Genomic DNA, 57,412 nt, shown 5'->3' on the forward strand with positions numbered 1-57,412 from the left:
AACCGGCTCTCCGCCACCCTCGCCACCCGCAAGCAGAAGCTCGGGACCGTGCTGAGCGACCTCAGCCCCGGCATGAAGGTCCTGGAGGAGCAGCGCGGCGCCCTCATCACCATGCTGCGGCAGTTCGAGGACCTGTCGGACGTCGCGGTGCGCACCATCAACGCCTCCAAGGACGACATGGTCGCCGACCTGCGCGCGCTCGCCCCCACCCTGAAGAAGCTCGCCGACGCGGGCGAGGACCTGCCCAAGTCGCTCGAAGTGCTGTTCACCTACCCGTTCACGGACGAGGTGATGAACGCAGTCAAGGGCGACTACCTGAACGTGTACCTGTCGGTGGCCGCGGTGCCCGGCACCAGGATCATCCCGTTGATCACGCCGGAGCCCGCCGCGGGCGCGAAGAAGAGGAAGACCGAGGTGCGCGACACCCCGACGCTGCCGCTGCCGCCGGTCGACACGCCCGAGGTCGTCCAGCCGCCGGTGGCGCCGGGCACGCCCTCCGGGTCCGGCACCCCGAGCCGGGGCCCGAGCGCCCCGCCGCCGTCCTCCGGCGGTGGCGGCGGGATCTTCCCCGAACTCCCGGGAGGCGGCGGCTGATGCTGACCCTCGCGACCAGGATCAGGACGCTGGCGTTCGTCGTCATCTCGGTGTCGGTGATCGCGTTCATCGGCGCCCGGTACGCCGACCTCGGCCGGCTCGTCGGGCTGCGCGGCTACTACGTCGCCAAGCTGGAGCTGGCCGAGACCGGCGGGCTGTTCCCCGGCTCCAACATCACCTACCGGGGCGTGTCGGTCGGCCGCGTCGGCGACCTGCACCTCACCGGCGACGGCGTCGTCGCCGACCTCAAGATCGACGACTCCGCGCCGCGGATCCCGGCGAACCTGCGCGCCGTCGTCGCCAACCTGTCGGCCGTCGGCGAGCAGTACGTGGACCTGCGCCCCGCCAACAGCGGCGCGCCGTACCTGCGCGACGGCGCCGTGATCCCGCGCTCCACCACCAGCACCCCGGCCCCCGTCACCGACCTGCTCAAGGCGGCCAACGACTTCACCCGCTCGGTCCCCACGACCGCGCTGCAGACCGTCGTGAACGAGTTCTATCTCGCGTTCAACGGCCAGGGCCCCAACCTCCAGGCGCTCATGGACGCGCAGAACGAGTTCATCCGCGCCGCCGACGCCAACATCGACCCCACCAGCACGCTCATCCGCGACGGCGAACTCGCCCTGCGCACCCAGAACCAGGAGGCCGCCGCGCTCAAGGCGTTCGCCTCCAACGCCCGGCTGCTGGCCGAGCAGCTGCGCACCTCCGACTCCGACCTGCGCAAGCTGATCGCCGTCGCGCCGCAGGCGTCCACCGAGCTGACCGGCCTGCTGCGCGACCTCGACCCCGGCCTCAGCGTCGTCATCGCGAACCTGCTCACCGTCTCCGACCTCGCCGTCACCCGCGTCGACGGCCTGGAAGAGCTCATGGTGCGCCTCCCCGGCGTCGTCGCCGCCGGCTCCACCATCGTCCAGGACGACGGCAAGCTCCGCTTCGGGATGGCGACCACGTTCTTCAACCCGCTGCCCTGCATGCGCGGGTACGGCGGCACCACGTACCGGAACGGCCTCAACACCACCGCCGCGCCGCCGCTCAACACCGGCGCCCGCTGCACGATGCCCGCCTCGTCCGGCGTGAACGTGCGCGGCTCGGCCAACGCCCCCAAGGGCGGCGTCCCCGTCCCCGCCCGCCCCGGCTCGCTGGGCGCCGCCGGCGCCGCCGATCTTCCCGGCGCGCTCGGCCTCCCCGGCGTCGACCCCCGCGAACCCGACATGGCCGACCTGCTCGGCCTGAGGGGAGAACGATGAAGCGCGTCCCGTACGTCCTCCTCGCCCTTTCCATCGCGTTCCTGGGCTGGTCCTGCTGGACGTTCTGGGACATGCGGCAGGGCGAGCCGCAGGACATGGCCCGCGACCGCGACCAGGCCGTCACCGCCGCGAAGAACCAGCTCGCGGCCCTCAACACGATGGACGCCAAGCGCGTCGACCAGGGCCTCCAGAGCTGGCTGGACTCCTCCACCGGCCCCCTGCACGACGAGCTGAAGCGGACCCGGCCCGAGAGCAGGCAGAAGATCCAGAAGGCCGCCACCACCGCGAACGGGAAGGTCGTCGACGCCGCCCTGACCGCGCTCGACCGGCGCTCCGGCTCCGCCCGGATCATCGCCACCGTACGGATCGAGGTGACCCGGCCCGGCGCGGCCCCGACCGTGGAACGCAAGCGCTACGACGCCGCGCTGGCCCGTACCGCGGCCGGCTGGAAGCTCAAGTCCCTGACCGCGCTCCCGGCCAACGCCCGGTGAGGGAGGATCCCGTGACCACCGAGACCGTCGACGCCGAGGTCGAGACGCCGCCCGCCGGGAAGAAGCGGATCCCGCGCCACCGGCTGGTCCTGGCCGCCGCCCTGATCGTCGCGCTCGCCGCCGGGGGCGTCCTGGCCTTCACCGAGAAGCAGCGCGGCGCGTCCCCGTCCGCCAACCGCGCCCTGGTCGACGCTGAGGCGACCGCCAAGGTGGTCGGGGACGTCAGCAACGCGCTGGTCAAGGTGCTCTCGTACCAGCACGGCGACGTCGCCGCCACCGAGAAGGCCGCCGCGCAACTCCTGGAGGGCAAGGCCGCCGGCCAGTACCGCGCCCTGTACGGCCAGGTGAAGGCGCAGGCCCCGGCGCAGCGCCTCACCCTGACCACCCGCGTCGTCCGCGCCGGCGTCACCCGCCTGTCCGGCGACACCGCCCACCTCCTGGTCTTCCTCGACCAGGTGAGCACCCGCAACGGCAAACCGGCCGGCGGCACCGCCGCCGCCCAGCTCGCGATCACCGCCCGCCTCCGCGACGGCCAGTGGCGCATCACCGAGATCCGGTCGAGCTGACGACGACATGAGGTGACCCACGTGAGCAAGACCGACACCAAGAAGGCCCCCGAGGCCGAGGAGCCGGACCTGGACCGGTCCGGCCCCCAGGAACCGCCCGCCGAGGAGCCGGCGGGCGAGAAGTCGGCGGAGAACGAAGCCGAGAAGCCGGGGGACGAGGACGACAAGGAAGAGGAGCCGGCGGGCGAGGACGGCGAGAAGGAAGAGAACGGCAAGAAGGACGCCGGCAACGAAGAAGGCGGCAACGAAGAGGGCGGCAACGAAGAGGGCGGCAACGAAGAGGGCGGCAACGAAGAGGGCGGCAACGAAGAGGGCGGCACGGAGGAGGCGGCCGGAAAGCCGTCGCCGCCGGCGGCTCCGCCGGACGGGAAGCGGAAGGCGGCGATGGTCCTGGCGGTCGTCGCGGCCGTGTGCGCCGCCTGGTTCGGGTGGTCGTGGTACGCGGCGGCGCACGACGAATCCCTCGGCTTCTCGCGCGAGCGCGACGAGGTGCTGCGGGCGGGCGAGCAGGCCGTGCAGAACCTCAACACCCTCGACCACCGCTCCCTCGACCGGGACCTGAAGCTGTGGCAGGACTCCTCGACCAGCGAGCTGTACCAGGAGATCGTCCAGGGGCGGCCGCAGTTCGAGAAGGCCGTGCAGCAGGCCAAGACGATCACCTCGGCGAAGGTCCTGGACGCGGCCGTGACCGAGCTCGACCGGCACGCGGGCAAGGCGAGCGTGATCGTCGGACTCCAGATCACGGTGACGCCGCCCAAGGGCGAGCCGGCCGTCAAGAAGACCCGGCTGATGGGGCAGCTCACCCGTACCGCCACCGGATGGAAGCTCAGCGCCCTGTCCCAGGCCCCGGTCGGGGGTACCGGGTGAACCGGGTGAAGCGGGTGAAAGGACTCTCTGTGAAGAAGCTCGGCGCCCTCTGGCGGCACCCCCGTGTCCCGCTCGTCCTGGCCGTCGTGACCGTCCTGCTGGGCGGCCTGGCCGCCTGGTCGGCCCGCGAGGCGCACACGCTCAGGAGCGGCTCGACGGCCGAGAACGTCGCGCTGACCGACAACGCCCGTTCGAGCGAGCTCAAGGGCGAGGTCCAGGACATCGTCAACACGGTCTTCTCGTACAACTACACCGATGTCGCCAAGACCGAGCGCGCCGCGCAGACACTGCTGACCGGGAAGGCCGTCCAGCAGTACAACGAGATGATCGCCGTGGTGCGGAAGCAGGCGCCCGAGCAGAAGCTGGTCCTCACCACCACGGTCACCGACAGCGGCGTGCGCATGCTGTCCGGCGACCGCGCGCGCCTGCTCGTCTTCGCCGACCAGCGGAGCACCCGCACCGACAAGAATCAGACCGCCTACTCGGCCGCGATGTTCTCGGTGGGCGCCGTCCACCGGAACGACCGCTGGCAGATCGAGAACATCGACACGTTCATGAAGTAGGAGGACGGCCGCCGAGGTTATCCACAATCACGGCATCCCCTTATGAGGAGGTCACCCGCCCGGCGACAGTCGATGACATGACGGAGACCACCCACCGGACCCCGCTGCGGATCCGGTCCATCCCCGACGCCATCGCCGCCGTTCCCTACCTGCTGGGCTTCCACCCGGCCGACAGCATGCTCGTGATCGGCTTCGGCGGCCGGCACCACACCTGCGCCGTCCGCGTGGACTTACCGCCCCTCGACGACCCGGCCGCGCACGCCCGTACCGCCGAGCACGCCGCCACCGTCCTCGGCGGCGGAGGCTTCCGCCGTGCCCTCGTCCTCGGGTACGGCGCCCGCGGCCGCGTCGAGCCGGCCTTCGCCGCCATCCGCGACACCCTGCCCCTGGAGATCGTCGACGCCGCCCGGGTCACCGGCGGCCGCTGGTGGTCGCTCGTCTGCGACGTCCCCGGCTGCTGCCCGCCCGGCGGCACCCCGTACGACATCTCCTCCAGCCTCGTCGCGGCCGAGGCCACCCTCGCCGGAAGGGTCGCCCTGCCCGGCCGGTCCGACCTGGAGGAGACGGTCGCGCCCCACCAGGGCCCCGCCCGCGACTCCATGCGCCGCGCGACCCGGCGAGCTGAGCGGCGCGCCCGTACCAGGGATCTCGCGGCCCTCCGCGACGAGGCCCTGACCCTCCTCGCCCGCCTCCGCAGCACGCCGTCCCCCGACCACCACGACCTCGCGTGGCTGAGCGTCCTGCTCACCGACCTCCGCATCCGCGACGAGGCGTTCGTCCGCATCGACCTCGACGACCCGTCCGCCGACATCGCCTTCTGGCGCACCGTCCTCCGCCACGTCGAGGAGCCGTACGCCTCCGCCCCGGCCTGCCTCCTGGCCCGCGCCGCGTACGCCGCGGGCGACGGCGGCCTCGCCAACGTGGCCCTCGACCGCGCCGCCCCCGACTACTCGATGGCGACCCTCCTCCAGGCCGTCATCGCCGCCGGCATCCCACCCGACGACCCGCGCCTGCGCATGACCCCAGAAGAACTCTCCACCATCCACACCACCCAGGAAGACGACCCCTGACCCGCAGTACGTGCCCGTGGTCAGCGGGTCCGATCCCCGCGCGGCCATGCCCGCCCATGGGTGTCGGCTCCGTCGAGGCTGCGGACGCGCACCTCACCGCCACGCTCGGCGTTCCCCGACGGCAGCGGGCGTGCCGGGCGTCGGTGTGCCAGTGGCGGCTGAAGGTCTCCCATGTCTGCTCGTGCAGGGGCGCCATGTGCGGCGTGGCCCCGGCGTTCAGGACGAGCAGGCCGGGACGGTGTTCGCGGAGTACGTCCCGCGCGAGCGTCTCGTCGGCGGCGTCGGCGGCGAGTGGCGTGAAGCCCTCGCCGAGCTCGCCGCGTATGGCGCGCAGGTCGTGCTCGCTGCGGGCGATCCCGACGACGCCGGTGCCCGCGGCGGCGAGCGCGGCGGCGATGGCGCGCCCGAAGCCGCGGCCGGCTCCGGTGACGACGGCGGTCTGGAACGATCCGGACATCGAGTTCTCCGAAGTGCTGGAGGGGTTCGGTCCGTATCAAGACCGGCCGCACGGACGGAAACCGTCGCCGGCCGCCGAAATCAGACGGTGATGTAGATCACATGCTTGGGACGGGCCGCACGCGGGCGGGGCCGGACGGTCTCCGACCGGCCCCGCGCGGGGCCGGTCAGTCCACGAGGAGGACGACCTTGCCGCGGCCGTGGCCGGTGGCCACCTCGCGGTGGGCGTCGGCGGCGCGGGCGAGGGGGTAGGCGTTGCGGACGTGCAGCCGGAGGCGGCCCTCCTCGTAGTGGCGGGCCGCCTCGGCGAGGCGGGCCGCGGAGCGCTTGAACGGGGTGGTGCGGACGCCGAGTTCGGCGGCGCGCTCGTGCTCGACGAGGGTGATGATGCGGTCGCGGTCCTTGACCAGTTCGAGCGAGACCATGAGGGCGTCGCCGCCGGCGCCGTCGAGGGCGGCGTCGACGCCGCCGGGCGCCGCCTCGCGGACGCGGCCGGCCAGGCCCTCGCCGTACGCGACCGGGATCGCGCCGAGGGAGCGCAGGTAGTCGTGGTTGGCCTCGCTCGCGGTGCCGATGACGGTCGCGCCGGCGATGCGGGCGAGCTGGACGGCGACCGTGCCCGTGCCGCCGGCCGCCGCGTGGATCAGGACGGTGTCGCCCGGCCCGACGGCCATCTCCTCCAGGGCGATGTGCGGGGTCATCACGGCGGCCGGGAAGCCGCCCGCGATCTCCCACGGCATGCTCGCCGGCTTGGGGGTGACCTGGTCGGCGGGGACGACGGCGTACTCGGCGTACGCGGTGAGGCGGGTGAAGCCGACCACCTCGGTCCCCACCTGGAGGCGGACGCCGTCGCCGGCCTGGTCGACCACGCCCGCGAACTCGTTGCCCGGGATGCGGGGGTAGCCCTCCGGAGTGCCGGGCGGTGTCCAGCCCTCGCGGATCGCCAGGTCGTACGGCTGCACGCCGGCGGCCTTGACCCGGACCCGGACCTGGCCCGGCCCGGCCTGCGGGTCCGGGACGTCCATCAGCCGCAGGACCTCGGGCCCGCCCGGTGCGGTGAACGCGGCAGCCTTCATGATTCGGTTCCCTTCGTCGATGACACCGGGAACGCTAGGACCTCAAGTTTGGTCGAGGTCAACTCCGAAGATCGCGAAGGCGGGCGCCGGGCGACGCGGGTGCGGGTGGCCGGTAGCGGACGCCGGGATCAGGACCGGACGGCCTCGCCGGGGGAGCCGGGGTCGATCCGGCGGTCGCGGTTGCGCTCGTTCCAGGCGCGCATGCGCGGCGGGTAGCCGACGATCTGGACGTCGTAGACCGGCATGCCGAGGTCGCGGGCGACCTTGCCGATGACCTGGGGCGCGCCGACGCGGCGGCGGGTCCACTCGCCGTCGTGGGCGACGGCGACCGCGGTGGTGTCGGTGGCGAACGTCTCGGGCTCGACGTAGAACTCCACGCCCTGGCGGCTGCGCGCGAAGGCGATCAGCGCCTTGATGTCGTCGTCGGTGGCCTCCCGGTCGAGCCTGGTCACCGTGGAACCCCGGTTTTTGCGTATCCCGAATCGGTCCCGGAACCTCATCCGGCCTGTCCCGTCGTCTGGTGCCGCTCCGGAACGGCTCCGGAGACACTGGGCGCGTATGACAATAACGACTGTCCGGTGGAATGGGGTTCCCGATTTCACGGCAATTCGCCGGGCCGCCGGGAGGCGCGGGCTCTACACTGTCCGATCGGACTGATCATCGGGGAGCCCGTTAGGGAGTTTCATGACGCGCGGTGCCATCGTGACGCGGAAGTGGGCGGCGGTGGCTGCGGGGGCCGCCGTCTGCGGCTGGCTGAGCACGCTGGCGCCGGCGCCGGGCGCCGTGGCGGCGGGCCCGGCCGAGCGCCCCCCGGCGCGGGCGGTCGCGGCCGCGAAGCCCCAGCCCAGGCCGACCCCGACCCCGACACCGAAGCCGAAGCCGCCGCCGGTCGACTGCCGGAAGGCCAAGTGCGTCGCGCTGACCTTCGACGACGGCCCGATGAGCGGTACGTCGAGGCTGCTCGACCTGCTGGCCCGCAACAAGGTGCGGGCCACGTTCTTCCTGGTCGGCGGGAACGTCGAGGAGTATCCGGAGCTGGTGCGGCGGGAGGCCGCCGAGGGCCACGAGCTGGCCAACCACAGCTACTCGCACGCCGATCTCGGCCGGTCGTCGCAGGCCGAGGTCACCTCGGAGCTGGTACGGACCCAGCGCGCGATCCAGCGGGTCGCCGGGGTGACGCCGGTGCTGATGAGGCCGCCGTACGGCTCGACGGACAAGCAGGTCGCGGCCATCACGAAGCGGCTGGGGCTGGCCCAGGTGCTGTGGACGGTCGACCCGCTCGACTGGCGGGTCCGCGACAGCGCGCGGGTGGAGCGCAAGGTCGTCGGCGGCACGCGCAACGGCACGATCGTGCTGCTGCACGACATCCACGCGACGACGGTCGACGCGGTACCGATGATCATCAAGCGGCTGGCGGCCAAGGGGTACGTGTTCGTGACCGTTTCCGAGCTGTACGGCGAGCCGCTGTCGCCCGGGAAGAAATACGTCGAGTTCACGCCGCCGAAGCCGCCGGAGCCCTCTCCGAGCCCTTCCGCCGCCACGAGTCCGCCCGCCACCGCGAGTCCTTCCGCCGCGCCTTCGGATCGTCCTTCGGAGGGGTCGGGATCTCAGGGTTGATCCGGGGGTTTCCCGGATGGCGGCGGATCCGCGGATGCGCGAGCATTGACGCATGAATAGCGGATATGCGGCGCCGGAACTGCGGGTTTCCGACGCGGAGCGCGAGTCTGTCGTGGAACGGCTGCAGGAGGCGTACGCGGAGGGCCGCCTGGAGCATTCCGAGTTCGACATGCGGATGCATCTGGCGATGACGTCCAAGACGCGCGGGGACCTCGACGCGGTGACGCGCGATCTGGGGGCCGGGCCGGCCGGGCTCGCGAAGCCGGGCGCGCCGGTCACGGGGGAGGACCGGGTGCTGGCGGCGCTCGCGCACGGGCTGGGGGTGCCGACGCTGTTCGTCGGGCCGCTGGTGCTGATGCTGACGAGCGGGAAGCGGTCGGCGTACGTGCGGCGGCACGCGGCCGAGGCGGTCAACTTCCAGCTGACGCTGCTGCTGGTGACGATCGTGACGTTCGGGCTGGGCGCCGTCGTGTACGCGGTCGCCTGGGCCGTGGCGGCGGTCGCGGCCGTGGTGGGGCTGACCGGGGAGCCGTTCCGGTACCCCTGGATCCTGCGCCTGGTGAAGTGATCGGTCCCGTGCGGGGACGGGGATCGGCAGGTGTCGCGGGGGTGGTTCGGGGGAAGCGTTAGAGCGGGCCGGAGGGAGGAGGGGCGTGTCCGCCATGCCCGGGCTGGGGCTTTATTCCCTTACGTCCCTGTGATCACCCTCTCGCCCTAAATATGTGGAACATACATGCGATCCTCGATTTACTGTGGGGCCGGGAGGGTGTGATGACGGAGCTTCTGGTCAAGGGCGATCACGAGCGGGCCGTGGAGGCGCTGCGCAGGTCGTACGAGTCGATCCCGGAGGGCGCGCCGGTACGGCTGGCCAAGCGCACCTCCAACCTGTTCCGCTGGCGGGACCCCTCGGCCGCGCCGGGGCTCGACGTGTCCGGGTTCGACCACGTGCTGAACGTGGACCCCGAGGCCCGCACCGCCGAGGTGCAGGGCATGACCACCTATGAGGACCTGGTCGACGCGACGCTGCCGCACGGGCTGATGCCGACGGTCGTCCCGCAGCTGAAGACGATCACGCTCGGCGGGGCCGTGACCGGGCTCGGGATCGAGTCCACCTCGTTCCGGCTCGGCCTGCCGCACGAGGCCGTGCTGGAGATGGACGTCCTCACCGGGGACGGGCGCATCGTCACCGCCACCCCCGACAACGAGCACAAGGACCTCTTCTACGGGTTCCCCAACTCCTACGGCACGCTCGGCTACGCGCTCCGACTGAAGATCCGGCTGGTGCCGGTGAAGCCGTACGTGCGGCTCCGCCACCTGCGCTTCAACGACGCGGGCGCGCTCGCCGAGGCGATGGCAGAGATCACCGAGACCGGCGTGTACGAGGGCGACACCGTCGACTTCCTGGACGGCACCGTCTTCAGCGGCCGCGAGCAGTACATCACCATCGGGATGTTCGACGACGAGGCGCCGTACACCTCCGACTACACCGGCCAGGAGATCTACTACCGGTCGATCCAGCGGCGGTCGACCGACTTCCTGACGGTGCGCGACTACATCTGGCGCTGGGACACCGACTGGTTCTGGTGCTCCGGCGCGTTCGGCGTGCAGAACCCGGTCGTGCGGCGGCTGTGGCCGGACAAGGCCAAGCGGTCCGACGTCTACCGGAAGCTGGTCGCCTACGACCGGCGCTACCAGCTGGTCGCGCGGGTCGACCGGTGGCGCGGGCAGCGGCCCCGCGAGGACGTCATCCAGGACATCGAGGTGCCGGTCGAGCGGCTGCCGGAGTTCCTGGACTTCTTCCACGACAAGGTGGGGATGAGCCCCATCTGGCTGTGCCCGCTGCGCGCCCGCGAGCGCTGGCCGCTCTACCCGCTCGAGCCCGGCCGCACGTACGTGAACGCCGGCTTCTGGGGCACGGTGCGGATCCCGCCGGGGCAGATCCCCGAATACCACAACCGGCTCATCGAGCGCCGGGTCGCGGCCCTTGACGGGCACAAGTCTCTCTATTCGACTGCTTTTTACAGCCGTGACGAGTTCTGGCGGTACTACGACGGGGAGACCTACCGGCGGCTCAAGGAGTCGTACGACCCCGGCACCAGGCTGCTGGACCTCTACGACAAGTGCGTGCGCGGACGCTGATCGTCCGCGGATCGGGGGAGCCCCCGGCGGGGCCGCGTCACCACCTGGCCCCGTCGGGGCCGCGTGATGACGCCATGCCCCCTGTCCCGGGGGCGGAAAGACAGGAGGAATCACCATGACGCTGGCCAAGGTCTTCGAGGAACTCGTCGGGCCTGAGGCGCCAGTGGAGTTCGCGGCGTACGACGGGTCTCGGGCGGGGGTCTCCGGCGCCGGCATCCGGGTCGACGTGCGGTCACCGTACGCGGTCTCCCACCTGGTGCACGCGCCGGGCTCGCTGGGCCTGGCGCGCGCGTACGTCAGCGGCCATCTCGACGTCGACGGCGACATGTACGAGACGCTCGCGACGATGCGGCACCTGTTCGACGAGGTGACCCCGGCCGACAAGCTGCGGCTGCTGGGGGCCGTCGCGCGCGACCCGCTGCTGCGCGCCGCCGTCAGCCGCCGGCTCGACCCGCCGCCGCAGGAGGCCCCCTTCAGCCGGGTGCCGTCCTGGCTGCGGCACTCCAAGCGGCGCGACGCCAAGGCCATCTCCCACCACTACGACGTTTCCAACACCTTCTACGAGTGGGTCCTGGGCCCGTCCATGGCGTACACCTGCGCCTGCTACCCGGAGGACGGCGCCACCCTTGAGGAGGCGCAGTACTTCAAGCACGACCTGGTCGCCAAGAAGCTGGGCCTCGAGCCGGGCATGCGGCTGCTGGACGTCGGCTGCGGCTGGGGCGGCATGGTGATGCACGCCGCCAAGGAGTACGGCGTCAAGGCGCTGGGCGTGACGCTGTCCAAGCAGCAGGCCGAGTGGGCGCAGAAGGCGATCGCCGACCGCGGGCTCTCCGAGCTGGCCGAGGTGCGGCACCTGGACTACCGGGACGTGGCCGAGACCGGTTTCGACGCGGTCAGCTCCATCGGCCTCACCGAGCACATCGGCAAGAACAACCTGCCGGCGTACTTCTCGTTCCTGCACGGGAAGCTGAAGCCGGGCGGCCGGATGCTCAACCACACCATCACCCGCCCCGACAACCTGGCGCCCTCGATGAAGCCGGGCGGTTTCATCAACCGGTACGTGTTCCCGGACGGCGAGCTGGAGGGCCCCGGCTACATCCAGATGCAGATGAACGACGCCGGGTTCGAGATCCGCCACCAGGAGAACCTGCGCGAGCACTACGCGCGGACGCTGGCCGGCTGGTGCCGCAACCTGGAGGACCACTGGGACGAGGCCGTGAAGGAGGTCGGCGAGGGCACCGCCAGGGTGTGGCGGGTCTACATGGCCGGCTGCCGGCTGGGCTTCGAGGTCAACTGGATCCAGCTGCACCAGACGCTCGGCGTGAAGCTGGACGGGGAGGGCGCGTCGCACATGCCGCTCCGCCCGACCTGGGCGTCCTGACGCCGGACCGCCGTCGCGAGGGCCTCGCTCCCGGTGGGCGGGGCCTTTCGCGTGCATGACGGCGCCCCGCGTGCATAATGACGCCTTCCGGGCGAAAGGGCGAACATGGGCGAGCAGCGGCACGGCATCGAGCGCGGCACGGTCAAGGCGAACGGGCTGGAGTTCGGGTATCTGGCGGCGGGACCGGAGGGCGGGCCGCTGGCCCTGTGCCTGCACGGGTTCCCGGACTCGGCGCACACCTGGCGGCACCTGCTGCCGGAGCTGGCCGCCGCGGGCCACCGGGCGGTGGCGCCGTTCATGCGCGGGTACGCGCCGACGTCGGTGCCGGGAGACGAGGCGTACCAGACGGGCGCGCTGGCCGCGGACGCCGTGGCGCTGCACGAGGCGCTGGGCGGCGGCCCCGACGCGGTCCTCATCGGGCACGACTGGGGCGCGTTCGCGGCGTACGGCGCGGCGGCGCTCGCGCCGGACCGGTGGCGGAAGGCGGTCGCGCTGGCGGTGCCGCCGCTGGACGCGATGCTGGGCACGTTCTTCTCGTACGACCAGCTCAAGCGGTCGTTCTACATCTTCCTGTTCCAGACGGCGCTGGCCGAGGTGGCGCTGAACGAGGCGTTCGTGGACGGCCTGTGGCGCGACTGGTCGCCCGGGTACGCGGCGGACGCGCGGGCCGAGGACGTCGCGCACGTGATGGACTGCCTGGCCGCGCCGGAGAACGTGGCGGCGGCGATCGGCTACTACCGGGCGATGCTGGACCCGTCCAGGCTCGTCGCGCGGTACGCGTCGCAGCAGGAGGCGGCGGGCCGGAAGGGCGAGCGGCCGATCCTGTACCTGCACGGCGCGGACGACGGCTGCCTGGGCGCCGACGCCGTCATGCCGGGCGGCGACGTGTCGGGGGTGCTGGCGCGGCTGCCCGAGGGGTCGCGGGCCGAGCCGGTCGCGGGGGCGGGGCACTTCCTCCAGCTGGAGCGGCCGGGAGAGGTCAACGCGAAGATCCTGGAATGGCTCAGCTCATGACATATACATATATGTGAGGTACGCCACTCGATCGGAGCATCGCTCGCTCTCCGCCGCTTGACTCTGACAGGGTGCATGTAAACCGAATCGCGTTCTAGCTGGCGGGCGGGTGAAGACAGGGATGCTCAAGGTCGAGGACATCAACCTGACGGACTGGGACTTCTGGCGGCAGCCGCACGAGTTCCGGCACGAGGCGTTCAAGGCGCTGCGGTGGGCGCCGAGCCTGCGGCGCTTCGAGGAGCCCGACGTGGTGATCGTGCCGCGCGGGCCCGGCTACTACGCGCTGACCCGGCACGCCGACGTCGTGGAGGCGTCCCGGCGGCCGCAGGACTTCTGCTCGGGCAAGGGCGCCATCGCGATCCCGGACATGCCCGGCGACATGCACGAGTTCTTCGGCTCGATGATCAGCATGGACGACCCGCGGCACGCCAAGATCCGCCGGATCGTGTCGCGGGCGTTCTCGCCGCGCATGATCCAGCGGTTCGAGGACCAGGTGGACGCGGTCGCCGAGCAGCTCGCCGAGTCGGTCGCGGCCGGCGAGGGCACCGGCGACTTCGTCGCGGACATCGCCGCCCGGCTGCCACTCAAGATCATCTGCGATCTGATGGGCATCGGCGAGGAGCACTACAAGACCGTCCTGGACGCCACCAACGTCATCCTGGCCGGCAACGACCCCGAGTTCGTCGACAACTCCGACGCCGAGGCGATGGCGCTCGGCCTGCTCACCGCCGGCCAGACGCTCAAGGACCTGGTCGAGGAGCTGGGCCGCAAGCGCCGCGCCGAGCCGACCGGCGACCTCACCTCCGCGCTGGTGAACGCCAACATCGACGGCGAGTCGCTGACCGACCAGGAGCTCGGCTCGTTCTTCATCCTGCTGGTGGTCGCCGGCAACGAGACCACCCGCAACGCCATCGCGCACGGCCTCGACCTGTTCACCCGCCACCCCGAGCAGCGGGCGCTGCTGGTGGAGGACTTCGAGGGCCGGATCGCGGGCGCGGTCGAGGAGATCGTCCGGTACGTCTCGCCGGTCATCTGGATGCGCCGCACCGCCACCCGCGACACCACGCTGAACGACCACGAGATCAAGGAGGGCGACAAGCTCGTCCTCTACTACTGGTCGGCCAACCGCGACGAGACCGTGTTCACCGACCCCGACAGGTTCGACATCCTGCGGGACAACAAGGACCACGTCGGCTTCGGCGGGCCCGGCCCGCACTTCTGCCTCGGCGCGCACCTGGCCCGGCGCGAGATCACCACGATGTTCCGGACGCTGCTGCGGCGCTTCCCGGAGATCCGCGCGGCGGGCGAGCCGGACCGGCTGGAGTCCAACTTCATCAACGGGATCAAGCGCCTGCCGTACACGGTCTGACCTCACCACCGGCCGCACCGCGGGCCGGGACCGGACCGCGGGCCGACATCCGGGTGAACAACGGATGTCGGCTCGCGCGCACCCCGGGACCGCGCCCGCGGCCCGGTCTAGCGTGGACCCGCTGGAGCGTCGCCGTGACGCGCTGACCGGGGGTGCCCTGTGACCGATCCTGTGCTGGAGCCCGCGCTCGCCGAGGCGGAGCGGGAGCGGGACGAGCGCGAGCGGCAGATCGAGCACCTGCGGGGGGCGCTGTCCGACATGGCGCGGCGGCTCGGCGACGCCGACCGCGACCGGGCCGTCCAGGCGCACCGGGCCGACCGCGCCGAATGGCGGGCCGAGAGGATGCGGCGGCGCCGCTGGTGGCGCCTCGGCGACGCCGTGTCTGCACTGCGCCGCCGCCCGCTGTCGCCCGCCTCGTACGGGGCGCTACGGGCCGCCCTGCGCGCCCGCCCCGCGCCGGCCCCGCCCCCGGACGAGCCGCGCCCGCCCCGGCGCCCCGAGGTCCGGGTGGCCGACACCGAACTCCTCGGCGACGTGCCGCCGCTCGACCTCCCCGACGGGCCGGTCGCCCGCCCCGGCGTGACCGCCGCCGTCGTGGCGAGCCCGCCGATCGCGGCGGCGCTGCGGTACGAGTGGCGCCAGCTCGACGTGCCGCCCGGCCGGGGCTGGCGCGCGCTCTTCGAGGCCGAGCTCCCCGACCTCCTCTTCGTCGAGCCCGGCGGCCGCGGCGACCTGCCGCTGGAGGAGATCGCCGGATGGTGCCGCGAGCACGGCGTCCCCACCGCGTACTGGGACACCGGCGACGGCACCCTGGAGGAGGCGCGGCACTTCGACCACGTCTTCGCCACCGGCGACCGCCCGTACGCCGGCGCGGTCGGAGGCGTCCACGAGCTGCCGTACGCGGCCCAGCCCCGCATCCACAACCCGATGAGGGGACCGGACCAGGGCCGCTACCCCCTCCTCTACGAAGGGCACTACGACCCCGCGGCGGAGGTGCTCCTCGGCCCCGCCCCCAAGCTCGGCGCCCACTTCCACGGAACGGGCTTCCCCCACCTCTACCGGCAGCGGGTCGTGCCGGAGCTCCCGTACGAGCAGGCCCTGGCCGCCCGCAAGCGCTACCAGGTGATCATCGCGCCGCACCCGCGGCTGGCGTACGAGGCCGCCGCGGCCGGGATCCCGACCGTCGAGCCCGCCGCGGTGGAGGACGCCGCGGACGCGACCCGGCTGCTCAGGGCGCTGCTGGCGGGACCGGAGATGCGCGACCGGCAGGCCCATCTGGCGCTGCGCGACGTCCACGCCGCCCACACGTACCGGCACCGCGTCGGCACCGTCCTCGAAACGGTGCTCGGAACGCGCGACGACACCCCGCCCCCCTCGGTGTCATTGGTGCTGCCGACGTGCCGGGCGGAGCAGATCGGCCCGGCGATCGAGCGCGCGGCGCGGCAGGTGTGGCGGCCGCTGCAGCTGGTCATCGTCCTGCACGGCGTGCCGGTCGACCCCACGCTGGTGGAGAAGCGGGCCCGGGACGCGGGCCTCGACGACGTCGTGGTGATCGAGGCGGACGCGGCGCTGCCGCTCGGCGCCTGCCTCAACCTGGGCGTCGAGGCCGCCGGCGGCGCGTACATCGGCAAGATGGACGACGACGAGCTGTACGGCCCGCACTACGTCGCCGACCTGCTGCCCGCCTTCGGCTACACCGACGCGGCCGTCGTCGGGAAGCTCGCCCACTACACCCACCTCGCCTCGATCGACGCGATGGTGCTGCGCCACCCCGGCCAGGAGCACCGCTACGTGAACGTGCTGCGCGGCGGCGCGCTGCTGGCCGAGGGCGGCCTGCTCCGCGAGTACCGCTTCGCCGAGGTCGGCAGGGGCGAGGACACCGACCTGTTCCGGCGGCTGCGCGCGGACGGCGTGCTGGTGTACGCGGCCGACCGCTACTCGTTCGTCACGATCCGGCACGCCGACCCCGAGCGGCACACCTGGCGCCCCAGCGACCTGGAACTGCTCGCCGACGGCCGGGTCCTGCACTACGGGCTGGCCGAGCGGCACGTCCTGTTCTGAACGTTCAGAACAGGACGCGCCGCCCGGCCGCCGCCCCTAGTACGGGCTAGCGCAGCTCGCGCTTGAGGATCTTGCCGGTGGCGGTCATCGGCAGCTCGTCGCGGAACTCCACGATCCGCGGGTACTTGTACGAGGCGAACTGCTCCTTGCCCCACGCGACCAGCTCGTCCTCGGTGACCGTGGCGTCCGGGTTCCGGATCACGTACGCCTTGATCTCCTCGCCGTGGCTGTCGTGCGGCACGCCCACCACGGCGGCCAGCGAGACGTCCGGATGGGTCATCAGGACCTCCTCCAGCTCCCGCGGGTACACGTTGAAGCCGCCCCGGATGATCATGTCCTTGGAGCGGTCGATGATGTAGTAGAAGCCGTCCTCGTCGCGGCGCGCGATGTCGCCGGTGCGGAACCAGCCGTCCCGGATCGCCTCGGCGGTGGCCTCCGGGCGGCCGTAGTAGCCCTTCATGATGCAGTGGCCGCGCACCGCGATCTCGCCCGGGCCCTCGCCCTCGACCGTCTTCCAGTCCTCGTCGATCAGCTTCATGTCCACGCCCCAGATCGGCGTGCCGATCGAGCCCGGCTTGGTCGGCCGGTCGGGCTGGTTGAACGAGGCGACCGGCGACGTCTCCGACAGGCCGTACCCCTCCAGGACCTTGACCCCGAACTTCTTCTCGAAGCCGTTCAGGACCTCCAGCGGCAGCGAGGCGCCGCCCGAGGTGCAGGCGGTCAGGCTGGCCGCGACCTCCTCGGCCGGCACCGTGCCCTGGTCGGACAGCAGCGCCCAGTACATCGTCGGGACGCCGGAGAACAGCGTCACCTTCTCCTTGGCCATCAGCCTCAGCGCCTCGGCCGGCTCGAACCGGGCCTGGAGGACGAGCGTCGCGCGGCGGCGGAAGCCGACGTTCATCACGCAGGACTGGCCGAACGCGTGGAAGAGCGGCAGCACGACCAGCGCCACGTCGTGCTCCTGCTTCTCGAACATCGTGTCCGAGACGAACGCGTTCATGAGCATGTTCGAGTGCGACAGCTCGGCGCCCTTGGGCTGGCCGGTGGTGCCGCTGGTGTAGAGGATCACCGCGGTGTCGTCGGCGCCGGTGGGCGCGGCGTCGAACGTCCCCGGCTGCGCGCCGATCGTCGGCCAGAACAGCTCGGCGTCCTCGTACGGCGACTCGGCGGCGGCCGGGTCGGTCGTCATCAGGATCAGGTGCTCGCAGCTCTCGACCTGCTGGAACCCGGCGTGGCCGGCCTCGCCCAGCGGCAGTTCGGGGGTGCCCTCGAAGACGAACAGCGCCTTGGAGTCGGAGTCCTCCAGGTGGTAGGCGATCTCGCGCGGCTTGAGCAGCACGTTGAGCGGGACGACGGCGGCGCCGGCCTTGAGGATGCCGAAGTACACCATCGGGAAGTACGGGACGTTCGGGCACGAGAGCGCGACCTTGTCCCCGGAGCCGATCCCGCGGGAGCGCAGGAGATTGGCCACCTGGTTGGCGATCATGTCGATCACCGCGTACGACAGCCGCATGTCACCGAAGACGACGGCGTCCCGGTCGGGGGACCTGCGGGCCGCGTCCTCCAGCAGAACGGAGAGGTTGAGCATGGCACTCCTCGCGCGGGGCTTGGGGCATAAGCCGGTTGTTACTGACGAGTGTACGAACCGTTTCCGCACATCCTGCTGCATAACGAACGGGCGGCGCGAGCCCTCACACGCACTTTGACGTGGGATTCCGCGTTCGGAGGGACCGGGGTGGCGGGCGGGAGGCGGATCGACACGGTGCGTGCTCACACCGGCCACGGTGGGCCCGCACAGCGCTGGGGCACCGTCCGGAAGCGGCCGCCGCCACCCGTCCCGTGCGGATGATCGGCTCGCCCAGCGGACCCCTTGCCACTGCGCTAGTCTTGTTGTATGCGGACCCGGCTGCTTCTCAGCCGGCCGCGCCGGCCCTAGGCAGGGCGGCGCGGCTACCCCTCGTCGCACGAGGGGTCCTTTCATGTCAGGGCATCGCCACGGGACCGCGCCCCGTACGAGACAGGACCAGTGGAGTAGCGACCGTGAGCAGCGACGACACCTTCCGCGAAGCACCGGCGGGAGGGGGCCCGGGTGACGGGTACGACCCTCGGGCCGTCCAAAACAAGTGGCAGGCCCGGTGGGCGGAGCTCGACCCGTTCAAGGCCGCCGGCGGGGACGACCCCCGCGAGAGTCGCTATGCGCTCGACATGTTCCCGTACCCGTCCGGGGACCTCCACATGGGGCACGCGGAGGCGTTCGCCATCGGCGACGTCGTGGCGCGCTACTGGTTCCAGAAGGGCTACAACGTCCTGCACCCCATCGGGTGGGACTCCTTCGGCCTGCCCGCCGAGAACGCCGCCATCAAGCGCGACTCGCACCCGGCCGAGTGGACGTACGCCAACATCGACACCCAGGCGGCCTCGTTCCAGCGGTACGCGCCCTCGTTCGACTGGTCCCGGCGGCTGCACACCAGCGACCCCGAGTACTACAAGTGGACGCAGTGGCTGTTCCTGCGCTTCTACGAGCGCGGGCTGGCCTACCGCAAGGGCGGCCAGGTCAACTGGTGCCCCAACGACCAGACCGTGCTGGCCAACGAGCAGGTCGTCGGCGGCCACTGCGAGCGCTGCGGCGCGCTGGTCGAGCGCCGGGTGCTGACCCAGTGGTACTTCAAGATCACCGAGTACGCCGACCGGCTGCTGGACGACATGGCCGCGCTGGAGGGCAAGTGGCCCGAGCGCGTCCTGCTCATGCAGCGCAACTGGATCGGCCGCTCCACCGGCGCCGACGTCGACTTCGTGATCGAGGGCCGCGACGAGCCGGTCACCGTCTACACCACGCGCCCCGACACCCTGTACGGCGCGACGTTCATGGTCGTCGCCGCCGACGCTCCGCTGGCCGACGAGATCTGCGCGCCCGAGCAGCGCGCCGCGTTCGAGTCGTACCGCGCGGAGGTCTCCCGCGAGTCGGAGATCGAGCGGCTGTCCACCGAGCGCGAGAAGACCGGCGTGTTCCTGGGCCGGTACGCGGTCAACCCGGTCAACGGCGAGCGGATCCCCGTCTGGGCCTCCGACTACGTCCTCGCCGAGTACGGGCATGGCGCGATCATGGCCGTGCCGGCGCACGACCAGCGGGACCTGGACTTCGCGCTGAAGTTCGGGCTGCCCGTCCGCGTCGTCGTCGAGACCGGCGAGACCGACCCGGCCGCCAGCGGCGTCGCCACCGCCGGCGACGGCCGGATCGTCAACTCCGGCCCGATCGACGGGCTGGCCAAGGCCGACGCGATCGAGCGGATCACCGAGATCCTGGCCGGCAAGGGCCTGGGCAAGGCCGCCGTCAACTTCCGGCTGCGCGACTGGCTGGTGTCCCGGCAGCGCTTCTGGGGCTGCCCGATCCCGATCGTGCACTGCGACGCCTGCGGCGAGGTCCCCGTACCGGACGACCAGCTGCCCGTCCGGCTGCCCGACGACATGCGCGGCGCCGACCTGGCCCCCAAGGGCACCTCGCCGCTGGCGTCCAACGCCGCCTGGGTCGACACCGAGTGCCCCAAGTGCGGCGGCGCCGCCAAGCGCGACACCGACACCATGGACACCTTCGTCGACTCGTCCTGGTACTACTTCCGCTACTGCTCGCCCGGCTACACCGACGGCCCGTTCGACGTCGAGCAGGTCCGCCGCTGGATGCCCGTCGACCAGTACACGGGCGGCGTCGAGCACGCGATCCTGCACCTGCTGTACAGCCGGTTCTTCACCAAGGTCCTGTACGACATGGGCATGGTGGACTTCACCGAGCCGTTCACCCGGCTGCTCAACCAGGGCCAGGTCATCCTGAACGGCAAGGCGATGTCGAAGTCGCTGGGCAACATGGTCGACCTGGGCGCCCAGATCGACGAGTTCGGCGTCGACGTCGTCCGGCTGGCGATGCTGTTCTCCGGCCCGCCCGAGGACGACATCGACTGGGCGGACGTCTCGCCGCACGGCATGTCGAAGTTCCTGAGCCGCGTCCACCGCATCGCCACCGAGGTCGCCGCGCCCGTCGGCGCCGACCCGGCCACCGGCTCGACCGACCTGCGGCGCGCCACCCACCACGCGATCCAGGAGGCCACCGGCCTGGTCGAGGTCCGCCGCTTCAACGTGGCGATCTCGCGGATCATGGAGCTGGTGAACGCCACCCGCAAGGCCATCGACGGCGCCGCGGGCGCCGCCGACCCGGCCGTCCGGGAGGCCGCCGAGGCGATCACGATCATGCTGTCGCTGTTCGCGCCGTACACCGCCGACGAGACGTGGGAGATCCTGGGCCACGGCGCCCCGGTCGCCACCGCCGGCTGGCCCGCGGCCGACCCGGCGCTGCTGGTCCAGGAGTCGGTCACCTGCGTCGTCCAGGTCGCCGGTAAGGTCCGGGACCGCCTGGAGGTCTCGCCCGGCATCGACCCGGCCGAGCTGGAGCGGCTGGCGCTGGAGTCCGACAAGATCAAGGAAGCGCTGGCCGGCCGCGACGTCCGCAAGGTCATCGTCCGCGCACCCAAGATCGTGAACATCGTTCCGGCCTGACGGGACGGCTTCGCGCGCACCGCTCCGGCGCTTCCGGAACACCTCCGGGGACGCCGGAGCGGCGGCGAGGCGGCGGAGCGCGGGGCCGCGCGGTCCGGGGGTTCGTGGGGGACCCGCGCGGCCGGGCAGGCCCCGAAGAGAGCAAGAGAGAGTCTGGAAGAGCTGTGGGCGGCCTCAGGGCCGCGGAGTCTCAGCGGCCCTGAGCGGGAGCGCTGAGAGGGTCGGCCGGGGCCGCCGTCGCGGGGGCGGTGGCGGTGGGAGCGGCCGGGAGCGCGAGCATGACCGCCCGGGGACGAGGCGTACGCGGTGTACACGGCGTACGCGGCGTCCCCGGGCGGGCACGACAGATCACACGTAGTGCACGGGGGTCAGTCCGACGCGGGGGTCACATGCGGGAGTCACATGAGTGCGTCACATCTTGCGCAGGACCGCCACCACGCGGCCGAGGACGGATGCCTCGTCGCCCGGGATCGGCTCGTAGGCGGGGTTCTGCGGCATCAGCCAGATGTGCCCGTCGCGGCGCTTGAAGGTCTTCACCGTCGCCTCGCCGTCGATCATGGCGGCGACGATGTCGCCCTGCTCGGCGACCGGCTGCTGGCGGACCACGACCCAGTCGCCGTCGGCGATGGCGGCCTCGATCATCGAGTCACCGGTCACCTTCAGCAGGAAGTGGGTGCCCTCGCCGACCAGCTGCTTGGGCAGCGTGAAGACGTCCTCGACGGCCTCCTCGGCCAGGATCGGCCCACCGGCGGCGATGCGGCCGACCAGGGGGACGTAGGCGGGCGCCGGGCGGGTGGCGGTCTCGGCGGCCGTGCCGGGGGCCTCGAAGGGCTCGTCGTCGGTGCGGACCGGGGTGGTGCCGGGGACCCGGACCTCGACGGCGCGGGGGCGGTTGGGGTCGCGCCGGAGGTAGCCCTTGCGCTGGAGGGCGCGCAGCTGGTGCGAGACGCTGGAGGTGCTGGTCAGGCCGACCGCCTCGCCGATCTCGCGCATCGACGGCGGGTAGCCGCGACGCTGGACCGAGTCCCGGATGACCTCCAGCACCATGCGCTGCCGCTGGGTGAGACCGCTCTCGTCCCCAGGGCCGTCGGGCAGCTCCCGGACCTTGCTCATCGCTCGTCGCCTCCCCGGCGCTGGATCCGTCACTCCTTGTCATGGCACGCTATCGCGTCCGGACCCGATGATCAAACAATTGTTCGAAGAATGTCCTCGCGTTTCGCCCCTCGATTGATGTACAACATCGTACAGGCGTTCGATCGAAAATGCATTCGAACGCGGGGGAGTGCACGGCTGACCGCAGGAGGGCCGAGATGGCGGGGTCGCCCGAGGGGACGCGCGACAGGACCGATGCCCCGATGAACACCCCGAAGAGGCGAGCGGGACACGCAGTACAGGCAGGACGCGCAGTACAGGCAGGACACTCGGTGCAGGCAGGACACGCAGCGCATGCGAGACACCCAGTCCATGCGGGATACCCAGTCCATGCAGGATGCGACGTACATGCAGGACACGACGTGCATGCAGGACACGACGTGCATGCGGGGCATGACGTGGAGCGGGCCGCCGAACCGCCGCCGCTGCGGCTGACCAGGCGCGGCCGCGGTGTGCTGGTCGGGACCGTGGCGACCGGGCTGCTGGTGACGTTCTGGCTGACCGCGGGGCTGGGCGCCAGCGCCGGCGACGGGACCGAGCGGCCCGCGCAGCGCATGTCCGACGAGGCCGACAGGGGCGGCCAGGGCGACCGGGCACGGACCGTGGTCGTCGAGCCCGGCGAGACGCTCTGGGAGATCGCCTCCCGGGACGATCCGGACGGCGACCCGCGGGTCACGGTGCGCCGCATCATCGACCTGAACGGGCTCGCCGGCACGTTCATCCAGCCGGGCCAGGAGCTGCGCATGCCGGCCCGCTAGATCTTTCGGCGCGGCGTGTAGAGAACGCCGCGCCGGCTCCGACCCCTCCGTGAGCGGCGCCCGCAGGGGGCGCCCGAGTGAGGGGACGTCATGGAGCCGCACACCCGTACAGACGGTCCAGACAGCACAGGCAGCACAGGCAGCACGGACGGCACGGACGGCACAGGCGGCGCGCAGCGCAAGGCCGGCCGGCGTGAATGGGCGGGGCTCGCCGTCCTCGTCCTGATCGCGCTGATGGTCTCGATCGATGTGTTCGTCCTGCTGCTGGCGCTGCCGCACCTGAGCGCGGACCTGGGCGCCACCGCCACCCAGCAGCTGTGGATCATGGACGTCTACGGCTTCCTGCTGTCCGGCTTCCTGATCACGATGGGCGGGCTGGGTGACCGGATCGGCCGCCGCCGGCTGCTGCTGGTCGGGGCCGCCGCGTTCGGCGCCGCCTCGGTGGCGGCCGCGTACGCGCCGAGCCCCGAGCTGCTGATCGCGGCGCGGGCGCTGCTGGGCGTGGCCGGGGCCACGCTGGCGCCCTCGACGCTGTCGCTGATCGGCACGATGTTCCGCGACCCGCGGCAGCGGTCGCTGGCGATCGGCGTGTGGCTGGTCGGCGTCATGGGCGGCGCCGCGCTCGGGCCGGTCGTGGGCGGCCTGCTGATCGGCCACTTCTGGTGGGGGTCGGCCTTCCTGCTCGGCGTGCCCGCGGCCGTCCTGCTGCTGGTGCTCGGCCCGCTGCTGCTGCCCGAGTACCGGGCGCCCGGCGCGGGCCGGATCGACCTGGCCAGCGTGGCGCTGTCGCTCGCGGCCGTCCTGCCGGTCGTGTACGGCGTCAAGGAGCTGGCCCACGACCCGGGCGCGGTGCCCGTCGCGGTGCTGGCGGCCGGGCTGGCGGCCGGCGCGCTCTTCGTCCGGCGGCAGCGGCGGCTCGCCGACCCGCTGATCGACCTGCGGCTGTTCCGCAACCGGGAGTTCGGCACCGCGCTCGGCGGCTCGCTGGCGGTGACGCTGCTGGCCGGCGCGATCATGATGTTCCTGACCCAGCACCTCCAGCTGGTGCAGGGCCTGTCCCCGCAGGCGGCCGCGCTGTGGATGCTGCCCGCGCTCGGCGCCAACATGCTGGGCTTCCAGCTCTCCCCGCTGCTGGCCCGGCGGATCCGGCCGGCGCGGCTCATCGCGGGCGGCCTGGCCGTGTCGGTCTGCGGCCTGCTGGTGCTGACGCGGGTGGGCACGGACCAGGGCCCGGGCCTGCTGATCACCGGCTGGGGCCTGATCGGGTTCGGGTCGGGCCCGCTGGTCACGCTGGCGACCGACCTGGTGGTCGGCTCCGTACCGCAGGAGCGGGCCGGGTCGGCGGCGGCCATGAACGAGACCAGCGGCGAGTTCGGCTTCGCGCTCGGCATCGCCCTCCTCGGCAGCGCCGGGACGTTCCTCTACCGCTCCCGGATCGACGCGCCCGGCGCGGCGGGGGAGAGCCTGGCGGGCGCCGTGGCGGAGGCCGGTACCCTTCCGTCCCCCGCGGGTGAGGCGCTGCTGGAGGCGGCACGCGGGGCCTTCACCAGCGGGCTGAACGCGGTCGCCTTCGGGAGCGCCGTGCTGCTGGCCGCGATGGCCGTGCTGATCGCCGTGATGCTGCGCGGGGTGCCGCCGATCGGCGCCGAGCGCGAGCCCGAGCCCGGGACCGAGGCTGAGGCCGGCGAGCGTCCCGAAGCCGTCCCCGCCGACGCCCGCTGACCGGGCCTGAACGAGAGAACCGAGAAGACGATGCTCCAGAAGAAGATCCAGGACGCGATCGACCGGATGGTCGAGCAGGGCACCGAGACCGGGGTCCAGGTGTCGGTCTACCGGCACGGCGCGCCGGTCGTGGAGGCCGTCGCGGGCGTCGCCGACCCCGCGACCGGGCGCCCGGTCACGCCCGGCACCCCGTTCTGGGCCGCGTCCACGGGCAAGGGCGTGACCGCGACGGTGGTCCACGTGCTGGCGGAACGGGGCGTGCTGGCGTACGACACGCCCATCGCCGAGCTGTGGCCGGAGTTCGCCGCGCACGGCAAGGGCGCGGCGACCGTGCGGCACGCGCTCACGCACACCCTGGGCCTGCCGGGCCTGCCGCCGCACGTGACGGTCGAGGACCTGTGCGACTGGGACGGCATGTGCGCCCTGATCGCGGACCTGGAGCCCTGGTGGGAGCCGGGGACGAGGACCGCCTACCACTCCCACACGTACGGCCACGTCCTCGGCGAGGTCGTCCGGCGCGCCACCGGCAGGCCGATCTCGCGGGTGCTGCGCGAGGAGGTGGCCGGGCCGCTCGGCGTGGCGGACGAGCTGTACTTCGGCGTCCCCGCGGCCGAGCAGGGCCGGCTGGCGCGGCTGGAGAGCACGCCCGAGGTCGAGGAGGCGGTGGCGGGGATGCGCGCGATGTTCGGCGCGGTGATGCCGCCGGAGCTGGTCCCGCATGCCGGCTACGGGAACCGCGCCGACGTCCTGGCCGCCGACATCCCCGCGGGCGGCGTGATGACCGCCCGCGCGGTGGCGCGGATGTACGCCGCGCTGCTGGACGAGGTGGACGGCGTGCGGCTGATCTCCCCGGACCGCCTCCGCGAGATCTCCGGGCCGGCGTACACCGGCACCGATGAGATCATGGGCAACCCGGCGACCTGGGCGCTCGGCTACTCGCTCGGCCCGCTCGCCCCGGCGCGCCCGCGCGCGTTCGGGATGCCAGGCATGGGCGGCAGCGCGGCGTACGCCGATCCGGAGTCCGGGACGGTCTTCGCGGTGACCAAGAACCGGTTCGATCCGACGGCGGCGAGCGCCGTCGACGCGGTCGCGGCGATCGTCGCGGGGGCCTGACGGCGGGGGCGTACGGGGCGCCGGAGGGCGACACGCCGGGAGGGGCGCGAGAGCCCCGATGTGACCAGGGTCTACGGGCGGGGGTCCCGTTCCAGGTTGCGCAGCCCTCCGGATCCTCGTACGGTTGACCACAACATCTAGTAGTTACATGGATGTCATTAACCACAAGTTGTGCTTGTGGGAGAAACGGATTTCGCCGAAGACGGTCGGGAAGAGGAGGGAACGTGCACTGCCCGTTCTGCCGAAGCCCCGACACCAAAGTGATCGACAGCCGTTCCACCGACGACGGCGCAGCCATTCGGCGCCGGCGTTCGTGCCAGGAATGCGGCAAGCGATTCACGACGCAGGAGAACGTGCTCCTGATGGTCGCCAAGCGAAGCGGCGTCACCGAGCCGTTCTCCCGGGAAAAGATCATCGCCGGGGTGCGCAGGGCCTGCCAGGGCCGCCCGGTCGACGAGGATGCGCTCGCCAAGCTGGGCCAGCGGGTGGAGGAGGCGATCCGGGCGACCGGATCGGCGGAGATTCCCTCGCACGAGATCGGCCTGGCCATTCTCGGGCCGCTCGGTGATCTCGACGAGGTCGCCTATCTGCGGTTCGCGTCGGTCTACCGGAGTTTCGAGTCGCTGGACGACTTCGCCCGGGAGATCGAGTCCTTGCGCAAGAGCGGTTCCTCGGGGGAGCCCGGCCGGCCCTGACGGGGCCGGTCGAAAGCACACAAAGCAGACGTGAAGTGCCCGCGGCCCGGGATGGACCGGCCGCCGGGCGGGGTTGTTCCTGAACAGGGCCCGGCGGGAGGGCCCGAGAGGGGGAAGGCATGACGGAGACGGTGAGCGGCTCGGCGGCCCGGCGCGGCAAGGGGGGCCGCAAAGGGTTGAAGATCGAGCGCATCTTCACCACGCCCGGCGTGCATCCGTACGACGAGCTGCGCTGGGAGCGTCGTGACGTCGTCATGACCAACTGGCGCGACGGTTCGGTGAACTTCGAGCAGCGCGGGGTCGAGTTCCCCGAATTCTGGTCGGTGAACGCCGTCAACATCGTGACGTCCAAGTACTTCCGCGGCGCGGTCGGCACCCCGCAGCGCGAATGGAGCCTCAAGCAGCTGGTCGACCGGGTCGTGAAGATGTACACCGACACCGGCCGCGAGAACGGCTACTTCGCCTCCGACGAGGACGCCGAGATCTTCGACCACGAGCTGAAGCACGCGCTGGTCCACCAGATGTTCAGCTTCAACTCGCCGGTCTGGTTCAACGTCGGCACCAAGTCGCCGCAGCAGGTCAGCGCCTGTTTCATCCTCTCCGTGGACGACACGATGGAGTCGATCCTGGAGTGGTACAAGGAAGAGGGCGTGATCTTCAAGGGCGGCTCGGGGGCCGGGCTCAACCTCTCCCGCATCCGTTCCAGCAAGGAACTGCTGTCCTCGGGCGGCACGGCCAGCGGCCCGGTGTCGTTCATGCGCGGCGCCGACGCCTCGGCCGGAACGATCAAGTCCGGCGGCGCCACCCGGCGGGCCGCCAAGATGGTCGTGCTGGACGTGGACCACCCCGACGTGGCCGAGTTCATCGAGACCAAGGCCCGCGAAGAGGACAAGATCCGCGCCCTCCGCGACGCCGGGTTCGACATGGACCTGGGCGGCAAGGACATCGGCAGCGTCCAGTACCAGAACGCCAACAACTCGGTCCGCGTCTCCGACGAGTTCATGCGCGCGGTCGAGTCCGGCGGCGAGTTCGGGCTGCGCGCCCGGATGACCGGCGAGGTCGTCGAGACCGTCAACGCCAAGGACCTGTTCCGGCTGATGGCCAAGGCCGCCTGGGAGTGCGCCGACCCGGGCATCCAGTACGACGGCACGATCAACGACTGGCACACGAACCCCGAATCGGGCCGGATCACCGCCAGCAACCCGTGCTCGGAGTACATGTCCCTGGACAACTCCTCCTGCAACCTGGCCAGCATCAACCTGCTGAAGTTCCTGGCCGCGGACGGCACGTTCGACGTGCAGCGGTTCGTGAAGCTGACCGAGCTGATCATCACCGCGATGGACATCTCGATCACCTTCGCCGACTTCCCGACCGAGAAGATCGCGCAGACCACCCGCGACTACCGGCAGCTGGGCATCGGCTACGCCAACCTCGGCGCGCTGCTGATGGCGACCGGGCACGCCTACGACTCCGAGGGCGGCCGCTCCCTCGCCGCCGCCGTCACCTCGCTGATGACGGGCGTCGCGTACCGCCGCTCCGCCGAGCTGGCCGGCGTCGTCGGCCCGTACGAGGGGTACGCCCGCAACGCCGACGCGCACAAGCGCGTCATGCGCAAGCACGCCGCCGCCAACGACGGCATCCGCACGCTCGACGAGATGGACCGGGCGATCCACGCGGCCGCGGCCAAGCAGTGGGCCGAGTGCCTCAAGACCGGCGAGAAGCACGGCTACCGCAACGCGCAGGCGTCGCTGCTGGCCCCCACCGGCACCATCGGCCTGATGATGGACTGCGACACCACCGGCATCGAGCCCGACCTGGCCCTGGTCAAGTTCAAGAAGCTGGTCGGCGGCGGCTCCATGCAGATCGTCAACCACACGGTGCCGCGCGCCCTGGCGAAGCTCGGCTACCAGCAGGAGCGCATCGAGGCGATCGTCGAGTACATCTCCGAGCACGGCCACGTCGTGGACGCGCCGGGCCTGCGCCCCGAGCACTACGAGGTGTTCGACTGCGCGATGGGCGAGCGGGCGATCAGCCCGATGGGCCACGTCCGGATGATGGCGGCGACGCAGCCGTTCCTGTCCGGCGCCATCTCCAAGACCGTCAACATGCCCGAGCAGGCCACCATCGAGGACATCGAGAAGGTCTACTTCGAGGGCTGGCGGCTCGGCCTCAAGGCCCTGGCGATCTACCGCGACAACTGCAAGGTCGGCCAGCCGCTGTCGGCGTCGAAGAGGGCCGAGGAGCCCAAGGCCGCGGAGGCGCCCGCCGACGCGACGCCCCGGCCCGTCCGCAAGCGCCTGCCCAAGCAGCGCCCGGCGACGGTCACCCGCTTCTCGGTCGCCGGCGCCGAGGGCTACATGACGGCCTCCTCGTACCCGGACGACGGCGTCGGCGAGGTCTTCCTCAAGCTCGGCAAGCAGGGCTCCACGCTGGCCGGCGTGATGGACGCCTTCTCCATGGCGATCTCCATCAGCCTCCAGTACGGCGTCCCGCTGGAGACCTGGGTCGAGAAGTTCACCAACATGCGCTTCGAGCCCGCCGGCATGACCGACGACCCGGACATCCGGATGGCCACCTCGGTGATGGACTACATCTTCCGCCGGCTGGCGCTGGACCACCTGTCGTACGAGTCGCGCGCCGAGCTGGGCATCCTCAGCGCCGCGGAGCGCGCCCTCCAGGCCGACGGCAAGGACCCGGCGAGCCTGCACGAGGACGAGCTGGACCAGGAGAGCCTGGCCCAGAGCGCCGAGATCAAGCGGCCCAGGGCGGAGGCCGGGACGGCGGCTCCGGCGGCCGCCCCGGCGCCCGAGGCGCACTCCTCGATGGAGGTCATCGAGAGCCGCCAGGGCCGTACCGCGGACGCGCCGCTCTGCCTGACCTGCGGCACGAAGATGCGCCCGGCGGGCAGCTGCTACGTCTGCGAGGGCTGCGGCTCCACCAGCGGCTGCAGCTGACGCCCGGTAAGACCGGTAAAAGGGGAAGGGGCCCGGACGAGCGTCCGGGCCCCTTCGCGTTCGGTGCGGTCAGCCTCGCTGCTCCGCGACCGGGCGGGCGGCGGGGGCCGGGGTGGTGCCCGCGCGCCACAGGAGGACGGCGCAGAGCGCGGCGGCCAGGACGGGCAGCGTCGTGAGCAGGACGATGTCGCGGCCGGGAAGGGCCAGGCCGAGCAGCACGCCGCCGATGCCGGGGCCGACGATGGACCCGGCGCGGCCGAGCGCGGCCGCCCAGCCGACCCCGGTGGTACGGGTCGCGGCCGGATACAGCGCCACGGCCATGGTGAGCTGGCCGATCTGGCTGCCGATCAGCCCGGCGCCGGCGCCGCCGATCACGATCAGCAGGAGCCCGTCGCCGAGCTCGACCCGGGCGACCACCAGCGCGCAGGCCGCGCCCAGCAGCGACATCGAGCACAGCGCCGCCGCGATCCTGATCCGGGCGGCCAGCCAGATCAGCACGATCCCGCCGATGATGCCGCCGAAGCTGAAGTAGGCCAGCCCCATCGGCGCCTCGGACTCGTCGAAGCCGAAGTCGGTCAGCAGCGCGGGCACCCAGGACTGGAGCGTGTAGGCGGACACGAACACCAGGAACGAGAACGCCCAGATCAGCAGGGTGCTGGTGCGCAGGCCGGGACGGAACAGCTCGCCGACGCGCTCGGCCTGGCGGGCCTCACCGCCGGTGCCGGCGGCGGTGGCCGGCAGCCGCCACGCCATCACGGCCGCGAGGACCAGCGGGGCCCCGCCGGCGAACCAGAAGACCCCGGCGGGCCCCAGCGTCTCGAGCATCCGGCCGCCGAAGACGCCGCCGAGGGTGGCGCCGCTCGCCAGCCCCAGGGTCACGGTGACCGAGACCCGCTCGCGGCGGCGGGCCGGGCTGTGCTCGGTCGCCAGCGCCACCGCCGCGGGCAGCACGGCGCCGAGCCCGAGCCCGGTCAGCACGCGGGTGACGCCGAGGACGGCGATCGACTCCATCGCCAGCGTCGCCGCCGTCAGCAGCGTGCCGGCGGCGAAGAACACCACGCCTCCCACCAGCAGCCTTCGCCGGCCCAGCCGCGCGCCCAGCGGCCCGGACGCCAGGTAGCCCACCACGACGCCGAGGTTGGTCAGCACCAGCGGCATGGTGAACGCGGCGCGCTCGACGTCCCACTCCCTGGCCAGCGTGGGCACCGAGAAGGCCAGCGCGGCCGCGTCGAACCCGTCGAGCAGCACCGCCAGGAAGGCCAGCACGACGACGGACCACAGGACGCGGCGCGGCTCCTCCCGGGCGCTCACGAGCGGCCTCCGAAGACGACGTCCCGCGCGGCCGCGAACAGCGGCGAGTCCGGGTCGGCGAACGCGGCCCCGGTGCCGACGTGGTCGGTCCCGGTCAGTACGACGGTCGCCGGCCGGTGCCCGGCCTTCTCCAGGGCCTCCACCAGCAGCCGTCCCTCCCGTACGAAGAAGCCGCCGTCGTGCGCCTTGTTGTTCGGCTCGGGATCGCCGTAGGACACCACGATCCCCGGCGGCGCGTGCGTGATCCGCGTGTTCGGGCTGAGCCGTTCGGCGTCGGGGGTGCCGGGCTCGGCCGTGCGGAGGTCGACCGGCGGGCTCATGCACACGGCGCCGACCGTGCCGTCGAGCCGCCCGGCCCAGTCCGTCATGGTGACCATGGCGGTGAGGTGCGCGCCCGCCGAGTGGCCGGCCACGGTGACGCGGTCGGGGTCGCCGCCGAACCGGGACGCGACCTGCCGCGCCCAGCGCACGGCGAGGGCCGCGTCGTCGACGGCGTCGGCGATCGTGTGCTCGGGAACGAGCCGGTAGCCGCAGGAGACGAACACCGCTCCCGCCTCGACCCAGGGGGCGGCGAAATGGTCGTAGAACGCCGGATGGCCCTCCCGCCACCGCCCGCCGTGGAAGTAGACGATCACCGGGCGGCCGGCCGCGCCCTCCGGGTGGTAGACGTCGGCGAGCTGCGCCGGGTCGGGGCCGTACTTGAGGTCGAGCGCGTGCGGGAAGGCGTCCCGCACCTTCGCCCGCTTCTCCAGCGCGGCCTCGTAGAAGCCCTTCCAGTCCGCGTGGTAGTCACCGGGGTTCCGGTACGTGAAGTACGCCGTGGGATCGGCCGGTCGGATCGGGGTCAACGCCGCTCCTTCGGAGGTGAGGGGGCCGTGCAGCGGACGGATCGACGGTGGCGGGGGCCGTCGTGTTCACGCTGTGTCCGCGCTCACATCCTGGCGCCTCTACGTATGATTGGGTAATTGCATATTCGGGTTCCGCTATAGCCGTGCGGGCATAGCGGGCCGGACGAACATTCGGGGACCGGCCGCGGAAAGCGTTTGAGGTTCCAGCGGCTGGAAGGTGCAGAGTCGTCTCCATGAGCTCGACGAGCGCAGGGTTCACCATCGGGCAGCTGGCCCGCCGCACGGGCCTGCCGACGCGGACGATCCGGTTCTGGTCCGACACCGGGCTGGTGCCGCCGGCCGGCCGGTCCGCGGGCGGCTACCGCCTGTACGACGCCGCGGCGGTGGCCCGGCTCGACCTCGTCCGGACCCTGCGCGAGCTGGGTCTCGGACTGGACCAGGTACGGGCCGTGCTGGCGCGCGCCGACACGGTCGCCGAGGTGGCGGCCGCGCAGGTGACCGCGCTGGACGCGGAGATCCGCACGCTCCGGCTGCGCCGCGCCGTGCTGAGCACGGTCGCCAAGCGCGGGAGCACGATCGAGGAGACGCTACTGATGCACCGACTGGCAAGGCTGTCCGCCCGGGAGCGGCAGCAGATCATCGACGACTTCGTGGCGGAGGTCGTCGACGGCATCGGCCCGGACGGTCCCGCGATGGGGATCGCCGAGAACATGCGGCGGCTGCCGGAGCTGCCCGACGACCCCGCCCCCGAGCAGGTGGACGCCTGGATCGAGCTGGGCGAGCTCGTCGCCGACGAGGACTTCCGGCGGCGCGTCCGGGAGATGGCGGTCGCCGGGAACGCCGGCGCCGGCGAGCCCGCGGCCGGGCCCGACCCGCAGGCCGTCATGGAGCACGCCGGGCGGGCGCTGGAGGAGGGGATCGCCCCCGATTCGGCGGCGGGCCGGGCCGTCCTTGACCGGATCGTCCCGCCGGACACCCCGGCGGCCGAACGGGCCCGGCTCCGGGAGACGCTGGAGACGTTCACCGACGCCCGGGTGGAGCGGTACTGGCACCTGATGGCGATGATCCAGGGCACCCCGCCGCCGCCCGCGGGCGTCCCGGCGTTCGAGTGGCTGATCGCGGCCCTGCGCGCGAGCGGCGGATGACCGTCCCGCGCGAGTACCGTGGGGCGCGTGAGCGATCTCCAGACCAGGCCGGCGCCGGTGGTGTGCGGCGGGCGTGACGACGTGGCCGGCGGGCCGGTGCGCGAGCTGCTGAAGCCGCGCGCCGTCCCGCTCGGCGAGAGCACCGTGGTGCGCAGGCTGCTGCCCACCCTGGGGCGGCGGATGGTGGGCGCGTGGTGCTTCGTCGACCACTACGGGCCCGACGACATCGAGGGCGAGCCCGGCATGCAGGTGCCGCCGCACCCGCACATCGGGCTGCAGACGGTGAGCTGGCTGCACGCGGGCGAGGTGCTGCACCGCGACAGCGTCGGGAGCGTGCGGACCGTGCGGCCGAAGGAGCTCGGCCTGATGACGGCCGGGCGGGCGATCGCGCATTCTGAGCAGTCCCCGCGCGAGCACGGGCGGCTGCTGCACGGCGCGCAGCTGTGGGTGGCGCTGCCCGGCGAGCACCGGAACGTCGCGCCGGCGTTCGAGCACCACCCCGGGCTGCCCGCCGTGACCGGCCCGGGGTTCCGGGCCACGGTGATCATGGGCGAGCTGGACGGGGCGGCCTCGCCGGGCACCGCGTACACCCCGATCATGGGCGCCGACCTGGAGCTGGCGGACGGCGCGGACGTGCGGCTCCCGGTGGAGCCCGACTTCGAGTACGCCGCGCTGACCATGTCCGGGATCACCGAGGTGGACGGCGTCCGGCTGGAGCCCGGCTCGATGCTCTACCTCGGCTGCGGGCGGCGCGAGCTGCCGCTGCGGGCGGACGCCGGCGGCGCCGGGCTGGTCCTGCTGGGCGGCGAGCCGTTCGAGGAGAAGCTCGTGATGTGGTGGAACTTCGTCGGCCGGACCGGCGAGGAGATCGCCCAGGCGCGCGCCGACTGGATGGCGGGGGAGCGGTTCGGCCGGGTCGAGGGGTACGACGGCGCCCCGCTGGCCGCGCCCGACCTGCCCGCGGTGCCGCTCAAAGCACGAGGTCGTACCCGCTAGGGACCGGCTGGGGACCCCGGAGCCGGGAGGAATCGGCCGGACGCGTCCGTGGTTGACATGGACGTGATGCACGGGGAGTACAAGGTGCCGGGCGGCAAGCTGGTGGTCGCCGACCTGGAGGTCGTGGACGGGCTGCTGCGGTCGCCGCGGATCAGCGGGGACTTCTTCCTGGAGCCGGACGAGGCGCTGGAGGCGATCGACGCGGCCCTGGACGGGCTGCCCGCGACGCTGGACGCGGCCGAGATCGCGGCGAAGGTCGAGCGCGGGCTGCCGCCGGGCACGGTGCTGCTGGGACTGACCGCCGAGGCGGTCGGGATCGCGGTGCGGCGCGCCGTCGCGCACGCGTCCGACTGGCACGACCACGAGTGGCGGCTGATCCACGACGGGCCGCAGGAGCCGGCCCTGCACATGGCGCTGGACCAGGTGCTCGCCGAGGAGGTGGGCGCCGGCCGGCGCCCCCCGACGCTGCGGATCTGGGAGTGGGCCTCGCCCTCGGTGATCATCGGCAGCTTCCAGTCGCTGCGCAACGAGGTGGACCCGGCGGGCGCGGACCGGCACGGCGTCACCGTGGTGCGCCGGATCAGCGGCGGCGGCGCGATGTTCGTGGAGCCGGGCAACACGATCACGTACTCGCTGTACGTGCCGGAGTCGCTCGTCGCGGGCATGTCGTTCGCCGAGAGCTACGCGTTCCTGGACGACTGGGTGCTCGGCGCGCTGAACGAGCTGGGCGTCAGGGCCTGGTACCAGCCGCTGAACGACATCACCTCCGACCAGGGCAAGATCGGCGGCGCGGCGCAGAAGCGGCTGGCCGCCGGCGCGGTGCTGCACCACGTGACGATGTCGTACGACATCGACGCGGACAAGATGCTCGAGGTCCTGCGGATCGGCAAGGAGAAGCTGTCCGGCAAGGGCATCGCCAGCGCGAAGAAGCGGGTGGACCCGCTGCGCCGCCAGACCGGGCTGCCGCGCGAGGAGATCATCGACCGGATGGTGGCGCACTTCCGCGGCCGCTACGGGCTGGAGGACGGCGGTGTGAGCGACGACGAGCTGCGCCGCGCCGAGAAGCTCGCCGGGGAGAAGTTCGAGAACCCGGAGTGGACCGCGCGGGTCCCGTAGGGCCGGGGGCCGGTCAGGCGTCCTTGCCCGTACCGCTCGTGCCGCCTGTGCCGCCTGCGCCCTGGCCGCCCTCGCGGCGGATGGGCTGGGTGTCGCCCGTACGGCGGCGCCGGCCGGGGGACTTGCGGCGGCCCGCGACGAGCGTGTCGTCCGCGTCGCCCTCGACGATGCCGGTGGCCAGGCGCGGCTTCTTCGCGGGGCGGGCGGCCGATTCCGGCAGCGTCGGCGGGGGCTCGGGCGCCGCCGGTTTCGGGAGCGGCTTGGCCGCGCCCTGCGTCTCCGCCTCGCGGAGGGACGCGACGAAGCTCGCCTCGTCCTCGCCGTCCTCGTCGCCGGACGGGCGGCGCGGCCGGCCGGCGAGCAGCCACCGGTCCAGGGTGAGCCGCCCGCCCGCGCCCGCCGCGAACAGCAGGCTCGTCAGCCCGAGGACCAGCACCAGCTCGTAGCCGTTGCGCGCCGTCCCGCCGTCGACCAGGAACAGGCCCTCGCCCGCGTGGACGAACACGAACGCGCCCGCCATGTCGACGAACAGCAGCACGCCGACGACCGGCAGCCCCAGCCCGGCGATCAGCGCGGCGCCGCCCAGCAGCTCGACGAACGCGGCGTACACGGCGGCGCCCGTCGGCAGCGGCACGCCCAGCGCGTCGAACGAGCGGCCCGTCGCGGTGATCCCGGCCTCGATCTTCTGCCAGCCGTGCGCCATGAAGACGACGCCCGCGCCGAGGCGCGCGAGGAGGGCGGCGACGTCGTACATCGGCCGAGAACGCATGCCGTCGGCTCCTTCAGCGCGGGGGCGGGCCCGGGGTTTCGACCGTGAGTATGACGCCCGGCGCACGGATCGCGCGAGCCCCGCTGGTGGACGCGGGTGCCCGGCGCTTCGCCGGACCTGGCCGCGGGGCCGTGCGACTGGCATAGGTTGTGAACGTCGGACGAGGAGGAGGAGCGTTCATGTCCATGCAGAAGGGCGCCAACACGCCGGTCCCGGTGCCGTCGGTGAAGATCGAGCTGGGCTGGCAGAGCGGCCCCGGAGTGCCCGACGCCGACGCCTCCGCGCTGCTGCTCGCGGAGACCGGCCGGGTGCGTTCGGACGACGACTTCGTCTTCTACAACCAGCCCGCGCACGGATCGGGCGCGGTCCGGCACGAGGGCAAGCAGCAGGGCCCGACCGTGCGGGACGTGCTGGCGGTCGACCTCGCCCGGGTCGAGCCGGGCATCGAGCGCATCGTCATCGCCGCGTCCTCGGAGGGCGGCACGTTCGGCCGGTTCCAGGGGCTGTACGTGCGGGTGGTGGACGCGGCCGCCGGCACGGAGGTGGCGCGGTTCGAGAACCCGGGCGCCACGTCGGAGACGGCGTTCGTGCTGGGCGAGCTGTACCGGCGCCAGGGCGCGTGGAAGTTCCGCGCGGTCGGCCAGGGGTACGACTCGGGCCTGGCCGGGCTGGCCACCGACTTCGGCATCTCCGTGGACGAGCCCGCCCCGGCGCCGCAGGCCCCGCCCGCGCCGCAGGCCCCGCCGGCCCCCCAGGCCCCGCCGGCTCCGCAGGCGCCGCCCGCGCCGCCGGCCCCGGCCGCGCCCGCGCCGCAGTACGCGCCGCCGCCCCCACCGCCCGCGAACGAGTACATGCCGCCCGGCCAGTCGTACACGCCGCCGCCTCCCGGGCCGGGCCAGCAGTACACGCCCCCGCCGCCGCCTCCGCCGCCCGCGCCGGGCCAGCAGTACACCCCGCCGCCCCCGCCCGGCGCGCCGGCCGCGCCACCGCCCCCGCCGCAGGGCGTCCCGCAACCGGGCGCCGCGGGCAAGATCTCGCTCACCAAGAGCGCGCCGTCGGTGTCGCTCACCAAGCACGGCGCCACCAGCGGCCACATGCGGGTCAACCTCAACTGGACCGCCAAGGAGGGCGCCGCCAAGGGCCTGCTCGGCAAGCTGCGCCGCGGCGTCGACCTGGACCTCGACCTGTGCTGCCTGTGGGAGCTGCGGGACGGCCGCAAGGGCATCATCCACGCCCTCGGCGACTTCGGCGCCCTGGAGCGCCCGCCGTACATCCAGCTCGACCGCGACGACCGGTCCGGAGCGGTCGCGACCGGCGAGAACCTCACCATCAACCTCGACCACACCGCCGACTTCAAGCGGATCCTGGTGTTCGCCGAGATCTACGACGGCGCCGAGGACTTCCGCGGCCTGGACGCGACCGCGACGCTGTACCCGATCGGCGCGCCGCCGATCGAGATGCACATCAGCGACTGCGTCGACGCCTCGCGGGACGCGGTGCTGGCGCTCATCGAGAACGTCGGCGGCGAGCTGGTCGTGCGGCGCGAGGGCCGGTTCGTGCTGCCGCCGCCCGGGCGGCCGCGCTGGGGCAAGATGTCGGTCGACCAGGCGTACAACTGGAACCTGGAGTGGGTGGCCGCGCGAGGCAAGGACTGACGTACCGGCCGTTCTGGCCGCCGCGCGGCGCCGCGCGGCGTCACGACTTGACGGAGTCGGCCAGCTTCTTGTCCCGGGCGGCCCGGACGAGGGCGGCGGCGAACCTGCCGAGCTCCTTGCCCGGCACCTCGGCGGCCAGCTTCTCCGGATCGGTGGGCAGCCCGAGCCGGTCGGCGCCCTTGCGCGCCTGGTCGTCGAAGTAGGGCCGCAGCCACGGCCAGACGGCCTGCGCCTCGCGGCAGAAGATGTCGACGCCGGTCGGGCCGATCCCCTTGAACTCCCGGAGGAGGTCGCCCGCCCGGCCGACGTCGCGCTCGGCGGTGACGGGCAGCCGGCGCAGGTCGCCGCCGTACTTGTCCTGGACGAGCTCGGCCATCTCGCCGAGCCGCGTCGCGGTGCTCTCGTCGTACCGCACGTAGTGGCCGCGGCCGAGCGCGCCGACGCGGTCCTGCCAGCTCAGCCGGCCCATGCCGCGCGGGGTGCCGCCGCCCGCCTCGAACAGCTCGCGCGCGGCGGCCAGCGCGATCCCGGCGGTGATCCGCGCGCTCATCAGGTTGGCGAGCACCAGCAGCTTCCACAGCGCGGCCGGCTGGTCCTTCAGCGGGATGCCCGCCTCTTCGGCGTAGGTCCGGCCGGCTTCGCGCATCAGTCTCTTGACGACGGCGTCCATGGAAAGCACCTCCCGTATGGAGGCGGCCTACCCAGGAAGGCCGGGGTGACTCCGGCGGCCGCGCACCGGCCGGAACGCGGCTAGAGGAGGCTGAGCTGGCCCGCGCCCGCGAGCGGGTCGCGGTGCTTCTTCAGGTGCCGCCAGCGGGGCAGGCCGTCCAGGTACGACCACGACATCCGGTGGTGCGGCGTCGGCCCGTGCTCCTCCAGCGCGGCCTGGTGGACGGGCGACGGGTACCCGGCCGAGTCCGCGAACCCGTACGCCGGGAACTCGCCGTCCAGCTCCGCCATGAGCCGGTCGCGGTGCACCTTGGCCAGCACGGACGCCGCGGCGACCGTCACCGACCGCTGGTCGGCCTTGACCTCGCACCGGACCTTCCACGGGGCGCGCAGGAAGTCGTGCCCGCCGTCCAGGATCACCACGTCGGGGCGTTCGGGCAGCGCGTCCAGCGCCCGCACGGCCGCCAGCCGCAGCGCCTCGGTCATGCCCAGCTCGTCGATCTCCGCCGGCGACGCGGCGCCGATGGCGTGCCCGGCCAGCCAGCCCGGCAGCACGGCGGCGAACCCTTCCCGGTGCGCCGCGGTGAGCAGCTTGGAGTCGGTCAGCCGCACGGTCCGCTTCCCCCGGCCGGGCAGCTCGGGAGGCGCGCTCAGATCGGTGACGGCCGCGCACACCACGACCGGGCCCGCCCACGCACCGCGGCCGACCTCGTCCACCCCCGCGATCCGCGGCGCCGTGCCCGCTTTCGCGCGCAGGTCGTCCTCGATCTCGTAGCCGGCGGCCCGCGGCGGCGGTGCGGGCGCGGCGGCCGGCGCCGCCGCCTCCAGTCCGGGCAGCGCGCCGTCCGGCTCGCCGGTCTCGGGGGCGTGGCGGGGATCGTTCACGGAGGCTCCATCGGCGGGGTGGCGGACCCGTCGATCGTACGGCCGCCGCGGGCGGACACGCCCGGACACGCCCGGCCCGAGCAACGAACCCGGTCCGGGGAGTCCCGTTATGGCGGGCACTGCGCTTTACTCGCCTTGTATGGCTGTGTTCCGGAGAGCCCGCTCTCGCGCCGCGGCGGCCAGCGCGGCGCGGGATCTGTTCGAGCGCCTGCGCGTGCGCTACTTCCAGATCCAGAGCGGGCAGCGGTTCCTCGGCGGGCTGTTACTGGCCGCGCTGGCGGTGGTGGCGGCGGTGCTGCTGGAAGGCCCGGTCGCCGGCACGGCCGTGGCCGCGCTCGCCGCGCTCGCGGTCGCCCACCTGTTCCTGCGCTCCCCGGCGGGCATGGCCGTCGGCTCGGTCATCGTCGGCTGGGCGCTGCTGGCGATCCCGCTCGGCCGCCTGTACCCGGACCAGGGCCTCCCCCTCTACCTGAACCCGGCGCTGCTGCTGGCGCTCCTCGCCCTGCCGGTGGCGCTCGTGGCGCTGCGGCTGCGCGGGTACGCGCCGTGGCGCACCGCGCTGCTCTCCCTCGGCGCGGCGGGCCTGGTCACCGCGGCCGTCGTGCACCTGCTGCCGCAGCTGCACGTGTCGCCGGGGTGGGCCGCGGCGCTCGCCGTCCTCGCGTACCGGTGGGACCAGGCGCGGCGGGCCGTACCGGCCGAGGCGTACGACACCGGCTGGGTCCAGGAGCAGTCCGGCACCACGGACGCCACGGACCCCGCGGAGCACAAGAGTGCGAAGGGGGACGCCGCGACCGGCCCCCGCAAACGGTCCGACCGCGGGCGCCGCCCCCCGGCGGACGAGCCCGGCGCCGGCGAGGACGCGCCGCACGCGGGCGTGCCCGCGGCCACGCAGGCCGCGTACGAGCAGCGCGCCGCCGAGGCCAGGGAGACCGCTGGGCCGCCGCCCGCCGCGCCCGGACGCGCGACCGGCACGGCCGCCGCTGCCGCCGCGGAGCCGCCGGAGATCTCGGTGGCCGAGGCGCTCGCCGAGCTGGAGGACATGATCGGGCTGGAGCCGGTGAAGCGGCAGGTCCGGTCGATCGCCGCATCGATCGAGGCCGCGCACCTGCGCGCCGCCGCCGGCGTGCCGACCGAGAAGCCGATGCGGCACTTCGTGTTCGTCGGCCCGTCCGGCACCGGCAAGACGACCGTCGCCCGGGTGCTCGCCAAGATCTTCTACGCGTTCGGGCTGCTGCCCACCCCCGCGGTGGTGGAGGCGCAGCGCGCCGACCTGGTCGGCGAGTACCTCGGCGCCACCGCGCTCAAGACCACCGCGCTGGTCGACTCCGCGCTCGGCGGCGTGCTGTTCGTGGACGAGGCGTACGGGCTGGTCAACGCCGCCGAGGGGCAGCCCGACCGGTTCGGCAACGAGGCCGTCCAGACGCTGCTCAAACGCGCCGAGGACGACCGCGACAACCTGGTGATCATCCTGGCCGGGTACGAGCCGCAGATGGCCGAGTTCCTGGCCTCCAACCCCGGGCTGGCCTCGCGGTTCGGCACCCGCGTGCACTTTCCCTCGTACACCCCGGCGGAATTGCTGGAGATCGCCGAGTACCACACCGGGCTGCGCGGCGACCGGCTCGACGACGAGGCCCGGCGGCGGCTCGCCGCCCGCTTCGCCGAGACCGAGCGCCGCGGCATCGTGGACGAGCTGGGCAACGGCCGGTTCGTGCGGACGCTCACCGAGGGCGCCGCGCGCGCCCGCGACGTCCGCGTCGTCGGCCGCTCCGAGGAGCACCGGCCCACCGCCGACGACCTGGTCACGCTGCGCGCCGAGGACGTCGAGTCGGCGTACGCCGAGGTCACCGAGCGGTACCGCGGCTACGCCGAGACGCCCACCCTGGACGAGGCGCTCGGCTCGCTGGAGGCGATGATCGGGCTGGAGCCGGTGAAGCGGCAGGTCCGGGAGATCGCCGCGCAGCTCCAGGTCGCCCGGATGCGCCAGGACCAGGGCCTGGTCACCCGCCCGCCGACCCGGCACTTCGTGTTCACCGGCCCGCCCGGCACCGGCAAGACCACGGTCGCCCGGGTCCTCGGCCGCATCTTCGCCGCGCTCGGCCTCCTCTCCCGCCCCTCGGTCGTCGAGTGCCAGCGCGCCGACCTCGTCGGCGAGCACCTGGGCGCGACCGCGCTCAAGACCAACCGGATCGTCGACTCGGCGCTCGGCGGCGTGCTGTTCGTCGACGAGGCGTACGCGCTGTCCAACCCCGGCTACAGCGGCGGCGACGCGTTCGGCGCCGAGGCCGTGCAGACCCTCCTCAAGCGCGCCGAGGACGACCGCGACCGGCTCGTGGTGGTGCTGGCCGGCTACGAGGGCGACATGGACCGCTTCCTGTCGTCCAATCCCGGGCTCGCCTCCCGGTTCGACGTCCGGGTCGGGTTCCCCTCGTACGGCCCCGACGAGCTGCTCCAGATCGCCCAGCTGATCGCCGAGGAGAGCGGCGACCGCTGGGACGAGGGCGCCCTGGACGACCTGGCGCTGCTCTTCCAGCGGGTGTGCGGCGTCGGCCGGATCGACGAGTTCGGGAACGGCCGCTTCGCCCGTTCCATCTACGAGAAGGCGTGCGCGTCCCGGGCCCTGCGCGCGGCACGGCTCGGCGCCGCCGCGACGGCCGCCGACCTGACCGTCCTCACCGCCGACGACGTCCACGCTGCTTCTATTGCCACGCCCTTGGCGTCAGGCCCTTGACGGCCTTCCTTCGGCGGGAGAGGAGCCTTTGCGGATCAGGGTGATCGGGTGTCGGTGGGGTGTGGTGGGATCGAGCGGTGGAATCGGTTACCTGGCCGCAGGTGCTCGCTTGGCGGATGCGGCGGCAGTTCTTGGACGTGCCCGCGGAGGCGCCGGCCCTTGACGTCGTGCGGCGGCTGGCGGGGGTGCAGGCGCAGGTGGCGTCGGCGGCGGAGCTGGCGGTGGCCGTGCGCGGCGGGCGCGGTGTCCGGCGGGCGCTGCGGGAGGACGGCACGCTCGTCAAGACGTGGGCCATGCGCGGCACGCTCCACCTCCTGCCGAGCGACGAGGCGCCCGCCTATCTCGCGCTGTGCGCCACGACCCGCCACTGGGAGCGGCCCGGCTGGATCCGGACGTTCGGCGCCACGCCCGCCGATCTGGAGGCGATCGCCGCCGCGGCGGCCGCGGCCCTGTCCGGCGGCGCGGCGCTGACCAGGAAGGAGCTGACCGCCGCGATCCTCGCGGAGACCGGCTCCGGCCATCTGGCCGAGGTGCTGGGCTCCGGGTGGGGGACGCTGCTCAAGCCGCTCGCCTGGTGGGGCGTGCTCTGCTACGGGCCGCCCCAGGGGACGAACGTCACGTTCACCGCGCCGCCCTGGGCCGGGACGCCCGAGCCCGAGGACGCCGCCCGCACGGTCATCCCCGCCTACCTCGGCGCCCACGGGCCGGCGACGCCCGAGGCGTTCGACAACTGGCTGACGCGCAAGGCCAGCCGGAAGAAGGACGTGAAGAGCTGGTTCGCCGCCGTCGAGGACCGGCTGGCGGCCGTCGAGGTCGACGGCGTCCCGATGCATGTGCCGCGCGAGCACCTGGACGAGCTGCTGGAGACGCCGCCCGACCGGTCCGTGCGGCTGCTGGGCGGCTTCGACCAGTACGTCCTGGGCGCCGGCACGGGATCGGCGTACCTCGTCCCGCCCGAGCGCCGCTCCGAGGTCAGCAGGACCGCGGGCTGGATCTCGCCGGTGGTGCTGTACGAGGGCCGCGTCGCCGGGGTCTGGGAGCAGGCGAAGGACGGGACCGTCCAGGTCACGCCGTTCGAGGACGTCCCCGGCGGGCTCCTGGAGGAGGCGATCGAGGCTCTGCGCGAGGCCATGGCCTAGGGTGCGGGCGTGAGCGACGAAGCGACCGGATCCTCCCCCGAGTACCGGCAGACCCCCTACCAGCCGCCCGCCGGCGCGGCCGAGGTGCTGCTCGTCCGCCACGGCGCCTCCGAGCCCGCGCGGCCCGGCGCGCCGTTCCCGCTCGTCGACGGGCAGGGCGACCCCGACCTCGCGCCCGAGGGGCGGGAGCAGGCCGAGCTGCTCGCGGAGCGGCTCGGCCGGGAGCGGATCGACGCGATCTACGTGACCACGCTGCGCCGTACGGTCCGCACGGCCGAGCCGCTGGCCCGCCGGCTGGGGCTGGAGCTCCAGGTCGAACCGGGTATGCGCGAGGTGCACTTGGGCGAGTGGGAGGGCGGCCTGTTCCGCCGCAAGGTCGCCGAGGGGGACCCCGTCGCGCAGCGCATGTGGGCCGAGGAGCGCTGGGACGTCATCCCCGGCGCCGAGTCCCGCGAGGCGCTGGAGGCCCGGGTCCGCGACGCGATCGACCGGCTGGCCAAGGCGCACCAGGGCGGCCGGATCGCGGTGTTCTCGCACGGCGGCGCCATCGGCCAGGCCCTCGCGATCGCGACCGGCTCCCGCCCGTTCGCGTTCCTGACCCCCGACAACTGCTCGATCTCGCGCCTGGTCGTCCTGGACGGCCGGTGGTCGCTGCGCGGATACAACGACATCGCCCACCTGCCGCACAGCGCCCCGCAGCCGCTCACCTGACCCCCGCTCGGCCCGCGAGGGCGAAGCGGATCCGCTGGCCGGGCCGGAGCTGCGCGGCCAGCGGGAGGTCCGCGGCCGCCACCACCGCGACGACGGGGTAGCCGCCGGTCGTGGGGTGGTCGGTCAGGAACAGGATCGGCAGGCCGTTCGGCGGGATCTGGAGCGCGCCGGTGACCATGCCCTCGCTGGCCAGCTCGCCGTCCCTGGCGCGCGACAGCGCGGCGCCGTCCAGGCGGACGCCGACGCGGTTGCTCGCGGGGGTCACCTCGTACGGGCGGCCGGTGAGCGTCGCGAGGGCGTCCGGGGTGAACCAGTCGTCCCGGGGTCCCGGGCGGACGCGCAGGACCGGCGTCTCGGGCAGCGCCGGCACCGGCGCGACGTCCACCCCGATATCGGCGAGGCCGGCCGGGGCGGCGACCGGCAGCCGGTCGCCGGCCGCGAGCGGGGCGGGGCCCAGGCCGGACAGCAGGTCCGTGGAACGGCTCCCCAGCGTCGCCGGGACGTCCAGCCCGCCCCGTACCGCCAGGTAGCTCCGCAGCCCCCGCGGGGGCACGCCGAGCTCCACCAGAGCGCCCGCCGGCACGTGGCAGGGGGCGTTCATGCCGCACGGCCGCCCGCCGACGCTCAGCGGCACGGGCGCGCCCGCCGCGGCGATCCAGGCCGCGTCGTGGAAGCGCAGGGCGCCGCCGCCGAGCGTGAACTCCACGGCGGCCATGCCCTCGGCGTTGCCGACCAGCCGGTTGGCCAGCCGGAGGGACCGCGCGTCGGCGGCCCCCGAGCAGGGCACGCCCAGGTGGGCGTGCCCGGGACGGCCGAGGTCCTGCACCGTCGCGAGCGGACCCGGGCGGACGACCTCGATCAACGCGCCTCCCCGGCGACGAAACGGACCTCTGTTCCCGGCTGGAGCAGCGACGGCGGATCGCGGGTGACGTCCCAGAGCGTCAGCTCGGTGCGGCCCAGCAGCCGCCAGCCGCCCGGCGACTGGGACGGGTAGACGGCGCCGTACGGTCCCGCGATCGCCACCGAACCCGTCGGGACGGCGGTGCGCGGCGAGTCCATCCGCGGCACGTGCAGCGCCGGGTCCAGCCCGGTCAGGTACGCGAAGCCGGGGGAGAAGCCCAGGTAGGCCACCGTGAACGTGGACGCCGCGTGCCGGGCGACGACCTCCTCGCGCGACATCCCGGCCAGCTCCGCGACCGCGTCGAGGTCGGCGCCGTCGTACACGGTCGGGATCTCCACCGGCGGCGTCAGCGCCGCCGCCCGCTCGGGCAGCGGCAGCTCCGGCAGCCGCGCCGCCAGCCGGTCCAGGTCGGCGGCCGCCGGGTCGGCGACCACCAGCACCGTGCCCTCGCCCGGCACGACGTCGACGATGCCGGGGAGCCCGGCGTCCCGGATCGCCGCGTTCAGCCGGTGGGACGCCGCCAGGTCGCCGGTCTCCACCAGCAGCGCCGCGTCCCCCGCCCTGCGGACCGTCATGCCGCTCACGCGAACGCTTCCACGGTCACGCCCGCCTCCGTGACGGCCGCGCGGACGGCGCGCGCCAGCTCGACCGCGCCCGGCGTGTCCCCGTGGACGCAGATCGACCGCGCGCCGAGCCGGATCTCGCTGCCGTCGACCGCGGTGACGGTGCCGTCCACGGCCATCCGCACGGCCCGCTCGACGACCGCGTCCGGATCGTGGACGACCGCGCCCGGCTCCCGGCGCGAGACCAGCCGGCCCTCGGGCGTGTACGCGCGGTCGGCGAAGCACTCGGCGACGACCGTGAGCCCCTCGGCCGCTTCATACATCGCCGAGCCGGGCAGCGTCAGCAGCGGCAGCGACGCGTCGTACGCGCGCACGGCGGCCGCGACGGCCCCCGCCTGGACCGCGTCCCGCGCCACGCGGTTGTACAGGGCGCCGTGCGGCTTCACGTACGCCACCCGGCCCCCCTCGGTCCTGGCGATGCCGTCGAGCGCGGCGAGCTGGTAGAGGATCTCGGCGGTCAGCTCCGGCGCGGCCACGTCCATCTCGCGCCGCCCGAACCCGGCCAGGTCGCGGTACGACACCTGCGCCCCGATCGTGACCCCGCGCTCCACCGCCCCCGCGCAGACCCGCCGCATGATCAGCGGATCCCCGCCGTGGAACCCGCACGCCACGTTCGCACTGGTGATCACGTCCAGCAGGGCGTGATCGTCGCCGAGCGTCCAGATGCCGAAGCCCTCGCCCAGATCCGCGTTGATATCGATGACCGCCATGGCTCAGATGTATCACCGTCCGGCGACCGCTCCGTCACCGCGGTCAGACGGCCTCCTCGCGCAGGTCCTCGACCTCACCGCGCGGGGCCCACGCCTGGTAGACGCCGCGGTCGAACATCTCCAGGCCGAGCGCCTCGGCCACCGGCGCCTTGCCGCCCGTGTACTCGACCCGCAGCCAGCCGTCGTGCTCGCCCAGCACGACGAAGCTCTCGCCGCGCCAGGTGCACACCGTGCTGACGTACGACAGGCGGTCGATCTCGGCGGCGGGCACGACGCGCACGTGGCGGCCCGGCGCCACCTCGGCGAAGCCCTCGGCCGGGGCGTCCAGGTAGAGGCGCACCCGGGCGCCGTCCGGGCCGGCCTCGTACTCGGTGCCGCGCCAGCGCGCGTAGTAGCCGTGCCTGGCCTTCATGCCCGCTCCTCGTGCCGGGCCGGCGGGGCGTCCGGGATCCGCGCGCCGGGACTCGGCAGCCACTGCCGGCGGTCCGCGTCGTACCCGGCCACCAGCTCCTCCCTGCCGGAGCGCCGGATGCGGTACATCTCCGCGCCGTGCGGCAGCCGCTGGCTGACGATCTTGAACTCGGGGATCGGCGGGCCCTCGCCCGGCGCGTACCCCGACCCGGGGAACGGCGCCTTCTCGATCACCCAGCCGCCGGGGATGATGCTCATGCTCCACTCGTCGATCCCGCCCAGCGGCTTGCGGAACAGCACCGGCTTGATCGCGGGCCAGCGGATCACGTGGATCGCCTCGTCCCCCGGCTGGAACGGCGTCCCCTCGTACACCAGGCCCAGCCCGCGGACGAGGGCGGCCGGGGTGTCGAGGTCGCGCACGTCGCGCAGCCGGTGCACGTAGCCGCCGACGAGGTCGTACCCGCCCTTGAGGTAGTGCGCGACCTGCTCCGGCGGGACGACCTTCTGCATGACGGTGAGCCGGTGCCCGGGCGGGCGGTCCGGGCGGGGCGCGGGCCGCGGCCGTTCCGCCGCCTGCGGCTCCGGCTCCGGCTCCGGTGTCGGTTCCGGTTCCGGCGGCACCGGCGGCGGGGGCGGTGCCGGGGGAGACGGTGGCGCCGCCTTGGGGACGACCGGGATGTCCTTGGAGGTGCTCGCAGGGAGGCCGTTGCCGGGCGCGTGCCCGTTCTGCCGGGCCACCTCGGGGCGCGGCTCGGGGGCGGGCTCCGGGTCGGGCGGGGGCTCCTCCCCGGCGGGGCCGAAGAGCGCGGCGGCGTCGAGGTACGCGGCGCTGGGCAGGCCCGGGTTGATCGCGAGCTGCCACTCCGGGTTGGGCCAGTTCCGCCCCAGCTCCGCGAGGTACGCCTGGCGGTGGTGGACGGCCTGGCCGCGCAGCGAACGGTCCATCGCCGCGGGCGAGGTGAACGCCAGCACGAACGTCTCGTCCCCGAACACGGCGGTCGCGTACTGGTGGCCCGGGGCGTCGCCGAAGGTCGTGTCGGCGGGGGACGGCAGGTAGAGCACGGCCCGCGTCAGCATCGCCATGTAGCCCTCCTGGTCGCCCCGCTCGCGGGCGGCGGCCAGCGCCGTCTCCAGGCGCGCGGCGAGCGCCCGCGTGGGCGTGTCGCCCGGCCGCGGCCCGGCGGCCGCCGCGCCGGCGGCGCCCGCCGGGTCCCCTATGGCCCCTGTTTCCGCTGCGTCTCCCATGGCCCCGAGGTCCTCTTCCTCGACGGCGCGGGGGAGTCCGAGGCCGGGCAGGTCCATCGGGGCGGCCAGCTCCTCGTCGGTGCTGCCCGCCTGGTAGACGAGGTCGAGCGGGCCGCGGACGCCGTACACGTCACGGAACGCGGCGACCATCCGGCCGGCCAGGGCCGCGCAGCGCTCGGCCGCGTCGGCGGCCGGGCGGCCGGACCGGTCGACCATCGAGGTCAGGTACCACCAGTTCCGCCGGTCCGCGTCGTCGGGCCGCTCCCAGCCGTTGATCGTCAGCCGCCGCTCCTGCCGCGGGGAGAGCGGCCGCGGCAGGAAGGCGCTGCTCACGGCCTCGGCGTCGATCTCCTCTTCCGTCCGCATCGCCTGGACGTAGGGCAGCCCGCTGGGATCCTGCACGATCAGGTACGCCTGGACCGGGAGGCGCATCAGCTCGATCGTCAGCCGCTTGGCGAAGTCGTTCCAGTCCAATCGGGCCCAACCTTCGAGTGTCCGTGTTACCCGCTTACGTCCCCGACGTTAGCCGCCCCGGCCGCGGCGCGCGGGGCCGACCGTGGTCAAACGGGTCAGTCGCGGCGCGGAGCCGGGACCGCGTCGGCGCGGACCTGCGTCCACATGCCCCCGATGGCGTCGAAGACGGCCACCGGGACGGCGGTCTCGGCCTCGTCGCCCGTCCCGTCCCAGTGCCACAGGCGGGTGCCGTGCGGGGCCTGCAGCGGCCCGCCGGAGGCGAGCACGGGGGCGCCGGGCGCGAACGCGGGCTCCCTCTCCGCGAGGCCGTCCCTCTCCTCCCTGGGCTCCTCGGACGCGGGCGGCTCGGGGACCGGCGCGGGCACCGGGACGGCGGGCGTTCCGGGCGCGACCGGGGCGCCGGGCGCGGGAGGCGAGGCAGGCGCGACAGGGGCGACAGGTGTGGCGGGAGCGACGGGGTCGGCCGCCGCCGGCGGCACCCCGGGAGACGCGGCCGGCGGTACGGGCGGCGGCGGTGGCATCACCGGCGGCTGCGCGGCCGGCCGGGCCAGGGCGCGCTGCGTGGCGTCCAGCCGGTTGACGGCGGCGGCGTCCAGATGGACCTCGCTGGGCAGCCCGGGGTTGATCGCCAGCTGCCAGGCCGGGTCCGGCCAGCCGAGCGCGAGCTGCGCGAACGACGTCCGCCGGTACAGGTCGGGCCGGTGCCCCGAGCGCACCAGCGCCTGCGGCGAGGTGAACACGACGATGTACGTGCCGCTCCCGATCGTGGTCGTCGGCAGGTCGGCGGCCTCCGGGTCCTCCACGGCCGGGGCCGTGGAGGGCAGGACCAGGTCGGCCGACAGCAGCAGCTCGAAGTACGTGGTGTGGTCGCCGCGCCCCTTGGCCTCGGCGAGCCGCGGCTCCAGCTCGTCCGGCCCGTCGGCGGCGGGCGGCCCCGGCTCGAAGCCGGGCACCGGCGCGGCCAGCGCCGGAACGCCCCCGGCGCCCTCGGTGCCCACGGAGGCCACGGAGGCGCCGTCGTCCCAGCCGGCGCTCTCGGCCAGGGTGCTGCGCCGCTTGCTCACCCGGCCCGGGTCGGCGGTCTCGATGCCGAAGTCCAGCAGCTCGATCAGCCCGGTGCCGTGCCGGTGGAACGACTCGTACACGAGGTCGGAGGGGCGCCGCACGCCCTGCACGTCGCGCAGCGCGGTGACCATGACGTCGGCGAGCCGGCCGTGGTCGCCGGCGGTGGCGTAGGCGGGCAGCTCCGTCCACCAGTTGCGCGGGCCGGAGTGCATGCTGCCGTCCGGGCCGGGCTCGGCCGGCGGCCGCCAGCCGGCCTCGCTCATCACCTCTTCGTCGGCGAGCGTCAGCAGCAGCGGCCCGTCGAGGAAGTTGTTGCTGACGGCCTCGGCGTACAGCCGGTCAGGCTCCCGCATCGCCTGGACGTAGTGGCGGCTCTCGTCGCGCTCGCGCACGATGAGGATGGTGTCCCGCTCCAGACCCGCGAGCTCGCGTCCCAGGTGCCGCGCGAACTCGGACCACTCCAACTAGATCACTCCCTACCGGCCGGGCCTGGGCCGCGACCCCCGCGCGACCGCTTCCCGAGATCCCGATGATTGTCGCCCGCGACGCCGCTGGCAAACCAGCCGCTCACTCCGGCGGCGCCACGTGACGGAGCACACGGAGCGCCCCGCGAAGTTCGCCCGGATCGTCGGCGTACGCGTCCAGGACGTCCATCAGCCTGTGCAGGATCTCGTGCCTTTCGAACCCCACGTCCAGCAGCGCCTGTGCGGTTTCCCACAGCTGCGGCGGGTCGCCGTCCCAGAGCCGCCGGGCGAGCCGCTCGTGCGCGTCCAGGTGCTCGGGGGACGCGCCCGGGTGCTCGAACTCCAGCATGATCCGCCGGTCCTCCGGATCGGCGGGGTCGAGGGTGGACAGGTCGATCGCGCCGTGCCGGCCCGACTGCCGGTGCCGCCCGGTCAGGAACGGCAGCGCGAACGCGCGCCGGGGCAGCGCCTCCAGCTCGCCGTCCGGCAGCAGCCGCGCCACCAGATCGCGGCTCAGCCCGAACGCCGACGGATCGCGGTACGCCTCGGCGAACTTGGCGGTGGCGTCCCAGACGGCGTCCAGGGTGGCCCGCACGCCCTCCTCGGGCAGCCCGGTCCGCTTGCCCGCCCACCGCACCCAGGCCGCCAGCACGTGCGGTACGGCCTCCTGCTCGGTCGGCGACAGCAGCACCTTGCGCGGCAGCCAGTCGAGCAGGAACATCTCGCACTTGGTCGGGCTCACCCGCAGCGGGCGGCCGAAGTCGTGCGCGCAGCCGTAGTCGATGATCCGGTCGACGCAGCGCGACGCGGCCGACAGGTCGGACAGCTCCTCGGCCTCGTCGGAGGACAGGAACCGGGCGGCGATCGTGGCCCGCCGGTCGCGGCCGTACACCGCGGGCTGCGGCGCCCGCCCGCCCGGCGGCAGCAGCGCCACCCGGGCCCGCACGAACGCGTGGTACGACCCGAACTTCTCCCCGACCGGCGGGTCGCGCGCCTCGTCGGTGAACTCCAGCGCCCGGCGCAGCACCGCCCGCGTGTCGCGCGGGTCGAGCCGCTCGAAGACCATCAGCGGGTTGGTGCGGCCCTCCCACCGGCAGTGGTCGAGCAGCCGGTCGACCTGGGAGGAGACCCAGGCGTCGCGGACCATCCCGGCGGCCGGCGGGTGCCCGTTGCCGTTGCCGTGGGACGGGAGGGTGCCCGGGAACCCGGGGAACCCGGGGAACGCGCTCCCGGCGCCGGTGCCGTGCAGCAGCGACCCCTGGACGGCCGACGGCTTCGTCCGGTCGACGACGACCACCAGGGCGTGCCGGTCGCGGCCGCCGTAGGTGAACGTGCAGATCACCGACTCCTGGTCGCCGTAGACGTCGCGGGAGACGTGGCAGTCCTCCAGCGCGACCGTGCCGACCCGGTCGGCCCAGCCGGGGCGCGCGACGCCGCGTTCCATCAGGGCCAGCGCCGCCCGCTCGGCCCGGGCCGCCTGCCGCGGCGTGCCCAGGTAGGCGATCCCGGTGAGCAGGGCCAGCGCGGCGGGCGTGCCGACCCGGCCGGCGTGGTCGATCAGCGCCTCGCCGATGACCTCCTCGACGTCACCGTCGGGGACCCGGCGGCCCCACCACGAGCCCAGGATCTCGCTGACGATCAGCTCGGCGTCCAGCGGGCTGCGCACGGCCAGCAGCTCGCGCGCGTGGCGCAGCATCCCGTCGAAGATCGCGGAGATCTCGTCCGAGGACGGCGGGCCGTCCCGGGGCGGCTCCCCGGAGGACTGGCGGCGGCTGCGGGGACTCACTCCCCTAGCTTCTCAGATCCGGCGCCGGTACTCGCCCAGGACATCGGCGACGGCGGGAAAGGGACGCGCCGGAATCCGCGCCGGTCCCCGTCCGCGGCCCGCGCGCCGTGCCGCCCGTGCCGCCCGCGGCTCCCGCCGCTCACGCGTCGGGACCGCCGACGCGCCCGGACGGCGGCTCGGACTTCACCATGCCGACCAGATGCTCCCGGGCCATGCGCTCCACCAGGGCCGGGGTGGCGTCCAGGCCCAGATGGGTCGCGCACGCCTGGACATCGGCGACACAGCGCTCGACGGTGTCGGGAGTGAAGATCGCGAATTCCAGCGAGAGCCGTCCGGTGAGCAGCCGGCGGATCTCGCCGCGGCGGTCGGCCAGTGCGGGCATCAACGCAGCGCCTCCGAGCCCCGAGGGTCCGGCGGGACGGGGTGAACCGCCGGGAGCGGGACGGGCGGGCGCGATCGTTCCGTGACGACCCGTGAACACCGTGCTGATCAGCGCCTTCGGGTCCGGCCGGACGCGCCGCCAACCTCGCCTCGCGTCTCATTCCAGCGCTTTTGCGGTGAGTGTCAAGACCTATCCGGCGGGGTCTTCAGGACGTTCTCCGGAGGTTCTCCCGGGCGTTCCGGAGCGTGCCTTTCCGGGTACGCATCCGAACGGCCCATCGGCTCCGTCCCGCCGGGCTCATGGACTCCGGCGCGCCGGTCGAGCTCGTCGAGCCAGCCGGCGTGGTGCCGGGCCGCCCACGCCCGGTCCACCCGCCCGGTCACCATGGCCCCGAGCGCGCCCCGGTCCCGCAGGGCGTACCAGAGGTGGCCGACCGTCACCGCGAGCACGAGCAGGAACAGCCAGTCGTGGACGAACGTGGCGCCGGTCCGCCAGCGGTCCGGCCACGGATCCGGGAACGTCATGATCGTCCCGGTGCCGAGCAGCACCAGGATCGCGCCCGCGGTGAACGCCGCGTTCAGCTTCTGGCCCGCGTTGAACTTGCCCACCGGGACGACCCCGCGCTCCAGCCCGCCCGCGCGCACCACCGCCCGCCGGTCCCCGCGGCGCAGCCAGTCCCGGTCGTGCGCGGTGAACCGGTCGAGCCTGCGCAGGTCCCGCCGGAACGCCTCGGACGCCAGGCCGAACAGCACGGGCAGCGGCAGCGCGTACCCGGCCCAGACGTGCAGCGGCTTGAGCAGGTCCCGGCGCCCCACCGCGGCCGACAGCGCCGGCACGTACAGCAGCGCGGCCGTGACCAGGCAGACCAGCATCAGCAGGGCCGTCGCGTGGTGGACCCAGCGCTCGGCCGCCGCGAACCGGCGCAGCCGGTCAGGCGGGTGCGTCATGTGCGGGTGCGTCATGTGCGGGTCCGTCATGTGCGGGTTCGTCATGTGAGGTGGTCATGTGGGGGGATCGTTCCGTCCGTTCGACCGGCCGACCCAGGCGTCGACGTCATAACCGCGTCGCTCCCAGTAACCGGAGACGACCTTTTCCGTAAGCTCGATGCCGCCCAGCCACTTGAGCGACTTGTAGCCGTACATCGGGGCCACGAAGAGCCGCACCGGCCCGCCGTGGTCGTGGGTCACCGGCGCGCCCAGCATCTCCGTCGCCACCAGCACGTCCCGCCGCCGCGCCTGCTCCAGCGTCAGCGACTCGGTGTAGACCCCGTCGAACGAGGTGAACCGGACCGCGCGGGCCCGGGGCGAGACGCCCACCGCGTCCAGCAGGTCGGGCAGGGCCACCCCCGCCCACATCACCTCGGGCACCCGCCACCCCGTCACGCACTGGAAGTCGCGCGTCAGGCGCGTCCGGGGGAGCGCCGCCAGGTCCGCCATGCCGAACGAGCGCCGCTCGCGCACCAGGCCGCCCACGGTCACCCGGTGCTCCTCCGGGCGGCGGGGCCGCACGCTCCCGACGACCGAGTAGTACCGGAAGCCGCCCGTGCCCGGCAGCACCTCCCCGATCCGGTTCACCGGTGCGAGGGCACGGCTGACCCCCTGCTGGAGGGAGGCGCCGACCGCGACGCCGGCCGCGCCCAGGCCGAGCATGCCGAGGACGATCCGCCGCCCTACCGGCGCGCCCTCCGCCCGTTCCGTGTCGTCTTCCGCCACATGTTCCATTCGAGCACTCCGGCGCCGCCGCCACCATGCCCTCGGCGCGCCCGTAAGGAAACGGTGAGATCTAAGCTGGCCCCATGGCCACCCAGGTTGTTCTCGCGCAGAAGCCCGAGGCCGACGAGCTGCTCGGACGCAGCCCGCTGGCCGCCCTGACCGGCATGCTGCTCGACCAGCAGATCCCGATGGAATGGGCGTTCACCGGCCCGTACACGATCGCCCGGCGGCTCGGGAGCGCCGACCTCGACGCGCACGAGATCGCCGCGTACGACCCGGAGCGGTTCGCCGCGCTGCTCTCGGAGAAGCCGGCCGTGCACCGCTACCCCGGCTCGATGGCCAAGCGGATCCAGCAGCTCTGCCAGTATCTCGTCGAGCACTACGACGGCGACGCCGGCGCGATCTGGCGGGACGTGGACAGCGGCAAGGAGCTGTTCAAGCGGCTCAACGCGCTGCCCGGCTACGGCAGGCAGAAGGCGCAGATCTTCACCGCGCTGCTGGGCAAGCAGTACGGCGTGCGGCCCGAGGGCTGGCGCGAGGCGGCCGGCGACTACGGCGCGGAGGGCTCGCGGCGGTCCGTCGCCGACATCACCGGGCCCGAGTCGCTGGCCGAGGTGCGGGCGTTCAAGCAGGAGATGAAGGCCGCGGCCAAGGCGAAGAAGTGATCGCGGGCGGCGCGTCTTTGCCGTCTTTTTGCCGGAGATAGCGCCAGGGGCGCGGCCCGTTCGGGGCGTCCGGAACTCGCCGAGCGAGCGCGCCCGCCGGGCGTGTCGGGCTCGGGCGTCGTACCATCACGTACTCGCCGTCCGTGTGGACGCCTCCCGCCGCCCGGGCGGGCCGGCGCGGGCGGCGTCCGAGTCCGTCCGAGTCCGTCCGAATCCGGAGGTCGGCGCCGTGAGCCGCGTGACACAGATGCCGCGGGGCCTTCCGTCGGCGGCGAACCACCGGGATGATGAGTACCTGACTTCGACGGGTGTTGTGATGGAGGCGGGAGCGCTAGCCTGCTCCCATTCACGCATAGTGATGACGAACTGCCGCGCGGTACGGGACCCCCTGGGGCGGAGGTGTTGCCGATGAGCACCGATACGTCCGTTCCGCATCCCCGGATCGCCGGGGTGGAGGGCCGGCCTATGGATGCGTCCGATTCCGCCCTGTACGCGACCTTGATGGACCGGGCCCCGGCGGGCCTGGCGCTCTTCGACACCGGCCTGCGCTGCCGCCGGGCCAACGCCGCGCTCCCCGAGCTGCTGGGCGTGCCCGGCACCGACCCGCACCGGCGGCGCCCCGACGAGTTCCTGCCGGCCGAGCTGGCCGGCGAGTTCGAGTCCGCGCTGCGCACCGTGCTCGCCGAGGAGCAGGCGATCACCGAGTCCGACCTGACCGTCCCGCGGCCCCGCGAGGAGAGCGCGCCGGACGAGATGGGCGGCATGGGCAGTGTGAGTGGGATGGGCGGGATGGGCGGGATGGTGGAGCCGGCCGTCCCCGGGCCGCCCGCCACCACCGTCGCCGCCGGCTCTCGCGTGCTGGCCTGCACCTGGCTGCCCGCCCGCGGCGAGGACGGCCGGCTCACCGGCGTCGTGCTGACCGCGCAGGACGTGACCGAGCGGCGCCGCGCCGAGGAGGTCATCCGGCGCAAGGAGCAGCGCTACCGCTCGCTGGTGGAGGCCAGCTCCCAGGTCGTCTGGGTGGCCTCGCCGGACGGCGGCGTGATCGACGACGCGCCCGAATGGCGCTCGATCACCGGCCAGACGCTCGACGACTACGCCACCGGCGGCTGGCTCGCCGTGGTCCACCCCGAGGACCGGCCCCGGATCGAGGCCGTCTGGCGCGAGTGCGTCGGCGACGACCGGGTGTTCGAGACCAACTACCGCATCCGCACCAAGAGCGGGGCGTACCGCCACTTCGACGTGCGCGCCGTGCCGATCTGGCGCGGCGACACGGTGATCGAGTGGGTCGGCGCCAACACCGACGTCACCGGCCAGCGCGAGGCCGAGGAGATGCGCGGCCGGCTCACCGAGCAGCTGTCGGCCGCCGCGCTCCGCACCGCCCGCCTCCAGCAGGCCACCTCGATGCTGGCCGAGGCCCTCACCGTCAGCCAGGTCGTCCAGGTGATCACCGAGGTGGGCCGGTCGGCGATCGGCGCCGACTACTCCGCCGTCGCCCTGCTCGACGACGACAAGCTGCGGCTCAGCATCGTCACCCCCTCCGCGCCCGGCGCCGAGGGACGGCCCGCCTCCCGCGAGGACTTCAAGGTCAGCGACCAGACCGTGATGTCGGTGGCCGTCCGGGAGAGCCGCCCGTTCCTGGCCGAGCACCCCGACAGCCTCCGGCTCCAGCTGGGCCGCGACGAGGCCGGGCTGTTCCTCCAGCACACCGAGGAGCGCGCCTGGGCCGGCCTGCCGCTGCTGGCGGCCGGCGCCCCGATCGGCGCGCTGCGGTTCTCGTTCACCCGGCCCCGGGAGATCACCGAGGAGGAGCGGGTCTTCCTGGAGGCGCTGGCCGGCCAGTGCGCGCTGGCGGTCGAGCGGGCGCTGCTGTTCGAGCGCGAGCACAAGACCGCCGAGGAGCTGCAGCGCAGCCTGCTGCCCAGCGACCTGCCCCAGCTGCCCGGCATGGTGCTGGCGGCCCGCTACAACCCCGCCACCCGGCACGTCCAGGTCGGCGGCGACTGGTACGACGTCTTCCGTCTCCCCGACGACCGGCTCGCCGTGGCCGTCGGCGACGTGATGGGCAAGGGCGTGCTGGCCGCGGCCGGAATGGGCCGCGTCCGCAACGCGCTGCGCGCCCTCGCGCTGAACGACCCCCGCCCGGCCGCCGTGCTGGCCGGGCTCGACCGGCTGTTCAGCGCCACCGAGGACGAGGAGCAGTTCACCACGGTCGCCTACGCGGTGATCGACCCCGAGACCGGCCGCGGCGCGTTCAGCAACGCCGGCCACCCGCCGCCGCTGCTGATCTCCGCCGACGCCCCCGCCAGGGTCAGCTCGCTGGAGCCCGGGACGCCGCTCGGCTGGCCGTCCCAGCGGCAGCAGACAAGTTTTTCCATCGAGACCGGCAACACTGTGGTCTTCTATTCCGATGGACTTGTGGAGAACCGTAGGCGTGGGGTGGACGCCGGCCTGGAGGAGCTTGTCGCCGTGGCGGCCGACGCCCCACCTGAAGTGGTAGGAGATCCGGAGAGAGTCGTCGACTTCCTGGTCGATCGGATGCTTGCGGGATACGAGCAAGTGGACGATGTGACCGTACTCGCCCTGCACGTCCCGCCGAAGCCCAGGTGATCTCCGCCGCCGGAGCGCGCCGGGGCGGCTCCGCGTACGAGTCCGGACAAGGCCACGATACGGCCGAAACCCGGCACCGCGCGTACGAAGGACCGCCCAGCGCCCCCTAAGGTGGTGTGTTACCGGGGAGGACACCGGATGCGGAATGCGCGGCAGTCCCAGAATGCTTGACCCAGTAAGAGCGGGTACGCTGCGGTCCGCATAAGGTGGCCCACCCAGTGTGTGGTCCCACCCCGTGTGAGGCCGGGCCCGTCAGGGCACTTGGGTCAACCAAGCCACACGTTCGTTCGAGAGGTATTTGTGTCGCCTGCTAGCTCGACCTCGAAAGCGTCAGATCTGCACGAGCATGTCATCGCGCAACTGATCGAGCGTGAACGGTCCCAGGGTTACCTCGACGCCGACTACGTACGACGTACGTTCGAAGAGGCCGACATTCCCGTGTCACAGGCCTCCAGCATCCTGCGGAGCCTGAGCAAGGAGGGTGTGACCGTCATGGTGAGCGCTGCCGACTCAGCGGCGCCCAAGCGATCGCGCAAGCGCGCGACGCCGGCGGCGCGCAGGCCCAAGACCGCCGCCGCGGCCGCCAAGGAGCAGCCCGACACGGTGACCGCGGTCGTCGAGGACGGCGCCGAGGAGACCCCGGCGCCGGCGCCCACGCCGGCCGCCGTCGCGAAGAAGGCCGAGGCCCGCAAGGGCGCGGCCGCCAAGGCCAAGAAGGCCCCTGCCAAGAAGGGCGCCGCCGCCAAGGCCGCCCCGGTGAAGGGCGCGGCCAAGCCCGGCCCCGCCAAGAAGGGCGCCGAGGACGACCCGGAGCTCGACGACGAGGTCGACGTCACCGACCTCGAGGACCTCGACGACCTTGAGGGCGACCTCGAGGTCGCGGCCGAGGACGACGCCGCCGAGGAGCAGCCCGAGGAGGAGGCCGCCCCGGTGGCCCCC

General features: G+C 73.5%; 50 protein-coding genes (2 of these 50 running past the window's edge). 30 read left to right on the forward strand and 20 right to left on the reverse strand.

Features of this window, described 5'->3' with window-relative positions; translation table 11 throughout:
• The 7 genes from ACA361_RS27715 to ACA361_RS27745 all read left to right on the forward strand — a co-directional run.
• Positions 1 to 594, forward strand: partial view of an MCE family protein gene (locus ACA361_RS27715; RefSeq protein WP_375016580.1) — the 3' portion only. It extends 624 nt beyond the left edge of the window; only the last 594 of its 1,218 coding nucleotides appear in the window; its start codon lies off the left edge, out of view; the stop codon is at positions 592 to 594.
• Complete coding sequence (locus tag ACA361_RS27720; RefSeq protein ID WP_375016582.1) at positions 594 to 1,841, forward strand: MCE family protein; 1,248 nt, start codon at positions 594 to 596, stop codon at positions 1,839 to 1,841. The genes ACA361_RS27715 and ACA361_RS27720 overlap by 1 nt, the downstream gene beginning before the upstream one ends.
• On the forward strand, positions 1,838 to 2,332 hold the full coding sequence (locus tag ACA361_RS27725; RefSeq protein ID WP_375016584.1) for a hypothetical protein: 495 nt from the start codon (positions 1,838 to 1,840) through the stop codon (positions 2,330 to 2,332). Before ACA361_RS27720 ends, ACA361_RS27725 begins: the two co-directional genes overlap by 4 nt.
• Positions 2,333 to 2,343: 11 nt before the next feature.
• Entirely contained in the window at positions 2,344 to 2,898 is a 555-nt protein-coding gene (locus ACA361_RS27730) for a hypothetical protein (RefSeq protein WP_375016587.1), read from the forward strand.
• A gap of 21 nt (positions 2,899 to 2,919) precedes the next feature.
• Positions 2,920 to 3,765 carry a hypothetical protein gene (locus ACA361_RS27735; RefSeq protein ID WP_375016588.1) on the forward strand — a complete coding sequence of 282 codons (846 nt, stop codon included), beginning with the start codon at positions 2,920 to 2,922 and terminating at the stop codon, positions 3,763 to 3,765.
• Between the two features lie 29 nt (positions 3,766 to 3,794).
• Positions 3,795 to 4,328 (forward strand): hypothetical protein, encoded by a 534-nt coding sequence (locus ACA361_RS27740; protein ID WP_375016590.1) that lies wholly within the window; start codon positions 3,795 to 3,797, stop codon positions 4,326 to 4,328.
• A gap of 77 nt (positions 4,329 to 4,405) precedes the next feature.
• Positions 4,406 to 5,398: a DUF4192 domain-containing protein gene (locus ACA361_RS27745; RefSeq protein WP_375016592.1), complete on the forward strand. Its 993-nt coding sequence runs from the start codon at positions 4,406 to 4,408 to the stop codon at positions 5,396 to 5,398.
• Here the strand turns inward: ACA361_RS27745 and ACA361_RS27750 are convergent.
• The 3 genes from ACA361_RS27750 to ACA361_RS27760 form a co-directional block, all read right to left on the reverse strand.
• Positions 5,304 to 5,855, reverse strand: a complete 552-nt coding sequence (locus tag ACA361_RS27750) for an SDR family NAD(P)-dependent oxidoreductase (protein ID WP_375016594.1) — start codon at positions 5,853 to 5,855, stop codon at positions 5,304 to 5,306. The genes ACA361_RS27745 and ACA361_RS27750 overlap by 95 nt on opposite strands.
• A 166-nt stretch (positions 5,856 to 6,021) precedes the next feature.
• Complete coding sequence (locus tag ACA361_RS27755) at positions 6,022 to 6,930, reverse strand: NADP-dependent oxidoreductase (protein ID WP_375016596.1); 909 nt, start codon at positions 6,928 to 6,930, stop codon at positions 6,022 to 6,024.
• Between the two features lie 128 nt (positions 6,931 to 7,058).
• Entirely contained in the window at positions 7,059 to 7,430 is a 372-nt protein-coding gene (locus ACA361_RS27760; RefSeq protein ID WP_375016598.1) for a hypothetical protein, read from the reverse strand.
• 184 nt (positions 7,431 to 7,614) lie between these two features.
• On the opposite strand from ACA361_RS27760, the gene ACA361_RS27765 reads away from it, so the two are divergent.
• The 7 genes from ACA361_RS27765 (at position 7,615) to ACA361_RS27795 (ending at position 16,511) form a co-directional block, all read left to right on the forward strand.
• Positions 7,615 to 8,547 (forward strand): polysaccharide deacetylase family protein, encoded by a 933-nt coding sequence (locus ACA361_RS27765; RefSeq protein ID WP_375016599.1) that lies wholly within the window; start codon positions 7,615 to 7,617, stop codon positions 8,545 to 8,547.
• A gap of 52 nt (positions 8,548 to 8,599) precedes the next feature.
• Positions 8,600 to 9,115 carry a DUF1707 and DUF4870 domain-containing protein gene (locus ACA361_RS27770; protein WP_375016601.1) on the forward strand — a complete coding sequence of 172 codons (516 nt, stop codon included), beginning with the start codon at positions 8,600 to 8,602 and terminating at the stop codon, positions 9,113 to 9,115.
• Between the two features lie 203 nt (positions 9,116 to 9,318).
• Positions 9,319 to 10,686: an FAD-binding oxidoreductase gene (locus ACA361_RS27775; protein ID WP_375016603.1), complete on the forward strand. Its 1,368-nt coding sequence runs from the start codon at positions 9,319 to 9,321 to the stop codon at positions 10,684 to 10,686.
• A gap of 115 nt (positions 10,687 to 10,801) precedes the next feature.
• A complete protein-coding gene (locus ACA361_RS27780; protein ID WP_375016605.1) occupies positions 10,802 to 12,067 on the forward strand; it encodes a class I SAM-dependent methyltransferase in 1,266 nt (421 codons plus the stop codon).
• A gap of 105 nt (positions 12,068 to 12,172) precedes the next feature.
• On the forward strand, positions 12,173 to 13,081 hold the full coding sequence (locus tag ACA361_RS27785; RefSeq protein ID WP_375016607.1) for an alpha/beta fold hydrolase: 909 nt from the start codon (positions 12,173 to 12,175) through the stop codon (positions 13,079 to 13,081).
• A 121-nt stretch (positions 13,082 to 13,202) separates the two neighbouring features.
• The gene (locus ACA361_RS27790; RefSeq protein ID WP_375016609.1) at positions 13,203 to 14,450 is read left to right on the forward strand and encodes a cytochrome P450; all 1,248 of its coding nucleotides are present in this window, start codon (positions 13,203 to 13,205) and stop codon (positions 14,448 to 14,450) included.
• A gap of 159 nt (positions 14,451 to 14,609) precedes the next feature.
• Positions 14,610 to 16,511, forward strand: coding sequence for a glycosyltransferase (locus ACA361_RS27795; RefSeq protein ID WP_375016611.1), 1,902 nt, complete (start codon positions 14,610 to 14,612; stop codon positions 16,509 to 16,511).
• Between the two features lie 46 nt (positions 16,512 to 16,557).
• Here the strand turns inward: ACA361_RS27795 and ACA361_RS27800 are convergent, their stop codons facing one another.
• Positions 16,558 to 18,099: a long-chain fatty acid--CoA ligase gene (locus ACA361_RS27800; protein ID WP_375016613.1), complete on the reverse strand. Its 1,542-nt coding sequence runs from the start codon at positions 18,097 to 18,099 to the stop codon at positions 16,558 to 16,560.
• A gap of 452 nt (positions 18,100 to 18,551) precedes the next feature.
• On the opposite strand from ACA361_RS27800, the gene leuS reads away from it, so the two are divergent.
• Positions 18,552 to 21,056 carry a leucine--tRNA ligase gene (leuS, locus tag ACA361_RS27805; RefSeq protein ID WP_375016615.1) on the forward strand — a complete coding sequence of 835 codons (2,505 nt, stop codon included), beginning with the start codon at positions 18,552 to 18,554 and terminating at the stop codon, positions 21,054 to 21,056.
• A 411-nt stretch (positions 21,057 to 21,467) separates the two neighbouring features.
• On the opposite strand, the gene lexA is transcribed toward leuS, so the two are convergent.
• On the reverse strand, positions 21,468 to 22,169 hold the full coding sequence (gene lexA / locus ACA361_RS27810) for a transcriptional repressor LexA (RefSeq protein ID WP_375016617.1): 702 nt from the start codon (positions 22,167 to 22,169) through the stop codon (positions 21,468 to 21,470).
• 419 nt (positions 22,170 to 22,588) lie between these two features.
• Here lexA and ACA361_RS27815 point away from each other — a divergent pair, with 419 nt between their 5' ends.
• The 5 genes from ACA361_RS27815 (at position 22,589) to ACA361_RS27835 (ending at position 29,450) form a co-directional block, all read left to right on the forward strand.
• Positions 22,589 to 22,966 carry a LysM peptidoglycan-binding domain-containing protein gene (locus tag ACA361_RS27815; RefSeq protein WP_375016619.1) on the forward strand — a complete coding sequence of 126 codons (378 nt, stop codon included), beginning with the start codon at positions 22,589 to 22,591 and terminating at the stop codon, positions 22,964 to 22,966.
• 90 nt (positions 22,967 to 23,056) lie between these two features.
• The gene (locus tag ACA361_RS27820) at positions 23,057 to 24,688 is read left to right on the forward strand and encodes an MFS transporter (protein ID WP_375016621.1); all 1,632 of its coding nucleotides are present in this window, start codon (positions 23,057 to 23,059) and stop codon (positions 24,686 to 24,688) included.
• 30 nt (positions 24,689 to 24,718) lie between these two features.
• On the forward strand, positions 24,719 to 25,801 hold the full coding sequence (locus ACA361_RS27825) for a serine hydrolase domain-containing protein (RefSeq protein WP_375016623.1): 1,083 nt from the start codon (positions 24,719 to 24,721) through the stop codon (positions 25,799 to 25,801).
• 224 nt (positions 25,802 to 26,025) lie between these two features.
• Entirely contained in the window at positions 26,026 to 26,496 is a 471-nt protein-coding gene (gene nrdR, locus ACA361_RS27830) for a transcriptional regulator NrdR (RefSeq protein ID WP_375016625.1), read from the forward strand.
• Between the two features lie 119 nt (positions 26,497 to 26,615).
• On the forward strand, positions 26,616 to 29,450 hold the full coding sequence (locus ACA361_RS27835; RefSeq protein ID WP_375016627.1) for a vitamin B12-dependent ribonucleotide reductase: 2,835 nt from the start codon (positions 26,616 to 26,618) through the stop codon (positions 29,448 to 29,450).
• A 69-nt stretch (positions 29,451 to 29,519) separates the two neighbouring features.
• Here ACA361_RS27835 and ACA361_RS27840 read toward each other — a convergent pair whose 3' ends face one another.
• The gene (locus ACA361_RS27840; protein ID WP_375016629.1) at positions 29,520 to 30,761 is read right to left on the reverse strand and encodes an MFS transporter; all 1,242 of its coding nucleotides are present in this window, start codon (positions 30,759 to 30,761) and stop codon (positions 29,520 to 29,522) included.
• Positions 30,758 to 31,609 (reverse strand): alpha/beta hydrolase, encoded by an 852-nt coding sequence (locus tag ACA361_RS27845; protein ID WP_375016631.1) that lies wholly within the window; start codon positions 31,607 to 31,609, stop codon positions 30,758 to 30,760. Before ACA361_RS27845 ends, ACA361_RS27840 begins: the two co-directional genes overlap by 4 nt.
• Positions 31,610 to 31,842: 233 nt before the next feature.
• Between ACA361_RS27845 and ACA361_RS27850 the strand changes: the two genes are divergently transcribed.
• Genes ACA361_RS27850 through ACA361_RS27860 form a run of 3 tightly spaced genes read left to right on the forward strand, consistent with a single transcriptional unit; the run spans position 31,843 to position 34,866 of the window.
• Complete coding sequence (locus ACA361_RS27850) at positions 31,843 to 32,754, forward strand: MerR family transcriptional regulator (RefSeq protein ID WP_375016633.1); 912 nt, start codon at positions 31,843 to 31,845, stop codon at positions 32,752 to 32,754.
• 27 nt (positions 32,755 to 32,781) lie between these two features.
• On the forward strand, positions 32,782 to 33,750 hold the full coding sequence (locus ACA361_RS27855) for a pirin family protein (RefSeq protein WP_375016635.1): 969 nt from the start codon (positions 32,782 to 32,784) through the stop codon (positions 33,748 to 33,750).
• A gap of 57 nt (positions 33,751 to 33,807) precedes the next feature.
• Entirely contained in the window at positions 33,808 to 34,866 is a 1,059-nt protein-coding gene (locus ACA361_RS27860; protein WP_375016637.1) for a biotin/lipoate A/B protein ligase family protein, read from the forward strand.
• A 13-nt stretch (positions 34,867 to 34,879) separates the two neighbouring features.
• Here ACA361_RS27860 and ACA361_RS27865 read toward each other — a convergent pair whose 3' ends face one another.
• On the reverse strand, positions 34,880 to 35,635 hold the full coding sequence (locus tag ACA361_RS27865; protein WP_375016639.1) for a DoxX family protein: 756 nt from the start codon (positions 35,633 to 35,635) through the stop codon (positions 34,880 to 34,882).
• Between the two features lie 179 nt (positions 35,636 to 35,814).
• On the opposite strand from ACA361_RS27865, the gene ACA361_RS27870 reads away from it, so the two are divergent.
• Positions 35,815 to 37,290 (forward strand): TerD family protein, encoded by a 1,476-nt coding sequence (locus ACA361_RS27870; protein WP_375016642.1) that lies wholly within the window; start codon positions 35,815 to 35,817, stop codon positions 37,288 to 37,290.
• 40 nt (positions 37,291 to 37,330) lie between these two features.
• Here ACA361_RS27870 and ACA361_RS27875 read toward each other — a convergent pair whose 3' ends face one another.
• A complete protein-coding gene (locus ACA361_RS27875; protein ID WP_375016644.1) occupies positions 37,331 to 37,960 on the reverse strand; it encodes an endonuclease in 630 nt (209 codons plus the stop codon).
• Positions 37,961 to 38,040: 80 nt separating this feature from the next.
• A complete protein-coding gene (locus ACA361_RS27880) occupies positions 38,041 to 38,787 on the reverse strand; it encodes a ribonuclease HII (protein ID WP_375016911.1) in 747 nt (248 codons plus the stop codon).
• 196 nt (positions 38,788 to 38,983) lie between these two features.
• Between ACA361_RS27880 and ACA361_RS27885 the strand changes: the two genes are divergently transcribed.
• The 3 genes from ACA361_RS27885 (at position 38,984) to ACA361_RS27895 (ending at position 43,425) form a co-directional block, all read left to right on the forward strand.
• On the forward strand, positions 38,984 to 41,575 hold the full coding sequence (locus ACA361_RS27885) for an AAA family ATPase (protein WP_375016646.1): 2,592 nt from the start codon (positions 38,984 to 38,986) through the stop codon (positions 41,573 to 41,575).
• Positions 41,576 to 41,652: 77 nt separating this feature from the next.
• The gene (locus ACA361_RS27890; RefSeq protein ID WP_375016648.1) at positions 41,653 to 42,714 is read left to right on the forward strand and encodes a winged helix DNA-binding domain-containing protein; all 1,062 of its coding nucleotides are present in this window, start codon (positions 41,653 to 41,655) and stop codon (positions 42,712 to 42,714) included.
• A 9-nt stretch (positions 42,715 to 42,723) separates the two neighbouring features.
• Complete coding sequence (locus ACA361_RS27895; RefSeq protein ID WP_375016650.1) at positions 42,724 to 43,425, forward strand: histidine phosphatase family protein; 702 nt, start codon at positions 42,724 to 42,726, stop codon at positions 43,423 to 43,425.
• Here ACA361_RS27895 and ACA361_RS27900 read toward each other — a convergent pair.
• From ACA361_RS27900 to ACA361_RS27945, 10 genes are all read right to left on the reverse strand, one after another.
• Positions 43,418 to 44,287, reverse strand: coding sequence for a biotin-dependent carboxyltransferase family protein (locus ACA361_RS27900; protein WP_375016652.1), 870 nt, complete (start codon positions 44,285 to 44,287; stop codon positions 43,418 to 43,420). The genes ACA361_RS27895 and ACA361_RS27900 overlap by 8 nt on opposite strands.
• Entirely contained in the window at positions 44,284 to 44,901 is a 618-nt protein-coding gene (locus ACA361_RS27905) for an allophanate hydrolase subunit 1 (protein WP_375016654.1), read from the reverse strand. The genes ACA361_RS27900 and ACA361_RS27905 overlap by 4 nt, the downstream gene beginning before the upstream one ends.
• Positions 44,902 to 44,906: 5 nt before the next feature.
• Positions 44,907 to 45,659, reverse strand: coding sequence for a LamB/YcsF family protein (locus tag ACA361_RS27910; protein ID WP_375016656.1), 753 nt, complete (start codon positions 45,657 to 45,659; stop codon positions 44,907 to 44,909).
• Positions 45,660 to 45,702: 43 nt separating this feature from the next.
• Complete coding sequence (locus ACA361_RS27915; RefSeq protein WP_375016658.1) at positions 45,703 to 46,071, reverse strand: hypothetical protein; 369 nt, start codon at positions 46,069 to 46,071, stop codon at positions 45,703 to 45,705.
• On the reverse strand, positions 46,068 to 47,789 hold the full coding sequence (locus ACA361_RS27920; protein WP_375016660.1) for an SseB family protein: 1,722 nt from the start codon (positions 47,787 to 47,789) through the stop codon (positions 46,068 to 46,070). Before ACA361_RS27920 ends, ACA361_RS27915 begins: the two co-directional genes overlap by 4 nt.
• Before the next feature lie 95 nt (positions 47,790 to 47,884).
• Entirely contained in the window at positions 47,885 to 49,318 is a 1,434-nt protein-coding gene (locus tag ACA361_RS27925; protein WP_375016662.1) for an SseB family protein, read from the reverse strand.
• Positions 49,319 to 49,421: 103 nt separating this feature from the next.
• Entirely contained in the window at positions 49,422 to 51,014 is a 1,593-nt protein-coding gene (locus tag ACA361_RS27930) for a hypothetical protein (RefSeq protein ID WP_375016913.1), read from the reverse strand.
• 229 nt (positions 51,015 to 51,243) lie between these two features.
• Positions 51,244 to 51,486: a hypothetical protein gene (locus ACA361_RS27935; protein WP_366625838.1), complete on the reverse strand. Its 243-nt coding sequence runs from the start codon at positions 51,484 to 51,486 to the stop codon at positions 51,244 to 51,246.
• Positions 51,487 to 51,668: 182 nt separating this feature from the next.
• The gene (locus tag ACA361_RS27940) at positions 51,669 to 52,463 is read right to left on the reverse strand and encodes a cytochrome b/b6 domain-containing protein (RefSeq protein ID WP_375016665.1); all 795 of its coding nucleotides are present in this window, start codon (positions 52,461 to 52,463) and stop codon (positions 51,669 to 51,671) included.
• Between the two features lie 24 nt (positions 52,464 to 52,487).
• The gene (locus tag ACA361_RS27945; protein ID WP_375016667.1) at positions 52,488 to 53,198 is read right to left on the reverse strand and encodes a molybdopterin-dependent oxidoreductase; all 711 of its coding nucleotides are present in this window, start codon (positions 53,196 to 53,198) and stop codon (positions 52,488 to 52,490) included.
• A gap of 83 nt (positions 53,199 to 53,281) precedes the next feature.
• On the opposite strand from ACA361_RS27945, the gene ACA361_RS27950 reads away from it, so the two are divergent.
• From ACA361_RS27950 to ACA361_RS27960, 3 genes are all read left to right on the forward strand, one after another.
• Positions 53,282 to 53,863: an HhH-GPD-type base excision DNA repair protein gene (locus ACA361_RS27950; protein ID WP_375016669.1), complete on the forward strand. Its 582-nt coding sequence runs from the start codon at positions 53,282 to 53,284 to the stop codon at positions 53,861 to 53,863.
• A gap of 465 nt (positions 53,864 to 54,328) precedes the next feature.
• Positions 54,329 to 56,473 (forward strand): SpoIIE family protein phosphatase, encoded by a 2,145-nt coding sequence (locus ACA361_RS27955; RefSeq protein WP_375016671.1) that lies wholly within the window; start codon positions 54,329 to 54,331, stop codon positions 56,471 to 56,473.
• 300 nt (positions 56,474 to 56,773) lie between these two features.
• Positions 56,774 to 57,412, forward strand: partial view of an RNA polymerase sigma factor gene (locus ACA361_RS27960; protein WP_375016673.1) — the start only. 1,035 nt of this gene lie beyond the right edge of the window; only the first 639 of its 1,674 coding nucleotides appear in the window; its start codon is at positions 56,774 to 56,776; the stop codon falls past the right edge of the window.

This window comes from Actinomadura sp. 21ATH (genome assembly GCF_041951345.1).
Lineage (GTDB): Bacteria > Actinomycetota > Actinomycetes > Streptosporangiales > Streptosporangiaceae > Spirillospora.

Excerpts from the sequence above, each read along its gene's own strand:
- ACA361_RS27720 (WP_375016582.1), top strand. The coding sequence starts at position 594 with ATGCTGACCCTCGCGACCAGGATCAGGACGCTGGCGTTCGTCGTCATC.
- ACA361_RS27725 (WP_375016584.1), top strand. The coding sequence starts at position 1,838 with ATGAAGCGCGTCCCGTACGTCCTCCTCGCCCTTTCCATCGCGTTCCTG.
- ACA361_RS27745 (WP_375016592.1), top strand. The coding sequence starts at position 4,406 with ATGACGGAGACCACCCACCGGACCCCGCTGCGGATCCGGTCCATCCCC.
- ACA361_RS27750 (WP_375016594.1), bottom strand. The coding sequence starts at position 5,855 with ATGTCCGGATCGTTCCAGACCGCCGTCGTCACCGGAGCCGGCCGCGGC.
- ACA361_RS27755 (WP_375016596.1), bottom strand. The coding sequence starts at position 6,930 with ATGAAGGCTGCCGCGTTCACCGCACCGGGCGGGCCCGAGGTCCTGCGG.
- ACA361_RS27760 (WP_375016598.1), bottom strand. The coding sequence starts at position 7,430 with ATGAGGTTCCGGGACCGATTCGGGATACGCAAAAACCGGGGTTCCACG.
- ACA361_RS27765 (WP_375016599.1), top strand. The coding sequence starts at position 7,615 with ATGACGCGCGGTGCCATCGTGACGCGGAAGTGGGCGGCGGTGGCTGCG.
- ACA361_RS27770 (WP_375016601.1), top strand. The coding sequence starts at position 8,600 with ATGAATAGCGGATATGCGGCGCCGGAACTGCGGGTTTCCGACGCGGAG.
- ACA361_RS27775 (WP_375016603.1), top strand. The coding sequence starts at position 9,319 with ATGACGGAGCTTCTGGTCAAGGGCGATCACGAGCGGGCCGTGGAGGCG.
- ACA361_RS27780 (WP_375016605.1), top strand. The coding sequence starts at position 10,802 with ATGACGCTGGCCAAGGTCTTCGAGGAACTCGTCGGGCCTGAGGCGCCA.
- ACA361_RS27785 (WP_375016607.1), top strand. The coding sequence starts at position 12,173 with ATGGGCGAGCAGCGGCACGGCATCGAGCGCGGCACGGTCAAGGCGAAC.
- ACA361_RS27790 (WP_375016609.1), top strand. The coding sequence starts at position 13,203 with ATGCTCAAGGTCGAGGACATCAACCTGACGGACTGGGACTTCTGGCGG.
- ACA361_RS27800 (WP_375016613.1), bottom strand. The coding sequence starts at position 18,099 with ATGCTCAACCTCTCCGTTCTGCTGGAGGACGCGGCCCGCAGGTCCCCC.
- lexA (WP_375016617.1), bottom strand. The coding sequence starts at position 22,169 with ATGAGCAAGGTCCGGGAGCTGCCCGACGGCCCTGGGGACGAGAGCGGT.
- ACA361_RS27820 (WP_375016621.1), top strand. The coding sequence starts at position 23,057 with ATGGAGCCGCACACCCGTACAGACGGTCCAGACAGCACAGGCAGCACA.
- ACA361_RS27825 (WP_375016623.1), top strand. The coding sequence starts at position 24,719 with ATGCTCCAGAAGAAGATCCAGGACGCGATCGACCGGATGGTCGAGCAG.
- ACA361_RS27835 (WP_375016627.1), top strand. The coding sequence starts at position 26,616 with ATGACGGAGACGGTGAGCGGCTCGGCGGCCCGGCGCGGCAAGGGGGGC.
- ACA361_RS27850 (WP_375016633.1), top strand. The coding sequence starts at position 31,843 with ATGAGCTCGACGAGCGCAGGGTTCACCATCGGGCAGCTGGCCCGCCGC.
- ACA361_RS27860 (WP_375016637.1), top strand. The coding sequence starts at position 33,808 with ATGGACGTGATGCACGGGGAGTACAAGGTGCCGGGCGGCAAGCTGGTG.
- ACA361_RS27865 (WP_375016639.1), bottom strand. The coding sequence starts at position 35,635 with ATGCGTTCTCGGCCGATGTACGACGTCGCCGCCCTCCTCGCGCGCCTC.
- ACA361_RS27870 (WP_375016642.1), top strand. The coding sequence starts at position 35,815 with ATGTCCATGCAGAAGGGCGCCAACACGCCGGTCCCGGTGCCGTCGGTG.
- ACA361_RS27875 (WP_375016644.1), bottom strand. The coding sequence starts at position 37,960 with ATGGACGCCGTCGTCAAGAGACTGATGCGCGAAGCCGGCCGGACCTAC.
- ACA361_RS27885 (WP_375016646.1), top strand. The coding sequence starts at position 38,984 with ATGGCTGTGTTCCGGAGAGCCCGCTCTCGCGCCGCGGCGGCCAGCGCG.
- ACA361_RS27905 (WP_375016654.1), bottom strand. The coding sequence starts at position 44,901 with ATGACGGTCCGCAGGGCGGGGGACGCGGCGCTGCTGGTGGAGACCGGC.
- ACA361_RS27910 (WP_375016656.1), bottom strand. The coding sequence starts at position 45,659 with ATGGCGGTCATCGATATCAACGCGGATCTGGGCGAGGGCTTCGGCATC.
- ACA361_RS27915 (WP_375016658.1), bottom strand. The coding sequence starts at position 46,071 with ATGAAGGCCAGGCACGGCTACTACGCGCGCTGGCGCGGCACCGAGTAC.
- ACA361_RS27930 (WP_375016913.1), bottom strand. The coding sequence starts at position 51,014 with ATGCTGCGCCACGCGCGCGAGCTGCTGGCCGTGCGCAGCCCGCTGGAC.
- ACA361_RS27935 (WP_366625838.1), bottom strand. The coding sequence starts at position 51,486 with ATGCCCGCACTGGCCGACCGCCGCGGCGAGATCCGCCGGCTGCTCACC.
- ACA361_RS27940 (WP_375016665.1), bottom strand. The coding sequence starts at position 52,463 with ATGACGGACCCGCACATGACGCACCCGCACATGACGCACCCGCCTGAC.
- ACA361_RS27950 (WP_375016669.1), top strand. The coding sequence starts at position 53,282 with ATGGCCACCCAGGTTGTTCTCGCGCAGAAGCCCGAGGCCGACGAGCTG.
- ACA361_RS27955 (WP_375016671.1), top strand. The coding sequence starts at position 54,329 with ATGGATGCGTCCGATTCCGCCCTGTACGCGACCTTGATGGACCGGGCC.